General features: G+C 52.8%; 57 protein-coding genes (1 of these 57 running past the window's edge). 40 read left to right on the forward strand and 17 right to left on the reverse strand.

Features of this window, described 5'->3' with window-relative positions; all coding sequences use genetic code 11:
- Together GX030_04740 and GX030_04745 are read right to left on the reverse strand one after the other, a co-directional pair.
- A partial coding sequence (locus tag GX030_04740) for a transposase (protein ID NLV91686.1) occupies positions 1-300 on the reverse strand: 300 nt, incomplete at its 3' end.
- A gap of 31 nt (positions 301-331) precedes the next feature.
- Positions 332-955 carry an AAA family ATPase gene (locus tag GX030_04745; GenBank protein ID NLV91687.1) on the reverse strand — a complete coding sequence of 208 codons (624 nt, stop codon included), beginning with the start codon at positions 953-955 and terminating at the stop codon, positions 332-334.
- A 260-nt stretch (positions 956-1,215) separates the two neighbouring features.
- On the opposite strand from GX030_04745, the gene GX030_04750 reads away from it, so the two are divergent.
- From GX030_04750 to GX030_04760, 3 genes are all read left to right on the forward strand, one after another.
- Positions 1,216-2,202: an rRNA methyltransferase gene (locus GX030_04750; GenBank protein ID NLV91688.1), complete on the forward strand. Its 987-nt coding sequence runs from the start codon at positions 1,216-1,218 to the stop codon at positions 2,200-2,202.
- A 94-nt stretch (positions 2,203-2,296) separates the two neighbouring features.
- Entirely contained in the window at positions 2,297-2,869 is a 573-nt protein-coding gene (locus GX030_04755; protein ID NLV91689.1) for a hypothetical protein, read from the forward strand.
- A gap of 163 nt (positions 2,870-3,032) precedes the next feature.
- The gene (locus GX030_04760; GenBank protein ID NLV91690.1) at positions 3,033-4,328 is read left to right on the forward strand and encodes an FAD-dependent oxidoreductase; all 1,296 of its coding nucleotides are present in this window, start codon (positions 3,033-3,035) and stop codon (positions 4,326-4,328) included.
- A gap of 18 nt (positions 4,329-4,346) precedes the next feature.
- Here the strand turns inward: GX030_04760 and GX030_04765 are convergent, their stop codons facing one another.
- A complete protein-coding gene (locus GX030_04765; protein ID NLV91691.1) occupies positions 4,347-5,708 on the reverse strand; it encodes a hypothetical protein in 1,362 nt (453 codons plus the stop codon).
- Between the two features lie 209 nt (positions 5,709-5,917).
- Here GX030_04765 and GX030_04770 point away from each other — a divergent pair, with 209 nt between their 5' ends.
- From GX030_04770 to GX030_04800, 7 genes are all read left to right on the forward strand, one after another.
- Positions 5,918-6,592, forward strand: coding sequence for a uracil-DNA glycosylase (locus GX030_04770; protein ID NLV91692.1), 675 nt, complete (start codon positions 5,918-5,920; stop codon positions 6,590-6,592).
- Between the two features lie 24 nt (positions 6,593-6,616).
- The gene (locus GX030_04775; GenBank protein NLV91693.1) at positions 6,617-9,745 is read left to right on the forward strand and encodes an alpha-mannosidase; all 3,129 of its coding nucleotides are present in this window, start codon (positions 6,617-6,619) and stop codon (positions 9,743-9,745) included.
- 91 nt (positions 9,746-9,836) lie between these two features.
- Complete coding sequence (locus GX030_04780; protein NLV91694.1) at positions 9,837-11,864, forward strand: FAD-binding protein; 2,028 nt, start codon at positions 9,837-9,839, stop codon at positions 11,862-11,864.
- 26 nt (positions 11,865-11,890) lie between these two features.
- A complete protein-coding gene (locus GX030_04785) occupies positions 11,891-12,883 on the forward strand; it encodes a hydroxyacid dehydrogenase (protein ID NLV91695.1) in 993 nt (330 codons plus the stop codon).
- A 72-nt stretch (positions 12,884-12,955) separates the two neighbouring features.
- Complete coding sequence (locus tag GX030_04790; protein ID NLV91696.1) at positions 12,956-13,384, forward strand: NUDIX domain-containing protein; 429 nt, start codon at positions 12,956-12,958, stop codon at positions 13,382-13,384.
- 160 nt (positions 13,385-13,544) lie between these two features.
- Complete coding sequence (locus GX030_04795; protein ID NLV91697.1) at positions 13,545-14,294, forward strand: sugar phosphate isomerase/epimerase; 750 nt, start codon at positions 13,545-13,547, stop codon at positions 14,292-14,294.
- Between the two features lie 105 nt (positions 14,295-14,399).
- On the forward strand, positions 14,400-15,182 hold the full coding sequence (locus GX030_04800; GenBank protein ID NLV91698.1) for a M55 family metallopeptidase: 783 nt from the start codon (positions 14,400-14,402) through the stop codon (positions 15,180-15,182).
- 154 nt (positions 15,183-15,336) lie between these two features.
- Here GX030_04800 and GX030_04805 read toward each other — a convergent pair whose 3' ends face one another.
- On the reverse strand, positions 15,337-16,440 hold the full coding sequence (locus GX030_04805; protein ID NLV91699.1) for an RtcB family protein: 1,104 nt from the start codon (positions 16,438-16,440) through the stop codon (positions 15,337-15,339).
- Between the two features lie 58 nt (positions 16,441-16,498).
- Positions 16,499-17,410, reverse strand: a complete 912-nt coding sequence (locus GX030_04810) for a LysR family transcriptional regulator (GenBank protein ID NLV91700.1) — start codon at positions 17,408-17,410, stop codon at positions 16,499-16,501.
- Between the two features lie 149 nt (positions 17,411-17,559).
- Between GX030_04810 and GX030_04815 the strand changes: the two genes are divergently transcribed.
- A complete protein-coding gene (locus GX030_04815) occupies positions 17,560-18,582 on the forward strand; it encodes a putative sulfate exporter family transporter (GenBank protein ID NLV91701.1) in 1,023 nt (340 codons plus the stop codon).
- Between the two features lie 210 nt (positions 18,583-18,792).
- Positions 18,793-19,737 carry a radical SAM protein gene (locus tag GX030_04820; protein NLV91702.1) on the forward strand — a complete coding sequence of 315 codons (945 nt, stop codon included), beginning with the start codon at positions 18,793-18,795 and terminating at the stop codon, positions 19,735-19,737.
- A 58-nt stretch (positions 19,738-19,795) separates the two neighbouring features.
- Here GX030_04820 and GX030_04825 read toward each other — a convergent pair whose 3' ends face one another.
- The gene (locus GX030_04825) at positions 19,796-20,581 is read right to left on the reverse strand and encodes an SDR family oxidoreductase (GenBank protein NLV91703.1); all 786 of its coding nucleotides are present in this window, start codon (positions 20,579-20,581) and stop codon (positions 19,796-19,798) included.
- Positions 20,582-21,027: 446 nt separating this feature from the next.
- Here GX030_04825 and GX030_04830 point away from each other — a divergent pair, with 446 nt between their 5' ends.
- Positions 21,028-23,067 (forward strand): beta-galactosidase, encoded by a 2,040-nt coding sequence (locus tag GX030_04830; protein ID NLV91704.1) that lies wholly within the window; start codon positions 21,028-21,030, stop codon positions 23,065-23,067.
- A gap of 90 nt (positions 23,068-23,157) precedes the next feature.
- On the opposite strand, the gene GX030_04835 is transcribed toward GX030_04830, so the two are convergent.
- Together GX030_04835 and GX030_04840 are read right to left on the reverse strand one after the other, a co-directional pair.
- Positions 23,158-23,916 carry a sugar phosphate isomerase/epimerase gene (locus tag GX030_04835; protein ID NLV91705.1) on the reverse strand — a complete coding sequence of 253 codons (759 nt, stop codon included), beginning with the start codon at positions 23,914-23,916 and terminating at the stop codon, positions 23,158-23,160.
- 86 nt (positions 23,917-24,002) lie between these two features.
- Positions 24,003-24,347, reverse strand: coding sequence for a GIY-YIG nuclease family protein (locus tag GX030_04840; GenBank protein ID NLV91706.1), 345 nt, complete (start codon positions 24,345-24,347; stop codon positions 24,003-24,005).
- A gap of 252 nt (positions 24,348-24,599) precedes the next feature.
- Between GX030_04840 and GX030_04845 the strand changes: the two genes are divergently transcribed.
- The 10 genes from GX030_04845 to GX030_04890 all read left to right on the forward strand — a co-directional run bounded on the left by GX030_04845 (position 24,600) and on the right by GX030_04890 (position 34,000).
- Positions 24,600-24,920 carry a winged helix-turn-helix transcriptional regulator gene (locus GX030_04845; protein NLV91707.1) on the forward strand — a complete coding sequence of 107 codons (321 nt, stop codon included), beginning with the start codon at positions 24,600-24,602 and terminating at the stop codon, positions 24,918-24,920.
- Positions 24,921-24,983: 63 nt separating this feature from the next.
- Positions 24,984-25,955, forward strand: coding sequence for an ABC transporter ATP-binding protein (locus GX030_04850; protein NLV91708.1), 972 nt, complete (start codon positions 24,984-24,986; stop codon positions 25,953-25,955).
- Complete coding sequence (locus GX030_04855) at positions 25,952-26,686, forward strand: ABC transporter permease (GenBank protein NLV91709.1); 735 nt, start codon at positions 25,952-25,954, stop codon at positions 26,684-26,686. Before GX030_04850 ends, GX030_04855 begins: the two co-directional genes overlap by 4 nt.
- Positions 26,687-26,829: 143 nt before the next feature.
- Positions 26,830-28,407: a HAMP domain-containing protein gene (locus GX030_04860; protein NLV91710.1), complete on the forward strand. Its 1,578-nt coding sequence runs from the start codon at positions 26,830-26,832 to the stop codon at positions 28,405-28,407.
- 233 nt (positions 28,408-28,640) lie between these two features.
- On the forward strand, positions 28,641-28,868 hold the full coding sequence (locus GX030_04865) for a hypothetical protein (protein ID NLV91711.1): 228 nt from the start codon (positions 28,641-28,643) through the stop codon (positions 28,866-28,868).
- A gap of 67 nt (positions 28,869-28,935) precedes the next feature.
- Positions 28,936-30,018 (forward strand): hypothetical protein, encoded by a 1,083-nt coding sequence (locus GX030_04870; GenBank protein ID NLV91712.1) that lies wholly within the window; start codon positions 28,936-28,938, stop codon positions 30,016-30,018.
- A gap of 18 nt (positions 30,019-30,036) precedes the next feature.
- A complete protein-coding gene (locus GX030_04875; GenBank protein ID NLV91713.1) occupies positions 30,037-31,035 on the forward strand; it encodes a lipoate--protein ligase in 999 nt (332 codons plus the stop codon).
- A 38-nt stretch (positions 31,036-31,073) separates the two neighbouring features.
- Positions 31,074-31,946: a cation transporter gene (locus GX030_04880; GenBank protein ID NLV91714.1), complete on the forward strand. Its 873-nt coding sequence runs from the start codon at positions 31,074-31,076 to the stop codon at positions 31,944-31,946.
- Between the two features lie 59 nt (positions 31,947-32,005).
- Positions 32,006-33,310 (forward strand): sulfatase, encoded by a 1,305-nt coding sequence (locus GX030_04885; GenBank protein ID NLV91715.1) that lies wholly within the window; start codon positions 32,006-32,008, stop codon positions 33,308-33,310.
- Between the two features lie 9 nt (positions 33,311-33,319).
- The gene (locus GX030_04890; protein ID NLV91716.1) at positions 33,320-34,000 is read left to right on the forward strand and encodes a vitamin B12 dependent methionine synthase; all 681 of its coding nucleotides are present in this window, start codon (positions 33,320-33,322) and stop codon (positions 33,998-34,000) included.
- A gap of 63 nt (positions 34,001-34,063) precedes the next feature.
- Here GX030_04890 and GX030_04895 read toward each other — a convergent pair whose 3' ends face one another.
- Genes GX030_04895 through GX030_04905 form a run of 3 tightly spaced genes read right to left on the reverse strand, consistent with a single transcriptional unit; the run spans position 34,064 to position 35,912 of the window.
- Complete coding sequence (locus tag GX030_04895) at positions 34,064-34,708, reverse strand: ABC-2 transporter permease (GenBank protein NLV91717.1); 645 nt, start codon at positions 34,706-34,708, stop codon at positions 34,064-34,066.
- A complete protein-coding gene (locus tag GX030_04900; protein NLV91718.1) occupies positions 34,698-35,444 on the reverse strand; it encodes an ABC transporter ATP-binding protein in 747 nt (248 codons plus the stop codon). Before GX030_04900 ends, GX030_04895 begins: the two co-directional genes overlap by 11 nt.
- Before the next feature lie 6 nt (positions 35,445-35,450).
- The gene (locus tag GX030_04905; GenBank protein ID NLV91719.1) at positions 35,451-35,912 is read right to left on the reverse strand and encodes a helix-turn-helix domain-containing protein; all 462 of its coding nucleotides are present in this window, start codon (positions 35,910-35,912) and stop codon (positions 35,451-35,453) included.
- A 229-nt stretch (positions 35,913-36,141) separates the two neighbouring features.
- Between GX030_04905 and GX030_04910 the strand changes: the two genes are divergently transcribed.
- On the forward strand, positions 36,142-36,861 hold the full coding sequence (locus GX030_04910) for a hypothetical protein (protein ID NLV91720.1): 720 nt from the start codon (positions 36,142-36,144) through the stop codon (positions 36,859-36,861).
- 4 nt (positions 36,862-36,865) lie between these two features.
- On the forward strand, positions 36,866-37,810 hold the full coding sequence (locus tag GX030_04915; GenBank protein NLV91721.1) for a hypothetical protein: 945 nt from the start codon (positions 36,866-36,868) through the stop codon (positions 37,808-37,810).
- A 121-nt stretch (positions 37,811-37,931) separates the two neighbouring features.
- Here GX030_04915 and GX030_04920 read toward each other — a convergent pair whose 3' ends face one another.
- Complete coding sequence (locus tag GX030_04920) at positions 37,932-38,552, reverse strand: hypothetical protein (protein NLV91722.1); 621 nt, start codon at positions 38,550-38,552, stop codon at positions 37,932-37,934.
- A 78-nt stretch (positions 38,553-38,630) separates the two neighbouring features.
- Positions 38,631-39,743, reverse strand: coding sequence for a hypothetical protein (locus tag GX030_04925; GenBank protein ID NLV91723.1), 1,113 nt, complete (start codon positions 39,741-39,743; stop codon positions 38,631-38,633).
- A 176-nt stretch (positions 39,744-39,919) separates the two neighbouring features.
- On the opposite strand from GX030_04925, the gene GX030_04930 reads away from it, so the two are divergent.
- Both GX030_04930 and GX030_04935 read left to right on the forward strand, forming a co-directional pair.
- Positions 39,920-40,750 carry a creatininase family protein gene (locus tag GX030_04930; protein NLV91724.1) on the forward strand — a complete coding sequence of 277 codons (831 nt, stop codon included), beginning with the start codon at positions 39,920-39,922 and terminating at the stop codon, positions 40,748-40,750.
- Positions 40,751-40,755: 5 nt separating this feature from the next.
- Positions 40,756-41,628 carry a DUF4097 domain-containing protein gene (locus GX030_04935; protein NLV91725.1) on the forward strand — a complete coding sequence of 291 codons (873 nt, stop codon included), beginning with the start codon at positions 40,756-40,758 and terminating at the stop codon, positions 41,626-41,628.
- An 83-nt stretch (positions 41,629-41,711) separates the two neighbouring features.
- Here GX030_04935 and GX030_04940 read toward each other — a convergent pair whose 3' ends face one another.
- The 4 genes from GX030_04940 to GX030_04955 form a co-directional block, all read right to left on the reverse strand.
- A complete protein-coding gene (locus GX030_04940; protein ID NLV91726.1) occupies positions 41,712-42,533 on the reverse strand; it encodes an undecaprenyl-diphosphate phosphatase in 822 nt (273 codons plus the stop codon).
- A 65-nt stretch (positions 42,534-42,598) separates the two neighbouring features.
- Positions 42,599-43,462 carry a hypothetical protein gene (locus tag GX030_04945; protein NLV91727.1) on the reverse strand — a complete coding sequence of 288 codons (864 nt, stop codon included), beginning with the start codon at positions 43,460-43,462 and terminating at the stop codon, positions 42,599-42,601.
- A gap of 24 nt (positions 43,463-43,486) precedes the next feature.
- Positions 43,487-46,696, reverse strand: a complete 3,210-nt coding sequence (locus tag GX030_04950) for a DEAD/DEAH box helicase (protein ID NLV91728.1) — start codon at positions 46,694-46,696, stop codon at positions 43,487-43,489.
- A gap of 346 nt (positions 46,697-47,042) precedes the next feature.
- Positions 47,043-47,798, reverse strand: a complete 756-nt coding sequence (locus GX030_04955) for a histidinol-phosphatase (GenBank protein ID NLV91729.1) — start codon at positions 47,796-47,798, stop codon at positions 47,043-47,045.
- 126 nt (positions 47,799-47,924) lie between these two features.
- Between GX030_04955 and GX030_04960 the strand changes: the two genes are divergently transcribed.
- From GX030_04960 to GX030_05020, 13 genes are all read left to right on the forward strand, one after another.
- Positions 47,925-49,016 carry a radical SAM protein gene (locus GX030_04960; GenBank protein NLV91730.1) on the forward strand — a complete coding sequence of 364 codons (1,092 nt, stop codon included), beginning with the start codon at positions 47,925-47,927 and terminating at the stop codon, positions 49,014-49,016.
- 163 nt (positions 49,017-49,179) lie between these two features.
- Positions 49,180-49,476: a GNAT family N-acetyltransferase gene (locus tag GX030_04965; GenBank protein NLV91731.1), complete on the forward strand. Its 297-nt coding sequence runs from the start codon at positions 49,180-49,182 to the stop codon at positions 49,474-49,476.
- A 126-nt stretch (positions 49,477-49,602) separates the two neighbouring features.
- Complete coding sequence (locus tag GX030_04970; protein NLV91732.1) at positions 49,603-50,163, forward strand: GNAT family N-acetyltransferase; 561 nt, start codon at positions 49,603-49,605, stop codon at positions 50,161-50,163.
- A 166-nt stretch (positions 50,164-50,329) separates the two neighbouring features.
- Entirely contained in the window at positions 50,330-51,781 is a 1,452-nt protein-coding gene (locus GX030_04975; GenBank protein ID NLV91733.1) for a sulfatase-like hydrolase/transferase, read from the forward strand.
- A gap of 1,097 nt (positions 51,782-52,878) precedes the next feature.
- Positions 52,879-54,438, forward strand: coding sequence for a SulP family inorganic anion transporter (locus tag GX030_04980; GenBank protein ID NLV91734.1), 1,560 nt, complete (start codon positions 52,879-52,881; stop codon positions 54,436-54,438).
- A 65-nt stretch (positions 54,439-54,503) separates the two neighbouring features.
- Positions 54,504-55,079 carry a Na+/H+ antiporter subunit E gene (locus GX030_04985; protein ID NLV91735.1) on the forward strand — a complete coding sequence of 192 codons (576 nt, stop codon included), beginning with the start codon at positions 54,504-54,506 and terminating at the stop codon, positions 55,077-55,079.
- Positions 55,024-55,311, forward strand: coding sequence for a hypothetical protein (locus GX030_04990; protein NLV91736.1), 288 nt, complete (start codon positions 55,024-55,026; stop codon positions 55,309-55,311). Before GX030_04985 ends, GX030_04990 begins: the two co-directional genes overlap by 56 nt.
- Positions 55,304-55,615 (forward strand): cation:proton antiporter, encoded by a 312-nt coding sequence (locus GX030_04995; GenBank protein ID NLV91737.1) that lies wholly within the window; start codon positions 55,304-55,306, stop codon positions 55,613-55,615. Before GX030_04990 ends, GX030_04995 begins: the two co-directional genes overlap by 8 nt.
- A gap of 11 nt (positions 55,616-55,626) precedes the next feature.
- Complete coding sequence (locus tag GX030_05000) at positions 55,627-55,872, forward strand: DUF4040 domain-containing protein (protein ID NLV91738.1); 246 nt, start codon at positions 55,627-55,629, stop codon at positions 55,870-55,872.
- 2 nt (positions 55,873-55,874) lie between these two features.
- Complete coding sequence (locus GX030_05005) at positions 55,875-56,171, forward strand: hypothetical protein (protein ID NLV91739.1); 297 nt, start codon at positions 55,875-55,877, stop codon at positions 56,169-56,171.
- Complete coding sequence (locus GX030_05010) at positions 56,168-56,593, forward strand: sodium:proton antiporter (GenBank protein ID NLV91740.1); 426 nt, start codon at positions 56,168-56,170, stop codon at positions 56,591-56,593. The genes GX030_05005 and GX030_05010 overlap by 4 nt, the downstream gene beginning before the upstream one ends.
- 44 nt (positions 56,594-56,637) lie before the next feature.
- Positions 56,638-56,976, forward strand: coding sequence for a cation:proton antiporter subunit C (locus tag GX030_05015; protein ID NLV91741.1), 339 nt, complete (start codon positions 56,638-56,640; stop codon positions 56,974-56,976).
- Positions 56,973-57,671, forward strand: the 5' end (the start) of a protein-coding gene (locus tag GX030_05020) for a monovalent cation/H+ antiporter subunit D family protein (protein ID NLV91742.1). 795 nt of this gene lie beyond the right edge of the window; the window shows 699 of its 1,494 coding nt (coding positions 1-699); the start codon lies at positions 56,973-56,975; the stop codon falls past the right edge of the window. Before GX030_05015 ends, GX030_05020 begins: the two co-directional genes overlap by 4 nt.

A 57,671-nucleotide genomic window follows, 5' to 3' on the forward strand; every position in this document is an offset into this window, starting at 1 on the left:
GGCCTTACTTCTCCAGGTATGGATGGTATTCGGTGAGATGTTATGCCGTCTGGCGACAACAGCAACATTCCCGACCTCTTGGCATTCCCTTAATATCTGTTCTTTGAATTCTTGCGTATAATCTCTTTTTTCATGAAACTTCCCCCTGATCTGAATGATAGCAGATAAAAGGATTTTCTGCAAATCTATTAGGGGGCTAAATAGATAGAACTTGAAGGGGAATTGAGGAACAAGGGACCATGAAGGATAGCTTTCGGTGCAAAGCACAGGAAGCTGATTATTGGGTCTTCGGGGTGCCACAGCCTGCTGCCTCGGTTCCTATGAGGGGTTTTCAATGATTATGTTTGTCTAACCATTTTATGATCTGCTCTGTGGTGCAATCTATGCTGCGGCCAGTGGTGTCCAACAACTCGATGGGCGGCTTGGTGCGGTTGGCATTATCCTTGAACCATCGGTTGAAAGGAATCATCTCGTCAATGAAGTTTTTCTCGCCGGAGCGTCGCCAAGATGGGCGATTTTGCAGCCGATTCGCCAGCGTCTCATCTTCGCATACCAAAGCCAAATAGTGGATCTTGTCGAAGTACCTTCGCTCGGCGCATTGCTCGTGTTGTTCCGGAAGGGCTGTTCCACAAAGGATAACTGGCTTGCCGGCTTGACTGATGTTCTTGGCCACCGGTAACCACATTATGTGATAGGTGACATAGTTGTCCTGCCCTTTGGTGAACTCATCATTCCAGAGGATATCGGTTTCCATGATCACGTAGTCGGAAGTCCGGGTGCTAAGCTCTAGGCACAGGGTGGATTTTCCGATTCCACTGGGGCCGGTAATGACAAACAAAGGCAGCTGTTTGAATCGGTGGCGATAGCCGCAATAGTGACAGAGGGCAAATGGACCATTGGGCTCGATCGCTTTGTTATCAGGGTATTGTCCGCACTCGGGACAGACGTTAAACATCGTTATCTACCCGGCTTATTAGCCCTTGGGCCGGTTCCTGTTCTCTTCCCATTGGATATTTTTCCGGCGTTCTCCTACTCTGTCACCAGCTGCCCCGCACAAGTCACCTTAGTTCGATAAACTCAAGGACGGACAGAAGGAATCGAATGATGGCCCATTGACTGCTGTCGGAGTATAATAGGACGGGCTGTCAATTGTTGGGGTGGTTTCCATTGCTGTGCTTTTGTTACTAAAGTCGCCAGATCGGAGTGAAAGAAAAAATGCACATACCATTATCACTGGAGGCAGCACTTGAGTCCGAGCTATCATCGGTGTCCAGCAAAGATTTGGCCAAAGTGGTGACCGATCTTTCGGAGCGCTATCGAGCCAAGGGCAGTTCAAAAAGAGGGAAACTTCTGCAGTCATCCCAGGACATCACTGCCTACGCCGCCTTTCGGCTGCCGGCAACTTATGCTGCGGTCTACGCCGCCCTGGAACAGGTGCGGGAGGGACAGCCGGGCTGGCAGCCACAGACCCTGATGGATGTTGGTGCCGGCCCAGGCACAGTGATGTGGGCGGCTGCGGCAGTTTGGCCCTCGTTACAACAGGTCAGTTCCCTGGAGCGGGAATCAGCGATGATTGCCCTGGGCAAAAGACTTGCTGAGCATTCCGAGCATTCTGCACTGAAGCAGGCCAACTGGAGACAGGTGGATCTGACCACAGAGTGGGATGCTGCCTCCGCTGACCTGGTGACAGCCTCCTATGTCCTCAATGAGTTGACACAGGCAGATCGGAGGTCCTTGGTGAACAAGTTGTGGAGTCTGACGGAGACAGTACTCGTAGTGATTGAACCGGGCACCCCCGAGGGTTTTGCTGCTATTAGGGAGGTGCGGGAACAGCTGGCGGGAGAGGGCGCCCGCATTGCAGCTCCCTGTCCCCACAGCGGAGCCTGTCCCATGACGGAACCCGATTGGTGTCACTTCTCTCAGCGGATTGCCCGCTCCCAGCTTCATCGACGGGTGAAGTCCGGCACCCTATCCTACGAAGATGAGAAATTCTCCTTTGTAGCGGCATCCAAGATTCCAGGTGAAGAAATCCCCGGGCGAATCCTCAGACACCCTCAGATTCGCAAGGGGCACATTCGGCTGGTCAGTTGTACCCCGGAAGGTCTGAAGGAAGAGGTTGTCAGCCGCAGGGACAGAGCTCTCTTCCGGCAGGCCCGCAACCTTCAGTGGGGTTCAATTTGGCCTCCCGTCGAGGATCTCTAGGAATGTATTCGCTTCCATAGGCCGGTAACATTACCAATCCTTCCCACGATTTCTCCTGGTAGAGATGGAGACAACTAGTAGGGGAGGTGTCACCATGAAGAAGATTCAGGACCGGTTTGTCGCGGGAGCAATCTCCGGACTCGGTGCCAATATTGTCAAGAACATGATTCAGCGGGGCGCACTGATGTTGGGAATAGCCAAGGAAACCTCACAAAGGCAGGGCGCGGGGTTCTTTCTGCGGCGACGAAAAGTGGATCAGCCCATGGGCGACGTTATTGGCATGCTCACCGATAACGCTTTGGCCGCGGGGATAGGAGTGGTAGGATCTTATCTTTTTACTGTGACAGGAAGGGATCACCCCTTCATTAAAGGAGTTACCCACGGCCATCTCAGTTGGCTGGTGGCCTATCGCATTTTGGCGAGAATGGGTGCCAATCCCATCAAGTCTGCGGATCCGGTGACGCAGGGGGTGACTTGGTTCTCCCACGGTGCCTTTGGTATAACCCAGGCCTATCTGCTGCGGGCCATTGCCGACCCCAGCCTTTTTGAACCGGAAGCTTGGGGGATGCCCGATGCAGTCAAAGGTAAAGAAATAGGAGTTAGGGCCTATCAACCCCGGGAAAGCACAGCGGAGTATGTCGCCTCCCGGACGCTGCCCCATGATTGATTCTCAAGTTCCGCCAAGGTTAGTTGTGATCAAGGGCCGCTTCTCAATCTATGGAAGCGGCTTTTGCCTTGCCGGGAAGATAGTCCTGATCACGGCAGGATACAGTCACAGCGGCAACAAGTATTAGGTAAGAAAGAGGATTTTGGGGGAGGTGCCAAGGGACATGAACACCTTTGAGGTTATCGTAGTTGGCGGGGGAACGGCCGGGACCACCGCAGCCATCGCTGCAGCCCGGCGGGGACAGAAGACACTGTTAATTGAAAGGTCGGGAGCCTTGGGCGGAAGTTCAACCCTAAGCCTTGTCACTCCGTTAATGGACAATCACTTGGCTGGACAGCCGCTCAATCGGGGACTCAACTTGGAGATTATTTCCAGGTATCAAGAATCGGTGGATTCAACGGGTCCCGAGGAGGCCAGCTGGTTTGATCCGCTGCTCTTGGCGACGGTTCTGGAGTCGATGGTTTTGGAAGCAGGAGTCACAGTGTTGTATGACGCTGTCGTCAGTGGAGTGGAGTTGGTTAGTGGTGAGATCCTTACCCTTCAGGTAGCAACCCGCGGCGGGGTGCTGCCCATTGCTGGCAGGACGATCATCGATGCCACCGGTGATGCAGTGGTGGCTCGGATGGCCAATTGTCCCGTCCAAATAGGAAATGAAACCGGGCAGAACCAGCCCATGAGCCTTCGGTTTATCCTGGGCAACGTAGACAAACATGCCGTTGCCCAAGCCTTTGGGGCTATCGGGGTAGAGGTTTCCTATCCCCGATTTCACGTGGGCTTTCATGAGGCTAAGGACAGCCCTATGGGCCCCTGGGTCCAGAAGGGGATAGACGCCGGTGTCCTTGCTCCCGATGATCTGGGGTACTTCCAGTTCTTCTCCTTGTTGGGTCGTCGCCATTCCCTAGCCTTTAACTGCCCCCGGTTGTCAGGGTTTGCCGCCCTTGACCCTTGGCAGATAAGTAGAGCCTATGGAGTGGGACGGCAGAAAATCCAGCGCATCGTCAGGTTCCTGCGGGAGTTTGTTCCAGGCTTTGCTGAGGCTGAGATCACCAACGTGGCGTCTTTAATCGGGATCCGGGAGTCTGTTCGAATTGTCGGGGAGTACACCTTGACGGAGGATGATTACTTCTCAGCCCGGCGCTTTGCCGATGGTATCTGCCTTAACCGCTATCCCATCGACATCCACCACCCGTCGGGGGTAGGCACCACCCTCAAGTACCTACCGGAGGGAGTCTATCACGAGATACCCTACCGTTGCCTGTTGCCCCAAGGGGTGAAGAATCTCTTGGTTACGGGACGTTGTATTTCCGCCTCCTTTGCTGCCCACGCGGCCATCCGCATTATTCCCAACTGCCGCACCCTGGGGGAAGCTGCGGGAATTGCCGCAGCGATTGCTAATGCCGCGGGAAAATCGGTGAAGGAGATTGATGGAGCGGAAGTTAGAGCGCAAATGGAGCTGTAATGGGCCTTGGTCAGGTTCCTACTGAAAAGAGAATATTAGCGGAAACCCTAGGCCCACAAGGCCCAGCCAGAGGGCGTAGAGGGGCAGGAGCCAGGATTGCCATCTTTCCAGATCGGAGAAGGCAATCCTGCCGCGGAAAAACCTGACAAAAAGCAGCGCCAGTCCCGCCAGATTGATAAAGATCAGGATATTTTCTCCCAGGGCCGCCAACTTATTTGGGCTGATGCCGTAGGAGCTAAGCCGGGAGATGATAGCAGACAGGGCGATCCCATCGATAATCAAAGGGGTAAGGATCAGTAGGAGACTAATCCAATCGTACATCTGTGGACGGGGCGTTCCCTTTCGAGTAGAGAGGGTATAAAAGACGATCCCCAGGACTAGGATCAGCAGCAAATCAAGTCCGATGAGTAACGAACGGTCCATCATCAGATTTGTCCCTTGGAACACCAGAACCCCCAGAAAGACCGTCAGCACACAAAGGAGGAGCGGGGCAAAAATCCTGGCCAGGATCGGTGCGAAGTTTTCAACCACATGTCTCCGCCGATCAGCAAAATAGGCGGCGATGATCGGGGCTCCCACCGCGGTCGGTACGGCGAAGGACTGAAGGATATGCCCGGCAGCATCGATACCAATGGCGGAAAACAGGAGGCTGGTTAAGCCGCTGATCACCACAACTCCGCAAAGAAAGAGGGTTGTGTAGACAAATAACTCACCGGTAAAGCGGAGGAAATCCATTCTTCGAGAAACACTCCTCCATTCACTTCCTGTGTATGCCAGGCCGGTGATCAACCAAAGAAAAAGGGGAAGATGTATTGAACTCAAGAGCATTGTCTGGCTTGACTCGGCAAAGGGATGGCGATTCATCAAGAGGATGGATAGGCCGAAGGTCATGGTGATGAAGGCCGCAGCCCGACGGGAAATTTGACGTTTCGTAGCAAAAAAGACGGCGACAAAGGGTAAGACAAAAAGGCTCAAATTCTTGAGAAAGAAGGCAGAATCTTCCCGAAAGCCGATGCCAAACAGCTTGGGCAATTGGGTCAAGAGTCCCGCGAAGATAGCCAGGCACACGGGAAGAACCCAGTCCCGTTCCTGATTTTGGTGGACTTCGGCGGGGGCAGGCTCTGGAAGCAGCCTCTGCCAGAAGCCTCGGGAATTGGTTTTCTGAAATGCTGCGGAGAGTGAGGGGAGGTCTTCCAGACGCTTCACCCCGATTAGGAAGGCTTCCTCCTCCGACAGCCCCAGCGCCGTCAGGGAGTTGATTTCCCGCCGCAGGTAATCCTCAAGTTCCTGTAGGTCTGCAATGTCGATACCGCCTGAACTCAGGCAAAGGCTTCGCCATTCCAAGATGTATTCCTCAGCTGTTCCTTTCCTGATGGACACTTTTGCACCCCTTCTTCCATCTTTTTTAGCCAATTGCTTCAGAAGATTCTCTTCGTATTTGTACCACAATCTATGCTGGAGCAGATGAAAAAAGTATTCGCCGCCGGTGGACTAATTCTGCCTTAGGATGGGATTGCCCCTGGACCGATACCGGAGGAATCAGGTAACCAATATAGAAATGTATGGAAGTAAGGCGGTGAGCGATACTTATGGCGATACTACATAATGATTGGGCCCAGGTAGTGGGGGATGAATTTGACAAGCCCTATTACCAACAACTGCGCCAGTGGTTGATTAAAGAATACAGAACTGCCACTGTCTATCCCGATATGTACGATATCTTCAATGCCTTGCACTATACTCCCTATCACGAGGTAAAGGTCGTGATTTTAGGGCAGGATCCTTACCATGGTGAGGGGCAGGCCCACGGTCTCAGCTTTTCGGTGCAACCCGGAGTGACTCCGCCTCCTTCTCTTCGAAACATCTTCATTGAATTGCAGGCAGATCTGGGTTGCCCCATTCCCAATCACGGTTGCCTTGAGCATTGGGCAAGACAAGGTGTCTTGCTGCTCAACACGGTGTTGACGGTCCGCAAGGCCCAGCCCAATTCCCACCAGGGCCGAGGTTGGGAGCAGTTCACCGATCGGGTGATTCAGTCTTTGAATTCCAGGGAAAAGCCGGTAGTTTTCATTCTGTGGGGTAGGAAGGCTCAAGCTAAGAAGGAGCTAATCACTTCGTCCCACCATTACATCATCGAGTCGGCCCATCCCAGTCCTTACTCCGCACAGCGGGGGTTTTTTGGTAGTCGGCCCTTTTCTCGGGCCAATGAGTTTTTGGCGAGGAATGGATTGGAAGTAATTGATTGGCAAATTCCAAATCGGTAGAAAAATATGCAGGGGGTGCAAAGGTTGTTTTTTACCGAGAGAAAGATCGGTGCCAGAATTAGGGAATTGGCAGAGTTTCGATATCGCGATGCCATTTCCCTGGAATCAATGCAGTATCAGATTGATACCAGCGGTGATGTAGGTCTATATCCTCCCACCGACGGTGAGTGGAAGCCGGCGGTCATGAATCAACGCTGGCAAGGTCGGGACCTCTACGTTTGGGTTACTGCTACCGTGGAGATTCCCGCGGAGTGGAAGGAACGGAAGGTCTTGGGACGTTTTGACTTTGGCAAAACGGGAGGCGGGGGTAACTCCGGCTTTGAGTCCCTGTTGTTTGTCAACGGTAAGCCCTACCAGGGAGTGGACTCCAATCACCATGAAGTATTTTTCCCACCGGAGCTGGTAGGAACCACCGTGGAGTTGTCCTTCCGGTTGTGGTCCGGCCTTGAGGGCGGCGGCAAGCCCCGGGAGCAGGAAATGATGCTCCGCAAAGCAGAGATCTGTTGGCTCGATGAAGCTGCCGATGATTTGGTCTTTACCTCGTGGGCGGCCCTAGAGACGGTGAAGGAGCTGGATGAGAACCAGCCGGAGCGGTCCTTGCTGCTGACGGCATTGGATCGGGCCTATCTGTTGGTGGATTGGTCCAAGCCTGGATCCGAAGGCTTCTACGCTTCCATCGCCGAGGCTAGAGAAGAGCTCAACAACCAGATTGCTGCTATCGAAAAGCATCATCCCGTGACCATTCGCTGTATCGGTCACACCCATATCGACGTGGCCTGGTTGTGGCGTCTCAAGCACACCAGAGAGAAGGGTGCTCGCTCCTTCTCCACGGTTTTGCGGTTGATGGAACTGTATCCCGATTACGTATTCCTGCAAAGTCAGCCGCAGCTCTATGAGTACATCAAATCGGACTATCCTGAAATCTACAGTCAGATCAAGGAACGGGTGAAGGAAGGACGCTGGGAAGCCGAGGGAGGAATGTGGGTCGAGGCCGACTGCAACATCACCTCCGGTGAGTCCCTGGTCCGACAGCTATTGTACGGAACCCGGTTCCTTCGCGACGAGTTCGGTGTTTCCTGTAAGTACTTGTGGCTGCCCGATGTCTTTGGTTACAGCTGGGCCCTGCCGCAGATCCTTCTTAAGTCCGGGATCAAGACCTTCATGACCACCAAGATCAGCTGGAACCAGTACAATCGAATGCCCCATGACACTTTCTGGTGGCGGGGGATGGATGGTAGTGAAATCTTGACCCACTTTATCACCACACCGACGACCGGTGGAGCTTGGTTCTACACCTATAACGGTGTGATTACTCCCCAGACGGTCAAGGGAATTTGGGATACCTACCGGGATAAGGACCTTAACAAGGAATTGCTTCTATCCTATGGGTATGGAGACGGTGGCGGCGGAGTTAACCGGGAGATGCTGGAGCTGCGGCGTCGCCTCAATGAGATGCCGGGATTGCCTCAGGTGCTCACCGGTCGAGCCGATGAGTACTTCGATCGGCTGCACCAGACGGTGGCAGAGACGGATCAGTACGTTCACACCTGGGATGGTGAGCTGTATCTAGAGTATCACCGGGGAACCTATACTTCCCAGGCCTACAACAAGCGGATGAACCGCAAGTTGGAGCTTCTCTATCGAGACACTGAGTGGTTGTCAACTCTGCAGAGTGTCTTTGCTTCCACCTGGGACAACTACCCGCAGCAGGATCTAGTGGCCGGATGGAAGATCCTTTTGCGCAACCAGTTCCATGATATCATTCCCGGTTCCTCGATTCGGGAGGTCTATGAAGACAGCACCCTAGAGTATGAAGAGGCAAGACAACTGGCCCAGGGTAATTGGGACAAGGCGGCACAGGCCATTGCCTCCAAGGATGAGCCCGGCGCTTATACCGTCTTTAACTCCGCTCCCTGGACCCGAGGCGGGTTGGTGGAGATTCCCGCCGAGGAAGGGATGGCCCAGGGTCGCTGGCTCGACGCCGAGGGTAACCCCTTGACCGCAGAGCTGCGGGATGGGATGTGGTTGGTGAAGGTAGACAACATGCCGGCCATGGGTTTTGCCCGCGTCTGGTTTGACCAGGAGACCGCCGGAGCCGATGCGGCTTCACCCTTCACCTATGGGGCTAACCGTCTCACCACTCCCTATTACGATTTGAAGTGGAACGAGGCAGGGCAGTTGGTCAGTGTCTATGATCTGACCGCGGAGCGAGAGGTTCTGGCTCCAGGAGCTCGGGGCAATGTTCTGCAAGTCTTTGAGGACAAACCCATGGCCCATGATGCCTGGGATATCGACATTTTCTATCAGGAGAAGATGAGAGAGGTTACCGATCTGATGTCGGTAGATTTGGTGGAAGCAAACGCCCTGCAGGCAGTGGTTCGCTTCAACTGGCGCTACATGGATTCCACCATCTGCCAGGATCTGGTGGTCTATGCCGACAGCCGGCGCATTGACTTTAGAACCCACGTTGATTGGCATGAACAGCACCAGCTGTTAAAGGTCGCATTCCCCGTGGACATTCGGGCGACGGAGGCCACCTATGACATCCAATTTGGTAATGTCAAGCGGTCAACCCACTGGAATACCAGCTGGGATCAGGCTCGGTTTGAGTCGGTGGGTCACCAATGGGCTGATTTGTCGGAGCAGGGATATGGCGTTAGCCTCCTCAATGACTGCAAGTACGGATATGACATTAAGGATAATCGTCTGCGATTGTCTCTGGTCAAGTCTGCTACCCATCCTGACTATGCCGCTGACCAGGGAGAGCACATCTTTACCTACGCTCTGCTGCCCCACCAAGGCAGTTGGATCGAAGGCGGCACTGTCTTTGAGGCCTGGGACCTAAATAGTCCTTTGACCTGGGCCAAGGGAGCTCCGCAGCGGGATCGATTCTCCCTCTTTGCTCTAGACGTTGATAATGTCATGATCGATGTTGTCAAGAAGGCTGAGGATGAGGACAAACTGGTGGTTCGCCTCCATGAGTTCACCGGAGCCAGGAACAAGGTCACCCTGTCCACGGCTTTGTCCGCAGCCTCCTGGCAGGAGTGCAACCTGCTGGAGGAGCCCATGGGCGATAAGATGACCGGAGATTCCCTGGAGTTCTTCATCAAACCCTATGAAATCAAGACCTTCTTGGTGGAATTGAAGAAGTAAAGTCGTAACTACAGGGGCCATGGTCACCAAATTCCCGGCCACGGCCCCCGTTTGTGCCTAATGATTTCGTCGGGAGGGGGAGTGGGGTCTAGTGCGAGCAACTACTATCACTTTGGGTGATATAACTTTGCCGGTGTACAGCTGCAACACTGTGGTAGTTGGTTCCGGAGCTGCAGGCCTTAATGCCGCGGACCGCCTGTTCACCTATGGCCAAAGGGACATAGCCCTGGTCACTGAAGGTTTGGACAGGGGTACCTCCATCAACACCGGCTCGGACAAACAAACCTACTACAAGCTTACTTTGGCTGGGGCTGGTCAGGATTCCGTTATCGAGATGGCGGAAACTTTGGCTAGTGGGGGAGCGATGCACGGGGATATCGCTGTGATCGAGGCGGCATTGTCGGCACAGTGCTTTTACCGTCTAGTGGATATTGGAGTGCCCTTTCCCCACGATGAATTTGGGCAGTATGTGGGGTACAAAACCGACCACGATCCGCGGCAGCGGGCCACCTCAGCCGGTCCTTTAACCTCTAGGTTTATGGTGGAGCGGCTCCAGGCCCAGGTTAAGGCCAAGGGGATTAGCATCTATAAAGGTTATCAGATAATTCGGATTCTCACCGATGCCCAGGGAACTCGGTGCGTCGGGCTGTTGGCCTTAGATCACAATCACCTCGAGGATCCCCACCGGCGATATGTGTTGTTTAACTGTACCAATGTGGTGTATGCCACCGGGGGACCGGCTGGACTGTATCAAGCATCGGTCTATCCTCCTAGTCAAATCGGGGCCACGGGCTTGGCCTTTGAGGCCGGGGCCCAGGGCCAGAATTTGACGGAGTCGCAATATGGAATTGCCTCCATCAAGTTTCGCTGGAACCTGTCGGGAACATATCAGCAGGTGTTACCTCGATATGTCTCCACGGACCAAGAGGGCAGGGATGAGCGAGAATTTCTGCTGGACTATTTTCCTTCCCCGGGCAAGATGCTGGACGCGATTTTCCTCAAGGGGTATCAGTGGCCCTTTGATCCCCGGAAGGTGGTCAACTACGGTTCCTCTTTGATTGACCTGTTGGTGTACAACGAGACGGTACTGAAGGGAAGACGGGTGTGGTTAGACTACACCAGAAATCCCTCCTGTGCCATCGGCCAGGAGACAGAGGTAGACCTGGACTTTTCTCAGGTTGGAAGCGAGGCCTATGAATACCTAGAGCGTTCGGGGGCTTTGTTTGGCCGCCCCATCGATCGCCTGGCCCATATGAACCAACCGGCCATCGATCTGTACCGATCCCACGGAATCGACTTGGCTTCGGAGTATCTGGAAATCGCCGTGTGTGCCCAACACAATAACGGCGGCTTAACAGGAGATATTTGGTGGGAAAGCAATCTGGCTCATTTCTTCCCGGTGGGAGAGGTCAACGGCAGCCACGGTGTGTATCGCCCCGGTGGTAGTGCCCTCAACTCGGGACAAGTGGGCAGCGCCCGAGCCGCTCAGTTGATTGCCGCTCGGTATCGGGAGGAGCCCCCGGAGCTTGAGGTGTGGTTGTCCCCGGAAGTAAAGGCGCAAATTCAAGGAGTCATCGATTTTGGTCAAGGAGTATTAAATCGCTCCTCGGCCCCGATGACGCCCCACCAGCTGCTCCGTCAGCTGCAGGAACTAACCACTAGAGTAGGGGCCCACATTCGGTCGCTGTCTGGGGTAAAGGACGGGATCCAATGGACCGCCAATCGGCTGCGTCATCTGCAGTCAGAGATGAGAATTAATGATCTGACGGACCTGCCTTGGGCCTTTCGGGTGCGGGACCTATTGATCACGCAGTATGTTTACCTTTCGGCCATTGCCGATTACATTGCCGTTGGGGGTCAAAGTCGCGGCTCCTATTTGGTCTATAACCCCCAGGGGCAGCTGCCCTTGGACAATCTGCCCGAGGGTTTCCGGTTCCTCCTCGATGATGGTCAATTGGCCAGCAAGGTGCAGACCGTGACTTGGGATGCCAAAACCGGTGAGTGCATCTGCCGCTGGGAACCGGTGCGGCGGATTCCAGAAGGGGCCGTAGATGGCTGGTTTGAGGAAGTCTGGGGAAGGTACCGGGAAGGGAAGATCATCGGTAGTTTTGAGTCCTAGGGTAGGAGTGGAAGGGAGGGAAGTAGATGATTAAGGGATTATACCTGCTAGGTGCGGAGTCCTACGAGAAGATTTACGGTCCCAAGGAGCGGGAGGATATTGCCAAGCTGGTGGACATTTACGCCCCGCCGCAAACCGCGGAGTCGGTGCAAGCCAATCCCGAGATTTTGGCCGACGCGGAAGTGGTGTTTTCCGGATGGGGTTGTCCCACCCTTGACCAGCGTTTGTTGGATGCGGCACCTAAGCTTAGGGCGGTTTTCTATGGCGCCGGATCGATTAAACAGGTGGTTAGCCCCGCCTTTTGGGAGCGGGGCATCATGATTACCAGCGCCTATGCTGCCAACGGGATTCCAGTGGTAGAGTTCACCATAGCGGAGATTCTCTTTAGTCTGAAGCGGGGCTGGTACTATGTTCGTGCCATCCGTGAACTGGGGGCTTATCCGCCCCGCATCAGGGTGCCGGGGGCCTATGGCAGTACCGTGGGGATTATTTCCCTGGGAATGATTGGCCGTGGGGTCTGTGAAAGGCTGCGGTCCTTTGATGTCAAGGTCATCGCCTATGACCCCTATGTCAGTGAGGCTAAGGCGCAGGAACTGGGGGTTACCCTGGTATCCTTAGAGGACATCTTTACCCAGTCCGATGTGGTGTCCCTGCATACTCCATGGCTGCCGGAGACCGAGGGGATGATCACCGGCGAGCACTTTGCCATGATGCCAGAAGGGGCGACCTTTATCAACACTGCTCGAGGCGCAGTGGTACGGGAAGACGAGATGATTGCGGTGCTCAGAAAGCGCCCCGATCTTTGGGCCATCTTGGATGTTACCTATCCAGAACCTCCGGAGCCAGGGTCGCCGCTGTATACTCTGCCCAATGTAGTTTTGACGCCCCACATTGCCGGGTCCCTGGACCGGGAGTGTGAGCGGATGGGTCGCTACATGGTGGAAGAGCTGCAGCGCTATTTGGCAGGAGAGCCTCTGCGGTGGCAGATTACGAAGGAACAATCGGCCATCCTGGCTTAAGGGAAGTTCGGTGCAGCTGTCTGGGACAAGGGCAGCCGGGAGGGTATACCTTTGATCAAGACAACTCTTCATCTGATTGGAGAGGTCAGTGACGATCGGCTGGATTTTGCCGTGATCTGTGCTCGGTACAGGAATCAATGGGTCTTTGTCCGGCACAAGCAGCGAAGCACCTGGGAGATTCCCGGTGGGCGTCGGAAAGAAGGAGAAAGAATTGCCGAATGTGCCTCCCGGGAACTAATGGAAGAGACGGGCGCGATCAGCTTCACTTTGGAGCCTATCTGCGACTATGGAGTAACAAGAGATGGCGTGACCAGCTATGGAAGGCTTTTTTATGCCGAGGTAGGCAAGCTCGGCGATCTACCGGATTCTGAGGTTGGGCAGGTTTGCTTGGCTAAGGATCTCCCCGAGAAGTTGACCTATCCAGATATTCAGCCTCATCTCTATCAATGGACCACTAGATACCTAGCAAGGGAAGGAACTGGGGAAGAAAAGGTTGGGTAGATGGCAGCCAATCTCTATTAAGGAGTAGCTTTACAGGTGCTTGCCCTTTGATTCCAAGATCGCTAACAGCGAGACTAACCTGAAATTCGATTGCCGGTGGCAATTGCTGAGCAGCTAGGATTTTTGAGAACCTAGATATCAAGAAAGGATGGGAAAAGAGATGACTATTCCAATTGCATTGCAGCTTTATTCCTTAAGGGAAGAGGCAGGTAAGGATTTTCCTGGGATGCTCAAGGCTGTAGCAGAGATGGGTTATGAAGGCGTTGAGTTTGCTGGTTACGGCGGACTTCCGGCCAAAGAGCTCAAGAAGATGCTCGACGATTTGGGACTGCGGGTTGCCGGTTCCCATGTGGGTTACAACTTTCTCACCGAGCAGTTTGAGGAGACCGTGGAGTACAATCTGGAGATTGGCAACAAGCGGCTGATCTGTCCCGCTGCCCCCCGGGACCAGTTGACCACTGGGGCTGACTGGGCTGACTTTGGCAAGAAGCTCGCAGAGATTGCCGCCAAGGCCCAAGAGCAGGGGATTCAGATTGGTTACCACAACCACGCCTTTGAGTTTGAGCAGTTCGACGGCAAGTATGCTCTGGATTTGCTCTTTGAAAACGCTGATCCTGACCTGGTCTTTGCTGAGTTAGACCTGGGTTGGGTGTTCAAGGCCGGTGTCGATCCCGCTGGCTACCTTGCTCAATATCCCGGTCGTTGTCCTTTGGTACATATCAAGGACTTTAAGAAGGATGGAAATCAAGTGGAAGTAGGCACCGGCGATGTGGATTGGAGCCAGGTGGTCAAGACTGCTAAGGAAGTTGGCGTCGAGTGGTATATCATTGAAACGGAAGAGTATACGATGGCGCCCCGGGACAGTGTGAAGCTTGGTTTGGACAACTTGCGGAAGATCATCGGTCAATAGACGGGATAGAACCAGTTGCAGAGAAGGCCCTAGGTGAGATTTGCCGGGGCCTTGTCTGGTACTCTGCCGGTGGAGCTCGGGAGATTCCATGGAGGGGGAATCGTGATGAAATTCATGGTAGCCGTTGATCTGGAAGGGGTAGCCTGCGTGGTGGGCTCACCGAATAAGACCTTGACGGATTCACCGGATTTTGAGTTTGCCCGGAAACAGGCAACGAAGGAGGCCGATGCTGCAGCTCGAGCCTTGTTTGCCGCCGGTGCTCAACAGGTAATCGTCTGGGACAATCACGGCAGCAGTCTCAATCTGCTGTATGACCAGCTGGACCGGCGATGTGATCTGGTGGTGGGTGTCGATGCACTGCATCGTTGGCCGGGACTGGATGAGAGCTTCTCCGGAGTACTGATGATCGGTTACCATCCCATGGACAATACCGTTGACGGTGTTTTGGCCCATACTTTTAGTTCCGTGGCTTACCAATACATTAAGATCAATGGGGTAGAGGTGGGGGAAATTGCCATTGACGGGGCGATGGCAGGGGAAAGGGGAGTTCCCTTGATATTCGTCGCCAGCTGCGATAAGGGTGTGACTGAAGCCAAGAAGTTTATGCCCTGGGTAGAAACAGTGACAACCAAGAAGGGGTTGGGCCGGAATTTGGCTCTGAGTATGCATCCTGATCGGGCTGCAGAGGCTATTTATTCCGGGGTGGAAAGGGCCGTCAAGGGATTGGCGGCGATGGAACCCTTTACCTTTGCTCAACCGATGACGATGCAAATTCGCCACAAGCGCCTAGAGGGAGCCCAACAACTGGCCAGAAGTCAGACTGGGTGGAGACTCCTTGACCCCTACACTACGGAGAAAGATCTGGCGAAACTCAGTGACTACTTCTAGGTCGTGATTGAGTGCCCATTAAGGTAGGAACGGTGCTAATTATAGGAGCCATCTCAAGTCCTGGGGCTTTGAGATGGCTCCTAATTCTTGTCCCAAGGGGCACTGGCCTGCAGCAGGGGCTAGGATGGGTATCCCAGGCCTAGCATCATCATGCTTAGTGAGCTTTGAAGTTGTAGATGGGCTTAATGATGTCGATGACCGTGACGGTATCGGTAATATGCTTCAGGATCTCATCAATGGGCTTGTAGGCCATCGGTGCTTCATCGAGGGTGGCTTTGCTTACGGAAGTGGAATAGATTCCACTCATTACTTTCTTGAATTCCTCCAAACTCAAATCAGCCTTGGCTTGGTTTCGGGACATCAGTCTGCCGGCACCGTGGGGAGCCGAGAAGTTCCAATCGGAATTTCCCTTACCGACAGCGATGATACTGCCATCCCTCATGTTGAGGGGGATCAGAACTCTTTCCCCCTCTTGAGCGGAAATGGCGCCCTTGCGCAGGATCTTCTTTGCCATGTCAATATAGTTGTGGATCGTGGTAAAGGCATCCTTCGCTTCTAAACCCATCTCCTGCAAGATGGTATCGGCCATGGCCCGGCGGTTTACCTCGGCGTAGGATTGAACCATGTCCATATCATGGAGATAGTCTTGAAAGTCCTTTCCCTCCAGGTAGGACAGGGCCTTGGGGATTTTGACTTTCCTTCGCCGGAGTCTGTCATAGGCGAGTTTTTGATAGTGATCCACCACCTGCTTGCCTAGGTTTCTACTCCCGGAATGGACTACGAGATAGAGGCAGCCTTCAGAGTCCCTGTTGACTTCGATAAAATGATTGCCCCCACCCAGGGTACCCACCGACAGATAGCCCCGGTTGATATCCACGAAGTCCCGGCACCGCAATTGACTAAGGTCCACTTGGGCCGCGTACTCATGCTGGGTCTTGCGAATATTGAAGCCGGCGGGTATCTGTCGGTGAATTACTTGATCTAACTGGGCCAAGTCGAGGTCAATTCTTCCCAGTTGGACGGTATACATCCCGCAGCCGATATCAACTCCCACCAGATTGGGCACCACCTTGTCGGTAATGGTCATGGTGGTACCGATCACGCATCCCGCTCCGGCATGGACGTCAGGCATGATTCTAATCTTAGAGCCGGAAACAAACTCCTGGTTGCATAACTCAATAATCTGATCCTTTGCTCTTGCATCGATGTTATCGGTAAAAACCTTAGCAGAGTTATACTTGCCCTTCAGCTCTAACATTGGACAGCCTCCTTATTTAACACATTGATTGGTCAGTGTTCTGGGCCCTCATAAAGAATCACTTACCCCGCGGGGAAGATGGGTCCACCTGTTGGATGCAATAATCCATGAAGCCGGTGATAAACTGGCTATCGGCATGGTTATCGAGATAGACAAACTGAAATTCCCGCTCCAAGTTCGTATCCATGATGGGGATGGCGCAGAGGGTCTGATTTTTAAGTTCCCTGGCCACGACCTCCCGGGAGATCACGGTAATTCCCAAATTAGCCATCACCAAGGTTCGAATCGCATTAAGATTTCCGATTTCCACATAGGAAGCAAAATCCTGGAGGGAGTATCCTTGGGTCACCAAGGCGTTTTCAAGAACCCACCGGGTACCGGAGCCCCTTTCCCGAATGATCAGTTTCTCTGGAAAAAGATCCTCAAAGGTGACGGCATCTCTGACAGCTAAGGGATGGTTAGGGGGTACTACCAGGACTAAAGAGTCTCGTTTGAGGAGTCGATGCCGGTACTTGGACCGATTAAAGGGTCCTTCCACCACTCCTAAGTCGATGTCATCTACATCTAGCTGTCGGAGAATCGTTTCGGTATTGTGGACCGTCATCGAGATATCGATGTTGGGATGGCTGCGCCTATGGGCAATAAGAATCTCCGGGAGAACATATTCTCCGATAGTTAAGGTAGCTCCGATTCTGTATCCCTTAACGAGCCCGGTGGAATTAGCGATGCTTCTTTTCAAGCCCGTTGACAGGGCCAAGACCTTCTGGGCATAGTCCAGCAGCAATTCACCTTCCGGTGTCAGGTGCATATCCTTTCTTGCTCGGCAGATTAGTTGGGCACCGTAGTATTGCTCTAAGTATTGGATATGCTGGGTCACTGCCGGTTGAGTGAGATTAAGGTGTTTGGCGGTTTTGGTATAGCTTTTTAGTCGGGCTAAGGTGACAAAGGTCTCTAACCGATGGTCAATCAAGGCCCCACCCCCTTTCACCAATATAAGTCTCTCTTATATAAGCATAAAAACCTATAATTAGATTTTATCATAAAGCTGTCATAAAATGAAATCGTATCCAAAGGGATGATCACCTTTTGAAACCAGAGCAAAGGAGACTGGCCTTAGCTATGAACAGGGAAAGAGTTATCAAATACGCACCAGGAGTGGGAGCTTCTCTGGTAATCGCCATTGTCGCCGTGTACCTAGGATCCTTGGTGCCGGTGATTGGAGGCAGTATCTTTGCCTTGACCATCGGGATGGTAGTGAAGATGCTGTTGCCGAAGGCAGGCTCAATGGATTTGGGACTAACCTTTGTATCCAAGGGAGTTTTGAAATTTGCCATCATCTTGTTGGGAACGGGACTAAGCATTACCCAGGTATTAGTGGTGGGGAAATACTCGTTGTTTATCATGGTCTTTACCCTGACGGCGGCCTTTGGTTCCGGGATAATCTTGGGCAAGCTCTTGGGGGTCAATTGGAGGATGACCAACTTGATTTCCGCGGGTACCGGAGTCTGCGGCGGGTCCGCGATCGCAACCTTGGCGCCCATTGTGGATGCCGAGGACTCCGACATTGCCTACGCGATGGCCGTTACCTTTATCTTCGATGTGGCGATGATCTTCATCTTTCCCATTGTGGGGCGGGCGATGGGGTTGTCGGACTTGGCCTTTGGATTGTGGACGGGAACGGCAGTCAATGATACCTCCTCGGTGGTGGCTACGGGATATGCCTTCAGCGAAGCCGCCGGCGACTTTGCCACCATCGTGAAGCTGACTAGAACTACTTCTATCGTTCCCATTGCGCTGATCTTTGCAGTTCTGGCGCCCTATTTGAATGCCCGGGAGAGGGCAGGCAAGGGACCGATTGGCAAAAAATCGGTGAGTGTCGGAAAGATCTTCCCCTGGTTTATCCTGTTGTTCTTGGTGAGCGCACTGCTTAACACCCTGGGACTGATTCCGACGGAGATCGGTGGTTGGCTCAAGCAGGCCAGTAAGTTTATGATGGCCATGGCTTTGGCTGCCATTGGCTTGAAAACGGACTTCGCGAGAATACTCAATGCCGGTATTCAGCCCATGGTGCTGGGATTCTTGGTATCACTGATTGTGGCGGTGGTTTCCCTATCCGTTCAGCTGCTCAATGGGCAGGTCTAATTACTTGGGCGGCACAGCGGCCGCCCATGGACATCAGACATAGTCCTGAACATCCAGATACCGAAGGGTTTCCCTTCCAACGTTAACTAAATTGCAACATTGTGAAGTCGTGCATTTGGGATTTCCCTATGGTACGCTACTCAGGCGCAGTAATCACCGGTGATCTTGCTTGCCTTCTTGTCAGTGAATGACAAAAACGGAGGGATAAATGTGTATCTGGATGTGAAACGGATCGAGTTTTTGGTAACCTTGAACTGTACCGGTAAGTGTAAGCACTGCCAGGCCAGTGAGATGTTGAACACAGGAGAACGCTTTAGTATAGATGCCGTGAAGGCCTGCGAAGCAGTCACCAAATTGACCAAGATATTTGATGTTAATTATGTCTTGACCTTTGGCGGGGAACCACTACTGGCCTGGGAGATTGTATGTGCAATCCAACAGGCCGCTTATGATAGTGGGGTTGAAGGCCGGGGAGTGATTACCAACGGATACTTCAGCAAGGATCCGGCTCAAATTGCCAAGGTTGCCCAGCATCTGGCTGCGGCCCCGATTAGAGGGATCTTGCTTTCCGTGGACGCCTTTCATCAGGAGACCATTCCAGTGGAACCGGTACGTCTCTTCGCTGAAGAGCTGCTGAAGGCCGGCATGCAAAATCTTCGTCTGCATCCGGCCTGGGTGGTGGATGCCAGTCATCCTAATCCATACAATCGGCGTACTAAGGAGCTCTTGGGGAAATTTGCCGATCTAGACATCGAGGTCTCCGATGGCAACAATATCTTCTTAATGGGAAATGCAGCTAAGTATTTGGCGGAGTACTACGATGAGCCAACTCTGGATCTCTCCCTTGGTTGTGGAAGGATGCCCTATACCGAGCCCCTAGACGCCATGACCAGCATTTCAATCCTACCCAATGGTGATGTGAAGGTATGTTGGTTTACCATCGGCAATATATATCGAGAAGATATTGACACCATCGTCACTCGCTACAATCCCTATGAGCACCAGCTGATGAGAATTGTCTTAAGGGAAGGTGTAGCCGGGTTAGTAGGCTATGCCAAGACCATGGGAATTGAGATAGATCTCGGGAAGTACTACACTGCCTGCGGTGTCTGCCAGGCAGTTGGGGAGAAGATTGTGCAGAGGTTGGCTTCCTAGCATCTAACCCCTGTCGTTAGTGAGAGCCCACCGATGTTGGTGGGCTCTTAGGTTTGCCCTAACCTCTGAGAAAGCCTCCTTCGGAGTGGATGATTTGCCCGGTAATCCAACAGGCCTCATCACTGGCGAGAAAGGCTACCAGGCGGGCAGCATCCTCTGGTTGTCCAATTCGCCCGAAGGGGAATTGAGGCAGCAGTGATTTCTTCAAATCCTCTGTCATCCATCCGGTATCCGTTGGGCCGGGATTGACGGCATTGACGGTAATTCCTAGGTGAGCTACTTCCACAGCCAATGTCTGGGTGAAGGCTTCGACGGCACCCTTGGTGGCTACGTAGGCCAATTCGTTGGGCATTGGTCCCAGGGACTGGCCCGATGTCAGGTTGATGATCCGCCCGCCTTCCGAGTTCTGGAAACCCTTGGCAAACTCCACGGATAGTAATGCCATAGCCCTGAGGTTTACAGCATAATGGGCGTCCAGCGCGGCGGCATCAAGATCCCTATAGCTGTTGTTAGTCGAATGGGTAGCGTTGTTGACAAGAATCATTGGAGGTCCCAGGGATTCCTGGACTTGCCGCAGCAGAATCTTTGGCGAATCGGGTTTGGACAGATCGATGGCCATGCTCTCGCACCGCACGCCCAAGGATGTTAGCTCTGCGGTCAGTTGGCTGGGAAAATCCGTATCTTCTCCCCAGGGCATAGCTGCGTCGTAGGGGCTCCAATAGGTAAAGAAAATATCGGCACCGGCCTGGGCCAAGGCTCGGCAGATGGCCGCTCCGATCCCCTTCTGTCGGCTGGCCCCGGTAACCACTGCAATCCGTCCCTGCAAAGGCCTTTGGTTGTTCAAGGTAATTACCTCCTTCTTCTCTTGCTAGCTTGTGCAAGAAGGCCATCAACTCTTCCATATAACCTGCCGCAGTTCCTGTTTTTTCCCCGTACTCAAGGAGCAAGAGGGAAAAATTACTCTTACAGTGAATTTATCTATGAACGCCGGTCTAGTTTGGTAGAAACGCCCCTGGAGAAGGGTGGATCAGGTTGTGGCTCCGTGGAGAACCCCCTTCAAATAGGACCCTGGCGTGTACATAACCATCGGGATGGGCCCGATGGGGTGAGAATGGAACTGGCCCAAAGGGACCAAGACTAAGATTGTTGTTGTCCCCCCGCTGGGGTAGACAGGAAAACCCCAATTGATTGGAAAATATAGCCGTGAGCATCCTTTCCCCTGCGGCCCCTTGACCTTTGCCGGTCAAAGGTTGGTATTGGTGCCAAGCATGAAATCAAGGAGGTTATTTGGTGATCAACAAGAAGTTGCCCAAAATTTGGTATGGCGGGGACTATAACCCCGATCAGTGGCCGAAGGAGATCTGGCACGAAGATATGCGCCTGTTCAAGAAGGCCTATATCGACGTGGCTTCCCTGCCGGTATTTAGCTGGTCCTTGCTTCAGCCTGAGGAGGAGCGCTACGACTTTGAGTGGCTCGATGAAATCCTCGATTTGATGGCGGAGAACGGAATCTACGCATGTCTGGCTACATCCACTGCCGCTCATCCGGCCTGGATGGCTCGCCGGTACCCGGACATCCTGCGGGTGGATTTCCAGGGCCGGAAGCACCGGTTTGGACAAAGACACAACTCCTGTCCCAACAGCCCAACCTATCGGAAATATGCCCCTCGGCTGGCCGCTAAGCTTGCTGAGCGCTACAAGGATCATCCCACGCTGGTAGCCTGGCACGTTTCCAATGAATACGGGGGCGTTTGTTACTGCGACAATTGTGCCAAGGCCTTCCGTGTGTGGCTGCAGAAGCGCTATGGTACCATCGAAGAGGTAAACCGACGCTGGAACACCCGCTTTTGGAATCACACCTTCTACGATTGGGACGAGATTGTTCCTCCTAATATCCTAAGTGAACATATGTCTGAACTGGATCCGACTCGGACGGCTTATCAGGGAATCTCCCTGGACTACAGTCGCTTTATGTCCGACAGCCTGCTGGAATGTTACAAACTGGAGTACGAAGCCATTAAAGAGCACACCCCTGACGTGATGGTAACCACCAACTTCATGGGTACTTACAAGCCTCTTAACTACTTTGCTTGGGCTCCCTATTTGGACATCATCTCCTGGGACAACTATCCTTCCAACAAAGCCGATATGTCCAACATTGCTCTGCGCCACGACTTGATGCGGGGACTCAAAGAGGGGCAACCCTTTATGCTGATGGAGCAGACCCCCAGTCAACAAAACTGGCAACCCTACAACGGGCTCAAGCGACCGGGCGTGATGCGGTTATGGAGCTATCAGGCGGTGGCCCATGGCGCTGATACGGTAATGTTCTTCCAGCTTCGTCGGTCCCGAGGGGCCTGTGAGAAGTACCACGGCGCTGTAATTGCCCATTGTGGCCATGAAAATACCCGGGTTTTCCGCGAGTGCGCCGAGCTGGGCAAGGAGTTAGCGGACTTGGGCGATACTATCCTGGATTCCCGGATTGACGCCAAGGCGGCAATCATGTTTGACTGGGAAAACTGGTGGGCCCTCGAGTACTCCAGCGGTCCCAGCCAGGACCTGAAGTATCTTCCTCAGATCGAGAAGTATTATCGTGCCTTTTGGAGCCAGAATATCCCAGTAGATCTGATTCATCCCAATATGGACCTGAGCAAGTACAAGGTTGTGGTGGCACCGGTAGCTTACATGACCCAACCTGGCAGCGCTGAGAAGATTGAGGAGTTTGTCGCCGGCGGTGGAACCTTCGTCACCACCTTCTTTAGCGGAATCGTCGATGAGAACGATCGGGTTATTCTAGGCGGATATCCCGGAAAGCTGCGGAAGGTCATGGGAATCTGGGCTGAGGAGATCGATGCACTATTTCCCGATATGACCAATTCCATCGAGATTTCGCCAGAGGCTTCCCCGGCACTGCAGGGCAGCCATACCTGTGGACTTCTCTGTGATCTGATCCACGCCGAGACCGCGGAGGTTATCGGTACCTATGGAACGGACTTCTATGCTGGGCGTCCAGCCTTGACCTGCAATCACTTCGGCAGTGGCCAGGCCTGGTACGTGGCTTCTGACCCCAACCAGGAGTTTGTCAATACGCTGATTAGGTATCTTTGTGAGCAGCAGTCAGTTACACCGCTCTTGGAGACGCCTGACCAAGTTGAGGTTACTCGGCGCAGCAAGGACGGCAAGGAATTCACCTTTGTCCTTAACCACAATCCCGAGCCCGTCGAAGTGGACTTGGGTGATGATGGGTTTATCAATTTGCTGACCAAGGAAGAGATGACCGGCAAGGTCACCTTGGCAGGAAGGGATCTGCTGATTCTAGCTAATAAGTAGACCCCCAATAGAAAGGGAAGGCAACAACTAAAGGCGACACCAAAGGGTGTCGCCTTTATGCTCAGCTTCTTTACATTTCTGGAGTTTAGCCTACAGACCCATTGCCTTCATGTTTCTCAGGCTGATGGCCAAGCTTTCGAAGGGATCCCGCTCGCAGCGGTCCTGTTCGACGATATACCACTGGACTCCTGCTTCCTTGCAGGCGTCGATGATGGCAGGCCAATTTAGATTGCCTTCGCCGATTTCGGCGAAGATCTGTTTCCGGTCGCGGATGGCCATATCCTTGAAGTGAACCACGTGGGCCCGGCCCTTGAGATCTCGGATCCACTGGGCAGGATCGCCACCGCCGGCTTGGATCCAGTAGGTATCGATTTCACTGGTGAACAACTCAGGATCGCTTTCGGAGTAGAGGATCTCCAGCCCCGTCCTGCCATCAAACTTCTCCAGCTCAAAGTCGTGGTTGTGATAACCAAAGGTTAGACCACCGGCCTTCAGCCGACGAGCTACTTCTGTAGCTTCCTTGGCAAACTGGTAGTAGCCATCACGATTGCGATACTCCACCGGTAATCCACCAATGGCCACAAAATCACAGCCCCACAGCTTATGTTCCGCTATTACCTGGTCCGTTTCATCCCGCAACCGCTCATAGGGAACGTGGGTAGCCACTACCTTCAGTTGGACCTCATCGAGCATGGCCTTGATTTCCTCAGCGGTGATATCGGCTCCGTGTCCCGACAACTGGACTGCTTCATAGCCCAGCTCCTTGACCTTCCGCAGGCTTTTGGCCATATCCTCTGCAGTCTGGCAGAACTCACGAAGGGTATACATTTGTGCAGCTATTCCAGCCATATTCAATCCATCTCCCTTGCCCTGTAGTTACGTTGGGTACGATCGAAACCTTCCCCAATCTTTGGCAAGTCCCTTTTTCTTCCTGCCTAATAAAAGGTGATATTCTGCTTTGCTAGTTTTTCTTCCCAGAGAAGGCGCAGCTCTTGCAAGTCCTTGGAGTAATCGGTCTTGGACTCATCCTCGGCGTATTCCAGTTGGTCAAGGATCTCGATACTGAAATTGTCTTCGCCGTATCTAGTCCAGTCCTGCTGCAGCTCTCGATGGGGGTGAATACCTGCTTTTAGTTTGAACTTGGTGGCGTTAATGGCACTTTTTAGGTCCTGAGTTTCCTCGAGATAATGCTTTTCGTTGGCCTTGGAGCGAATCATGAATACTCCCATATCCGGTTTCATTTCCCTGTACTGTGCTTTTAGCTGCTTGCGTCTATCCATTGCTGTACTCCTTTCTCTGGGGTTCTCTCTGATCTCCTGGCCTTGTTCTTGCTTTTTGCTAGGGACTGCTTAGTTAATCAGCGGTAGTAAGCGTGCCCCTTGTTCTTACTCTACCAAAAAGCGGCCCGTTTGTATCGGTGGATACCAACTATTGACAGATTTAATTTAGCCAAGTACAATTTGGATTAGCAAAGTCTAATATAAACACCCTGCGAGAAAGAAAAGGAAGGAGTGAGGGAAGTGGTGACGGGCATGGATCAGCTCCTGCAGAGGTTCACTGCCTTGGCCCACCGCAATCGTTTGGAGATCATTAGGTTGCTGCTGCAGGCCAACTACTGTGTTCAGGCTTTGGCCCACCGCCTGGAGATATCCCAAGGGGCGGTCTCCCAACATCTGAAGATCCTGCGGGAGGCCGGTCTAGTGAGGGGAGAAAAGCGAGGCTATCAGACCCATTATCAGGTGGAAAGGGAAGTGGTAGCAGAAATCGCCCAGGCCTTAACTGCAATGATTGCAGACTCCCCCGACAAGTGCCACGGGTGCTGCGAGCGCCACCAGTCATCCCCAGCGGAATAGGTGAGCGAATCGGCAGTTGTGCGGTCGCGATACAGCACGGTTAGAGAAGGGGAGGGGATTGCACTGATTCTATTGTCTGCTGAGAATCTGTCAAAGCACTATGGAGATTTTGTGGCGGTGGAGGATGTCAACCTCGACATCAAAGAGGGGGAGATCTTCGGATTGTTGGGACCCAACGGTGCCGGCAAGACCACCACCATCAACATGCTGATTGGATTGGCCAGAATCACCGCTGGTTCAGTGACTATCGCGGGAACCAGGTATACCGATCTAGTGGGAGCTGCCCAGGGACTGATGGGAGTGGTTCCCGATGAAAGCAACTTGTATGACGAGTTGACCGGGTTTGAAAATCTTTGTTTTTGCGGATCGTTGTACGGTATGAGGAAGGGGCAGCGGGAGCTTAGGGCCAGGCAGTTGCTGGAGATCTTTGACCTAGCCAAGGTTGGGGACAAGCCCTTTAGAACCTATTCTAAGGGGATGAAACGAAAACTGACCATTGCCGCGGGAATCATTCACAGCCCCAAGATCCTTTTCCTCGATGAACCGACAACGGGGATTGATGTGGCCAGTGCCCGGGAGATTCGACGCCTGATCACTGCCTTGAATGAGCAGGGAACTACGGTTTTCCTTACTACCCATTACATAGAGGAGGCAGAGCGGTTGTGTCATCGCATTGCCTTTATCGTCAGCGGCAAGATTGTCCAGGTAGGTGCCACCGGGGATCTGCTGCGCCAGGGGCGGCGGGATCACGTTGTCCAGTTTACCCTGGATCGGGATCTGCAAGGGGTGAGAGGGGATCTTGAGACAGCCTTTCCAGAGTTTACCATTACCGATGGTGGCGATGGCATCGTGAGAATGGCTTCACAGAATCCCATCGACTTGATACCGGTGATGGAGTGGCTGAAGGACCAAGGACTGAAGGTGTGGGAGGCTAAGCTGATTCAGCCGTCTCTGGAGGATGTGTTCGTCAGGGTCACTGGGATCGAATTGGCCAAGATGAACAAGGAGAAGGAAGGAAGAGGTGGAAAGCGATGAAGCCCTGGATTGCCGTCTGGAACATTCTCAAGAAGGATATGAAGACCTACTACCTAAAGCCACCGAATATCAGTTGGGGGATTATCTTTCCCTTTGCCTGGACCCTAATGACCCTGCTTCGCTCTCAAGGGCAACTGGACGTCTATCAGGTGCTGCCCGGGGTGATGGCGATGTCGATTCTATTTGGAACCACCTCGATGTTGGCGGTAACTATCACCTTTGAACGGCGGAGTCGCTGCTTTGAACGCCTGTTGTTGGCACCGATTAATCTCAACCTTCTAATCTTGGCTAAGATCAGTGGGGCCATCATATTTGGAGTCTGTAATGCCTTTGTCCCTGTGGTTATTGCCCTGTTCGTGGTAGATCTGGCAGGAGTAAACTGGGGGCTGGTCTGCCTGAGTGTGCTGCTGATGGCCATCGCTTCAACCCTTTTGGGATTGTTTGTGGCAGTCTCTGTCCGAGAGGTCTTTGAAGCCCAGACTTTCTCGAACTTTTTTCGGTTCCCAATGCTCTTTCTCTGTGGTCTTTTCATTCCCATTTCACAGTTACCGGCGCTTATTCGCCCCCTATCCTACCTACTTCCCCTCACCTATGGAGTTAATTTGCTGCAGATTGCGGTAGTTAGGACCGGAACCATCGATCCCTGGTTTAGTGTTTTGGCTCTAGGGGGCTTTATCGCGGTGCTGTTTACCTGGAGCATGGCTAGGGTGAAGAGAAGGTGGATAGTTTGACAAGCAAATTGTTTGAGTTTAGTATAAAATTAAATTGGGAAAAATTGGTGGGGACTGGGTTAATCTCAGTCAAACTTTGAGATGATTACGGATAGAGCAAGGGCACACAGAAACAGACTTCAGTTGGGAAGGCGGAGAAGGTAGTGAGATGGAGAAACTTGCGGATTGGGAGAAAAATTGGCATTGGATTTGGATTGGTACTCGCGCTGCTGGGCTCTCTAGCCATTTCAAACTACATTAGTGTTCAGCGGATTCATAGCAGTGCAGAGCAGGTACTCGATAGCGGAGAATTGATACATACTCTAATGATGCGGGAAATTGACCACCTTCTGTGGGTGGACAACCTTCGGACAATCCTCGATTCCCAGGGACCCTCTGAGGTGGAATTGGAACTGGATCCCGACAGATGTCGGCTGGGGCAGTGGCTAAACAGTGAAGAACGCAGGCAGCTTGAGGAACTGTCACCCAGTGTCATGGCCGCTCTAGCGGAACTGGATGTTCACCATCGCAGGATGCACGAAAGTGCACGCCAGATACAGGTTGACGTGACCGCAAATGCTTCTTTAGCTAGACAGACATACATGAATGAGACTAGGCAAGACCTATTGGTTGTCAGGGAGCGCCTGGCCCAGGTGACCTCAGTGGTGGATCAGCATCGTCTGGCGGCCGCCAAGGAGATGGATGCGATTACCCATGGTGCCTTGAACAGAAGTATATACCTCCCCGTTGCTGCTCTTGTCGTTGGGGTTGTGATGGCCGTTGCCATTACCAGCAGCATCAGTCGACCGGTGCGGCTGCTGGCGGGAGCCATGATCGAGGCGGCAGAAGGTAACTTAAATGTATCCGTGGATTATCAGGCGGAGGATGAGGCGGGACAGATGGTGACAGCCTTTAACGCAATGATCACTGCCCTGCAGCGGATCATCGCTGTTTCGAAACGAACGGTCACCGACACTGTCAATGCCAGCCAGCTTTTGTCTACGGCCAGCGAAGAACTCAGCGCTGCCGTTCAAGAGGTCGCCAGCAGCGCTACCTATTTTGCTACCAGTGCCACGGAAATTAGCGAGGAGACTCAAGGCATTAACGAGGCAGCCCGCAAGACAGGAGAGCTGGCCAAGACCAGTTCGGAGAAGACAGCCTCGTGCATGGAGACGATGCTCAGCATTCAACGGGCCTCCCATGAGACCGCTGCCGCCATCGACAGCCTAAAAAGTGCCTCGGAACAGATCGGCAAGATCGTCCAAGTGGTGACCAATATCGCCGATCAGACCAATCTGTTGTCTCTCAACGCTGCTATTGAGGCGGCCCGGGCGGGGGAATATGGGCAGGGGTTTGCCGTAGTTGCCGATGAAGTCCGACATCTGGCGGAGCAGACGAAATCCAGCCTCCAAGAGATTGATGGGATCGTGGCTAATTTGAAGAGCCAGATGGATACCACCATTCACTTTACAAATTCCAGTCGGGAAGAAGTGGACCGGGGAACGGCGGTGGTGAAGGAAACCACTGAGTCACTGAATCAAATTGTTTCTCAGGTCAGTGAGATTATGGGTCAACTGCAGACCATTGCCGTGAGAACCCAGGAACAAGCAGCCACCAGTGAGGAGATCGCCGCTATGACCCAGGAGCAAGCGGCTTCCACGGAAGAGGTGGCGGGCTCTGCGGCACAACTGGCTCAGATTGCTCAGAATCTGGAGAGCACTCTGGAGCAGTTGTCTGTCTAGGTGAGGTTGGACGAAGGTAAGTTTCCCACAAGGATGTTAGTCACAGGGCTCATGAGGGCAATCCTCTTGAGCCCTGTGGCTTTTTTTGTCAACTACCGCCAGCCCATCGCAAGAATTTGGTAGGGGAACTTATCTCTCGGGAGAAGATAAGTATGTGGTGACAACCACTGTGCCTTTGGAAATAGGCCGGAAAAGTTGAAGTTAACAAGTTGCCAGAGAAGGAGCGGTCATCAGTGCTTAAGTGGCTATTGAAACGAGAGGTCATAGGATTCACCGGCTTTTTTGCAGTGGTCTTGGTGATTTTCGATTTGATTTACGGCAGGGACTTTAACAGCGAATTGCTGCTCAGTCGCTTGTCGATGGTCTTGGCCATCTGGGTAGTCTATGCCTTTATCGAAAGGTCCAACGCCAAAAGGGACCAAAAGAAGAAGGGCAGAGATAAAGAAGAAAAACAGCGTTAGTTCCTAAGAGGTGAAGAGCATGGCAGGACAGTCCGTGTTAAGACCCCAGGCGCCCTATACTGAAGAGATGACGCCTCGGGAGCGGTGGCAGCGAGTGATGCATTTTCAGAGTGTAGATCGCATTCCCCACTATGAGTTTGGGTACTGGGATGAGTTGTACAGTGAGTGGCATGAGCAGGGGTTACCTCGCAGCATTGACAATGAGGCCCAGGCCAACGCCTATTTCGGCTTTGACGAAAGGATCGAGGTGGGGCCTCGTTTGGGCGTGATCCCGACCTTTCCCCGGGAGGTAGTGAGGGAAGAGGGGGACAACCTAATTGTCTATGACAGCGAAGGGGTCCTGTGTGCTGTGCCAAAGGAGGGCTCTTCGATCCCCCATTACCTAGATTTCCCTATTAAGGACCGTCGCACCTGGGAGGAGTATAAGCATCGGTTGGATCCCAATGATCCCCAGCGGATTCCTTCCGAGGAGGAACTAGATGAATTGGCTGCCCAGTTGCGCCAAGCCACGGTGCCGGTGGGGATCAATATCGGGTCTTTGTTTGGCAAGCCTCGAGATCGCATGGGTTTTGAAGGGATCGCCCTGATGATGTATGACGATCCAGAACTGATGGATGAAATCATTGAAACCCAGTGTAGGATGATCGAAGTAGGTATCGAGCCCTATCTCCAGCGGATTCAGTTTGATTTTGCTGCCGGTTGGGAGGACATTTGTTTTAACAACGGGTGCATCATTGGGCCGGCGATGTTCCGAGAATTCTTGCTGCCGAGATATCAGCGGATTGCCAAGCTGGTCCACCGTTATGGCGTTGATGTGATTTATACGGATTGTGATGGCAACATCAACGGGGTAGTTGACATCTGGCTTGAGGCAGGATACAACTGCATGTTTCCCGTGGAGGTTCGAGCGGGGTCTGATCCCGTGGAACTTCGTCGCCGTTACGGCAAGGATCTGTTGATGCTCGGTGGCTTCGATAAGATGGCCTTGTTGGCGGGGAAGGAAGCTATCCTCCAGGAGCTGAAACGCCTGGTGCCGATCATCGAGGAGGGAGGATACATACCCCACGTCGATCACCGGGTGCCCGCGGGAGTCAAATTAGAGGACTATAAATATTACCTCACCGAAAAGCGAGCTGTCTTGGGTTTCTAGGGGTGAAGCAACATCATCATGGTCGTCAAGGTAGCATATGTTTTTTTCTCCAGGAGCATAGACCCTTGGTACAACTTGGCTGTGGAGGAATGGTTGTTAAGGCGAGTTGAGCCGGGACAAGTAATTTTGTATTTGTGGCAAAATCATCATACCGTAGTTATTGGCCGGAATCAAAATGCCTGGAAGGAGTGCCGCTGCCAAGAGCTAGAGGCCTCGGGAGGCAAGTTGGCTCGGCGGCTGTCTGGGGGAGGCGCGGTTTACCACGACTTAGGCAATCTTAATTTCACCTTTCTTGCCGGCCGGGATGTCTATGACGTAGAGCGTCAACTCCAGGTGATCCTAGACGCGGTGCGGTCCGTGGGAATCGAGGCGGAGTTTTCCGGGCGCAACGATCTCGAAGTTTCGGGAAGAAAATTCTCGGGAAATGCCTTTTATCTAGAGCGACAGGCGGCTTTTCACCATGGCACGGTAATGGTAAATTGTGACTTTACCAAGCTCAGTCGCTTCCTGCAGGTGTCATCGGCGAAGATGGCGGCCAAGGGCGTGGAATCACTGCGGGCTCGGGTGATCAATCTGGCAGAGCTGAATCCCACTTTGACGGTGGCAGCTGTGCAGCAAAGGATCGTCGAACACTTCGCCGCTGCTTACAGTAATTTCCAGGGAGAGATACCCCTTCTTCCTCAAGGCGGGGAGTTTGACCGGTTGGTGGCCAAGTACAGCTCTTGGCAGTGGCGCTACGGGCAGACGCCCCAGTTTGCCGTGACCTTTGAGACCCGCTTTCCTTGGGGCGGGATCGAGTTGGCGCTGAATTTAAGGCAGGGACGGATCTGTGAAGCGAAGATTTTTTCCGACGCGATGGATGCCGACTTGGTGGAGGCCATGGCTACCAGTTTGCTGGGAGTGCCCTTTACTCAATCGGCTATGGCTCAGGCCGTGGCTGATGTGGCAACGGATTCGAACTCCGCCGCATCTATAGTTTCCGATGTCAGTGACTGGATCAGCTGCCTGGTCCTATAGCGGGCGGTTACCGACAATACTACCGACGGAGTGATAGAGTGGATAACACGAAACTGGCGTACTTCGGTGTAGGAGTCAACGTCGCCTTGTTTGGGATGAAGCTTTGGGCCGGAACGGCATCGGGCAGTATCGCCGCGGTCTCCGATGCCCTTAACTCCCTTCTGGACGTATTCTCTTACACTGCTTTAAGTATTGCTGTCTGGCTGCACAATCAGGAGCCCGATGAGGACCATCCCTTTGGTCATCGGCGGGCTGAGCCTCTGGCGGGGTTTATTATTGCCATTGTAGCTGCCATCCTAGGTGGGACGATTATCAAGGATGCCATCGTCGCCTTTATCGTCGACGAGCCCCTGCATGTGACATCAAGGATTCTGATGGTACTGATTGCCGCAGTGGTGATTAAAGCCTTTCAGGCAGTGCTTTACTATGCGGCAGCTCGCCGCAGTCGGAGCAAAGCGCTGATGGCAGGATTCATCGATGCCCGTAACGACATTCTCTCCTCGTTGGTGGTGTTTATTGGTGTGTTTGTCGGTGGACGCTACGATGAGTTAGCGGCCTTGTTCATCGGGGCCTGGATTCTTTTTTCCGGGATTCGGATTGGGATGGAAAACGCCGGATACCTCATGGGTAGAGCTGCCGATCCTGAGACCATTGCGATGATTGAAAAAACCGCCTTGGCTATTGCCGGTGTGAAGGGGATTGATGAAATCCGTGCCCACTTTGTCGGGGATCGCATCCATGCCGACGTGCATATCGAGGTGGATTCCCGTTTATCGGTGGGGGAGGCCCATGACATCAGCGAGCAGGTGAAATGGGCAGTGGATGCCTTGCCGGAAATTGATAACACCTTCGTTCATGTGGATCTTTTTGTCGGTGATAACACCGAGAAAGAGAAGGAATTTACTGGCTAATTCCCTAATGTTGTCGTGATGGGTTTAGTACTTGGATCACTAAACATAGGAGGAAGACGATGCGCAACATTCTCTACGTTCATACCCATGACACCGGTCGATACATCCAGCCCTATGGTTACGGGGTACCGACCCCGAATCTGATGACGCTGGCAGAGACCGGTACCCTGTTTCGCCAAGCCTACAACGCAGCTCCGACCTGTTCGCCCAGTCGCGCCGCTTTGCTCACAGGAATGGCTCCCCATTCCTGCGGGATGATCGGCCTTGCCCACCGGGGTTTTAGTCTCAATGACTACAGCAAGCACCTAGCTAACTTCCTGGGTGATAAGGGATTTGAAACAGTCCTGTGCGGGGTGCAACATGAAGCTGCCAATGCCGAGGACATCGGTTACGATAGGATTCTGCCTACCTCAGGAAAGAACGCCATCGAAGTAGACCTGTCGGGAGCAGCTGCCGTGGCGGAGTACCTGAAATCGCCCCATGAGAAGCCCTTTTTCCTGTCCTTCGGGATGCAGAATACCCACAGGCCCTTTCCCGAGATAGATCCCGACGTCAATCCCGATTATGTTCAACCCCCGCTGCCCTTGCCCGACACCAAAGAAGTTCGGGAAGACATGGCGGCCTTCATCACCTCTGCTAAGGTGGTCGATCGCTGTGTTGGTATCGTAATGGAGGCCCTGGAGCAGTCGGGTCTGAAGGATGAAACCTTGGTGATTTTCACCACGGATCACGGAATTGCCTTTCCGAAGATGAAGTGCAATCTCTATGACACCGGAACGGGAGTGGCTTTGATCTTCAACTACCCCAACAATCCTGCTAAGGGCAAAGCCATCGACAGTCTCGTCTCTCACATCGACGTCTTCCCAACGATTTGCGACATGTTTAACCATGAAAAACCCGAGTGGCTGCAGGGTAATTCTATGGTTCCTCTGTTTACCGGGGAGAAGGAGGAAATTCGGAAGGAGCTGTTCACCGAGGTCACATACCATGCAGCCTACGAGCCAATGCGAGCTATTAGAACTAAGCGGTACAAACTGATCAAGCTCTTTGATGATCACGATCGCTATGTTCCGGCCAACATTGACGATTCCCTAAGTAAGTCTTTGCTGGTGGACAACGGGCTGATGGAGCTGGCTCGGGACAAGGAGATGCTCTTTGACCTGTATCACGATCCGCTGGAGCGGGTGAATCTCGTGGACGATCCTCGCTACGAGGCTGTGTACAAGGACCTATCACAGCGGTTGAGGGATTGGATGGAGCAGACAGAGGATCCTCTATTGCAGGGTCATCGGGTACCTAAGCCCGAGGGAGCGATGGTGAACACTCGCACCACCCTCAGCCCCAATTCTGGAGAATGGGAGTAGGGATAGACTGTGAAACCAAAGGTGTTAGATAACATTGTCCTGGAGCTTGGGCTGGACCAAGTTCTCAGCCGGCTTCACATTGACCCCGATAGTGAGGATGCTGTCTGGGTAGAGCAGATGGTAAAGGAAGCTCGCCAGATAGCTCGGCCGAAAGTGATCTATGCACCCTTTGACATCGATGAGAAGGGTGACGACTACGTGGTGATCGGCGGGATCCGCTTTGAGAGTCGGATTCTGCGAGTTAACCTGGATAGTGCCCATCGCGTCTTTGCGTACGTGGCTTCCTGTGGTCGGGAGCTGCAGGAGTGGATGGAATTCTTCGATGATATGTTGATGCAATACGCCGCGGACGAGATCTGTCGGCTGGGTTTAAATGCTGCTGTAGAGGCCTTTCTTAAGGATATCAATAAGGTGCTGCCGGGAAAGAGTGCCTCGATGAATCCAGGTTCCTTGCCCGACTGGCCCTTGCCCGAGCAGCAAAAGCTTTTTGCTTTGCTGGGAGGTTCACCTTTGGTTATCGGAGTGGAGCTCAGTGACTCTTCATTGATGCGTCCCATTAAATCCATATCTGGATTTCGGTTTGCAACGGAGCACAACTTTGAGAATTGTCAGCTTTGCCCCCGGGAGAACTGTCCCGGAAGACGGGCACCCTACGATGAAGGGCTATACCAGGCTCGCTACGCAGGTTAGGGTTGACGACAAACACAAAGCCATCTCTGGGTCCCAACGCCTCGGGCCCGAGATGGCTTTTTTCTACAGATCAACCCGTTCAAATCGGCTAGCGGAGATCCGGTAGGCCGCAATATTCCCGGTGATGTACACCACTACACCAGTAAGCAAGATGGGCAGCTGGCGCACCAGCATAGCCGGCTCTACACTGTCCAGCCAGGCAAACCTGGGAAAATGCACGATGATCTCCATGGCCAACACTGCTAAAGCGGCGGGAGTAACCGCTAGTAAGAAGGCAATTCCCACCTTGTGCGCGTCCCTAAAGAACTGGGTCAGGAAAATCACGTTGAAGATGGTGTAAATCACCAGGCCAAAGCCGTAGTAGGCCACGTTGGCCTCAATCCCGGCGGGATTACCTCCTGGAAGCAAGCCCACCCGCAGCACAGCGAAGGGAAGGGAAATGAGGAGCTGTGTCATCTGGGCCAACACCAACAGCAGGCACTTCGCCTTCACCGTGTCCCGTTTCTTCACCGGAAGCAGGGCCGTATAGTAAATGTCATTGGTCTCCCGTCCATACATGAAGGTAATAAAGGGGGCGAGGCAGCCGAAGATAAAGACCATTCCGTAGGGGTAGGCCGGAACAATGACCAGAACACCCAGGAATGTGAATATAAACAGATTAGGGTGGGCCGCGAGCCGCAGTTCCTTATACAGAAGATCAAACATCACAGCTGCTCCTTTCCGTACGGATCATGATTTCCTCTAAGGATAGCTCTTTGCTTTCCCCGGGGTTTTTCAAGTATTGGAAGGACTCAATGAAAGCAGCCTTTTCGGCACTTCGCAGCAGTCTTCCGTCCTTGATATAGGTGATGTCATCGGCACATTTTTCCAGATCCGAGGTGATGTGGGTGGAATAGAGGATGCTTCGCTGCCCGTCTTTGACCAACTGGCGAAACAGTGTCAAGAGATCGTTCCGCGATACCGGGTCCAGTCCACTGGTGGGCTCGTCAAAGATCAACAGTTTCGCATTGTGGGACAATGCCAAGGCGATCATGTACTTGACCTTCATCCCAGAGGAAAGCTCCTTCACCCTCTTTGTGGGGTCGAGGGAAAACATCTCTAGATACCTTTGGTAAGCCCTTTCGTCCCAGTCTGTGTAAAAACGCTTTGTGACCTTAGTGATATCTGCCAGCTTCTTATGTCTATAGAAATCTATTCCCCCTAAGACAACTCCGATTTTCTGTTTGCAGCTCTCTTCTTGGGCTCTGAAGTCCATGCCAAACATTTCCACATGGCCGGAGTCTGGGTTCACCAGATTCAGGATTGATTTTAGCGTGGTGGTTTTTCCAGCACCATTCTTTCCAATCAACCCCATGATTCGACCTGGAGCCAGCGAGAAGCTAACATCTTCAAGTATGAAATTGGGATAACGCTTGGTCAATCCCGCTACAGACAAAACTGTCATATTCAGCTAATCTCCTTTGTTACCAAATATACTTTCTATGGCATATCCCGTCATATTCAGGAAAGAACGACTATCTACCAACGCGATTCCAGGGGTGGCTGGATTTGTGTCTCCTAATACCACTAGGGTATCTCCCGGCTGCAAGTGGAAGATGTCCCTGGCTTTCTTGGGCAGTACAATCTGTCCCCTCTCACCTAAGGTTACCACCCCAAAGAGATGCTTATTTCGTGGGGGGATGGGCATTCCCGTGCTCTTTGGATCGTAGCGCACCAGGTCATTCAAGGATACGTCATACAAATCTGCCAAAGCTTCGCAGTTAATAATATCGGGAAGAGATTCACCCTTTTCCCATTTGGCCACAGCCTGGCGACTTACGCCGATTTTTTCGGCAACTTCCTCCTGGGACATGCGGTTGATTTTCCGCAGGTGGCAAAGGTTAGCAGCAATGTTATCTCGGGGATTATTCATACCTCCTGGACCCAGTATACACCGTAAAATGCGAAAACAACACCAACGGATCCCCACATTACTTGTTAATGTTGGTTGCGTCACCGGGCAGGATGGAAGGTCCGGGTAAAAGCCGACTTGGGAGAAGGGGGGGACAACTAGCTGTATTGGGTAATAAAGGTACACTTGGGCAATTGTGGAAGTATTTGCGCAAGACAGAAATGGTGTACCAAATGTCGGAGGCGATAGGATGGACGAGGATTGGGTAACTCGATTTACTGCTAAGCAGAGGTTGGCTGGAAGGTTGACACAAACCTCTACAGAAAAGGGCATCGCATATATCGAAACCCTGATCGATGATCTGTTGGACGGTGACGATGAAGCGATTGGGCCTTCTACGATATTTGGCGATGTAAAGCGCCTGCAAGAGCTGCAAAGAGAGTTGGAATCCCTGGTTTGTTCCACCTACAATCTTGCTAAGATGGCGGTTCTGGTGCCCAGCGGCCTATGGGGTCTGTCGAAGGGACTTGTCGCGCCGGATCTGGATATTCGTCTCTTGGGCATTGGCAACCATCGCTTCTTCTTGTTTCATAGTGCCCTGGGTCTTGTTGCCCTTCGGAAGCTGTATCGGATGTGGGTTCAGTCCACAGAGGATAAGAACCATTTGTGGCCCTATCGGGTTGTTCACAAGGTTACTGGCACGGTTTTGGGTGCCTATGCCGTTGGTGTTGGCATTCATTTGGCTGTAGATGTCTTTCAACCAAAGGCTGTCATCTTCCCATTTTTCGGGTCCCTGGTGAAGGGCACCCTGATTGATGACAGACTGTGGCTCCTAGGAAACTCTTTGTGGGCCTTTCAAATCGCTAATGACCTTTTCGCTTTGGTGCTGGCGGACGAGGTGGAAACAGCCCGTACTTACGTTGCAGAAACCTTTCGAGATATTACTGGACACTCGTTCCAAAGGGGGTGATGGCATGTTGTTCATGATAGGGCTGGACAGACTTTCCCGGGAGGAGAAGATCGCCCTGTTGGCCCAGCTGAACGCCATCAACAGCCGCAATGTCTTGTCCGAGGGCGCCCAACAGGGATTGAAAAGGGGAAAGGACCTGGTATTCCAGGTGTCCCAGCTGCTCCTGGGTCAGTTTTCATCGGATTGGGCCGAGGGTGTGAAGCGGATGAAGGAACAGTTGGATTGGGATGTCAACACCCTGCAAGCAGCTATTGAACGGGAATACAGGCAATTGGATGCCCTCGGTGAGTTTGATCTAGGCAAAAATCTGCTTGTCCGGATGGCGCAGATAGCCGGTGTGGATCCTACGTCCAGCACCTCTGCCGTTAGTGAAGCCCTAATCAAAAGAGCGGCCAAGGCGTGCAAAATCCCGATAGACCAAGACATAGAAGTATTAGAAGCCCTGGTCTTCGAGCACTGTCTGGAAGAAAAAATCGCCCAGATCCAGGAGCAATTGACTCAGATGACAGACTCTGAGCTGGAGGAGCTTGAGGCAGTCTTAAGGGAAGAGATCCAGAGTCTAAGCCAAGCGGAACAGGAAGCCATCAGAACAACGATGGGGCTTGACGAGCTTTCTGCCAAGCATGTGATTACTTTCCTTAAGCAGGCGTCGGGTATAGCCCTGGCGCAGATGATCATTTCTGGATTTGGTTTTGGGGCATATCTGTTCTTGACCACGCTGATCAAGTCCTTCAGCCTATTGCTGGGAGTGACCTTCAGCTTTGGTGTCTATACCACAGCAACATCAGCCTTAGCATTTTTGTTGTCCGGCCCCTTCTTACTCCTAGCTAGCCTCATGGGTTTTGGTCTCATGTATCGAAAGGCGGGGCATACAATTTATGACGAACTAGCGAAGCTGCTTGTCTTTGGCGGTCGCAGTGCTTTTTTACAGATGAATGTTGTCCAATAGCCTGTACCGGTACGAGAAAGGGCGTGTCTTAACCACAGACATTCAGAAAAGGACAAGGCTAAGGTTTGACACCTTGCCTTGTCCTAGTTGATTCAATGGGCTTTTTGTGGGGGGCTGACATCTAAATGCAAGCGGCCAAGTGGTTGACCGCCTTAGCAATGGCATCCCTACAAGCTTTGCCTAATAAGGAGCCCTCCCACCCAGTGTTGCCGATCTCGATGTCTAGCACTCGACCAGAGGCTTGGGTGGCGCTGCCAAAGCAGTCAAAGGCCTCAACGATAGTACCGGTGGCCACTTCAATGACCTGCAAAGTTACGCTTACCGTTGCCTTGTGGCCTTGAAAACTCAGATCTGCGACGCTCATTCTCACCGGTTCCACTCGGGCTTGATTGACGCTGCCGGTAATCAAGTATTTGGCCCCTACCATCTCCCCAGTCCGAACCGCCCGCTCAGGATGCAAGTACAGATTTTGGTAAATCTGCTCCCGCAGGATGGCATTCCATTGATGCCGGGAAATCACCTGATACCGCTGGGTTTGGACCAGATCGGCCTCTAACATGTCGGCAACGCCTCGTCCAATTCCAGCAGAGTTCGTGGCATTGGTAAAGTCGACGACGGCAATTTCCGGTCGCTGGGACAACGGCCGGGGTTGCACGGAAATTTCCGTTGGAGGGCTGTCACATCCGACAACGAACAGGAGGGTGAGAATTAGCCCCAAGATTACTGTGATTCTTCGCAGCAAGGAAACATCCCCTTTCTGAAGGGGATGGTCTGGTGGGTTAACCTAGACATATATTAGCAGCTAAGAAGAAAGATTCCTCTATTTTCTCTCTGCGATGATTTGAGCCAACTGGTTCGAATGGACATCAACTCCCGCCTGATAGCTGAAAAGGATGCAGTCATCAATCCCAGCCAAGGCCAGCTTTTCAAGGGTGGTGGCCAGCAGTGGATCTCCAGCCCAAATAATGGGGATTACCCGGCAGGAATCGGCCACCAAAGCCTTGGCCGCCAAGGTTTCGTTGACCACACCCTCCGGGGCCATCGCCAGCAGATTCCCTTCTCGGGTAAAGGGCAGACCGGTGGAGCTAATTAGATCCTCTAGGCAACGGGCCCGATCCAGTTCCCTGCCCTTTGCCAAAAACTCTGCCATCGTCTCCAGCTCCTGGTTAATGGTCGCTGGTCCCGGCACAGTGGGGTAGTTGCGGTAGATCATGGGGGAGATAATGGCCAGATGGTGCGAAAGGCGGTAGTAGTCTTGCCCCACAAAGTAGGCCAGCGCCGGTTGGAAGAGGAATCCGCATAACTGGGTACTGGTTGCTGCAAGTTGCTGAGCTGCTTTCTCGGTGAATTCATCGATGCAGTCCACCTTGTAGCAAAGCCACTGCTGAAGGCCGGGAAAGCGGGTAGTAAGGCCAAACCAGCCACTGGGAGAAACCATCGCCTTCAGGAGGCAGCTTGCTTGGTCCACCGGTCCCTTAAGGAGAATCTCAGCCAGTCTTTGCACATCGCCTTGGATTACCCTTGGGTCGTATCCCTTAGCCTGCATATCCCGTTGACAGCGAGGGCAGAAGCAGGAAAAGAAGGCGCTGGGCGAAGGTGAGGACCCGAAGGATGGGAAACGAACCCCATCTAAGAACACTCCCGCAACCTGGGATTTTATTGCGGCTAGGGAATTGAAAAACTTACTGCGGCTGCCGGCAGAGTTGGGGCAGGCAGAGCCGAACCATTCGATGGGTCGCCCCCACACGTCCTGGGCTAGATCCTCTTGGTCGTCGGTGGTGGGAAAGGCATGCAGCACTGTATAGGAAGTTAAGCCCTCTGCTTGGGCAGCGGCGAGGGCCTCACCTCGGGCAACTACCCTGCTGACTCCCGCTTGCTTTAGGGCCCTTAGTGCTTCTGAGCTTGTCGGTGAGCCGAAGAGCCAAATATCCATGGCAACAAACCTCCTAAAACATAGAGTTCCTCCTTGGTTCTAACTCTAGGCCTATCGCGGTGATTGGCAGGTAAGCCCAGAGCCGGCCAAGAAGAATAAGGCTGAAGATCACGTTAAGCACAAGGTGAACAATTCCTTCGTATGACCGGAAGCAAACCACTGGGGAGGTAAGAGCTTTGAGTGAAGTCAGGTATCATATGTTGCGACCGCAGCAAATCGTGGAAAGAAGAAAGGCTTGTCCCGTAGTCTACATTCCCCTGGGTAACTTGGAGTGGCATGGAGTTCACAACCCTGTAGGTGCCGATACCCTGCAAGCCATGGGATTGGCGGAGCTTTGTGCTCGAAAGGGAGGTGGATTGGTTTTTCCACCCCTTTGGTACGGTGACAGCCGCTCCGAGGGGTTGATGGAGGCCAATTCTGGCGACAAGGAGGATATTGCCGCGGCTATGGAGCTGCCGGTGGAGAACTTTTCCCCGGAGCGGCAGCCCTTCACGGCCACGGAGCAGGCGCTCAACTACCACAAGTTACTTCTGCACATCTTGGCACAGGCAGAGAGTTTGGGCTTTAGGTTGGGGGTGTTAGTTGCCGGACATTATCCTCTGATCGATCATGCTCGAGCCGCGGTTTGTCAGTTTAACCAACGGGAATACAGCCGCTATCATGGTATGTTGGCCTGGGCCTGTGTCGACTATCTCCTCATCAAGGACCGGTTTGATTGTGCCGGCGACCATGCCGGTGGATGGGAGACTTCTCATTTGATGGCCCTGCACCCCGAAACGGTGGATCTGAGTTTGCTGCCACCGAAGGGGGAAAGAATCGTCGGCGCGGGAGGAAAACTGGCTCCCCAGGATGCCACTGCGGAGTTTGGTCAACTGACCCTAGAGGCGGCTGCTGACGTGATTGTCAAGGAAGTACATCATCGGCTGGCCAACGAGAGCATTTATCGAGCCCATGGGTGCAGCCTCTTGGAGGGGTTGTGGCGCCGAGAGGAACCAAAAGGGGAGTGAAACAGGTGAAGGTAGCCCTTGCGTTGGTGGTTTGTCTCGCTATCCTACTGGGGTGGACTCCCAAGTCAGCGGTGAGTGAGGCCCGGGTGACCCGGCAACGGGAGTTTGCAATCGACAGCAAAACTACCATCCTTGAGATCGAGACCTACAACGGCAGCATTACCTGGCAGCCGGGCAGTGAAGCTAAGATTACCGTCAAGCTAAGTGTCCAGGGATTTCTTCCCGGCGCTATGGGCAGTTACCTAGAGGAAATCGATGTCCTTTGGGACTCAACGGGCAGTCGGGCAAGGTTGGCAGTTCGCAGACCCCGTTGGCGATGGGGAGTGATCAGCTCCAACACCGCCATCACCGTACAATTGCCGGCAGACCAGCTAGAAGCCCTTCGGGCCACTACCAGCAACGGCACAATCGTCGTTGCCGATGCCAAGGCCAACCTAGATCTGACCACCAGTAATGGGAGCATCGAGGTACTTTCCTTTAAGGGAGATATTAGCTTGCGAAGCAGCAACGGTCGGTTGCTGGTGCAAAGGGGCGTAGGCAGAGTCAATCTCCGGACCTCTAACGGAGCAATCTCCCTGGACGGAGTCACCATCACCGATTCCAGTACGGTGAGGACCAGCAACGGTGCAATTAGGGGAAAAGTAGACTTTGCCGGCCGTGGCCAGCATACCTTTGAGACTTCTAACGGATCGGTGAATCTTAAGGTTCCCGCCGGGACTCAAGGCCGCTTTGAGCTGGGTACCTCCAATGAAAGTGCTGTAATTGACCTCGGTGGCAATCATATCCGTGGCAGGCGGGTAGAAACCACCATTGGCGATGACGGGGTCACAGTGAGGATCAGGACCTCCAATGGTGGGATTTCAGTAGTAGAGATGTAGATAAGGTAAGACGTATTCAGCCCACTGTCTTGAAAATCCCAATCGTGGGGATTCGATGACGCAGACAGTGGGCTGTTTGAATTCTAGGCCAGAGCGAAATATCCGAGGACCAAGAGGCCCAGGAGGATGCGGTACCAACCGAAGGCTTTGAAGTCGTTGTTCTTGATGTAGACCAACAGAAAGCGGATGGCTATCACCGAGACAACGAAGGCGACAATCATTCCGGTGAGCAAAAGGGCGATTTCCATGGCTGTGAAGCTCAAGCCGAACTTGACCAGCTTTAGGGCGCTGGCGCCAAACATCACCGGGATCGAAAGGAAAAAGGAGTATTCCGCGGCGATGTGTCGTGACGTCCCCAGGATAATTCCCCCGAGGATAGTCGCTCCAGAACGGGAGGTGCCGGGAATCAGCGACAGTACCTGAAACAATCCGATGCCAAAGGCAGTGGCGTAGGAGAGTTGTCCAAAGCCCTTAATCCGGGGCTGTCTTTCCTTGTTTCGGTTTTCGATAACGATAAAAAGCACGCCATATAGGATCAGTGTCACCGCGACGGTAATATAGTTGTAGAAACGTTCGTTGAGCCAGTCGTCAAAGAGCAACCCCAGCACTGCGGCGGGAATCACTCCAACTATCACCTTATACCAAATCGCCATCGTGTCCCTTTTAGCCTGGGAAGACTTATTGGACGCAAAGGGGTTTAGTTTGTGGAAATACAAAAGAACGACGGCCATAATCGCTCCCAGTTGAATCACGACCAGAAACATTTCCTTAAAGGCCTCGGAAGCATTGAGGCGGACAAACTCATCGAGTAGAATCATATGACCGGTACTGCTGATGGGCAGCCACTCCGTGATCCCTTCAAGGATACCGATCAGGACGACCTTGACCAATTCCATCCACAGCATCTAAATAACCCCCTATGCATTCCACATCCGTTGAAATCTGAGCCCAATACTGCTAAATATTACCATTATTCCTTCGGTGGCGCAAGATGAGTCGAAGCCTCGTCACCGCTGTCTGCCAAGGTCCTAACCCACTGATAGACATCATCATACCACCGCCGCATTCTGTTGGCAAAGGCTGGCTCCTGGGCTAAGCTGCTGGGCAGGGTGACATGGTCTAGGAGCAAATCGATGATCTGCTTCGGCCTTTGTGCCGGCATTTCTTGGCTAACACCATCTGCATTGGAAGTGCCAACGGCTAAGTTCGGCTCCTCTTCGGTTAGCCAAAAGGCCTTGGGATCCACCCAGTGACCCTGGGCCAGCACCACCCCGTTGATGGTGGTGGCCGGGCCTTCTACTCGCGGCCTTGACCGGGGGGCTAGGGAGGTGAGTTCAGTGATGAACTTCTCCCAAGGCTTGCCCCGCAGGGCAAAGAGCTGCCGGGGATCCCGTGCCGATTTTATCCCCATCTCATGAAGCACTGCCACGATATGTTTGCAGGGGGAGACCCAGTCGGGGCAATTACAGCTAAAGGACATCTCCTGCCCTTTGGGGATCAGACTCAGGTCGCCATCTAGGGCGTCATCGATGGCTTCAGCCACTGGGGTAGGGAAGCGTCCCTGATTAAGGGTGGTGATCCACCGATTCCAATTTGGCAGCAGCAGCAGACTCTGCCACTCCTTCTGGGTGAACTCGGGAAAAGTGATGTTGACGGAGTAGGGTTCTGCTCTAGTGCCAAGAACCCGTCCTCCGATATATCCGGCGTCAAAGTACATGGCCTGGACATGACCCTTTCTGGCATAGGCTCTGCCTCGCTCCACTCTTTGGCCACTACCGACGGAATTCATCCAAGCCGCCAGTATCCACCGATTTTCCCGCGGAATACGCGCCATTCTGTTGCCTCCTTTTCCTTGCCCCTAGTCCAATAAATCCGGTGAACGCAGTGTGATCACGTCCCGCAGTTCTTCGTTTGACAGCTCAGTGAGCCAGCTTTCCCCGGCTCCCACGACGCTGTCAGCTAACTCCCGTTTTGACTCGATGATCTCGTCGATGCGCTCCTCCAGGGTGCCACCGCAGATAAACTTGTGAACTTGAACACGGTGTTGTTGTCCAATGCGAAAGGCCCTATCCGTTGCCTGATTCTCCACGGCGGGGTTCCACCACCGGTCAAAGTGAAAGACATGGGTAGCCGCGGTCAAATTGAGCCCTGTGCCTCCTGCACGCAGAGAGAGGATGAAGATGGGACACTGACCGACGGACTCACTTTGGAAGCGTTCCACCATCGCCGTTCGCTGTTCCTGGGGAACGCCTCCATGCAAGAAGGGCACTTCACATCGCAGTCGCGACCTTAGGTAGTCCTGGAGCAGTCTGCCCATGGCCGCGTACTGGGTGAAGATCAATGCCTTTTCGCCCTGGGCGATCACTTCCGTGAGCATTTCCAGTAACAGCTGCACCTTACCGGACCGTCCCCGCAATTTCTGCTCCTTAAGAAACAACGAGGGGTGATTAACAATCTGCTTCAAGTGAGTCAAGGTACGGAGCACCAATCCTCGGCGTCTCATCTGGGAGAGTGAGCTGGTCTCTAAGGTCCTGGTGAGATCATCGACGACAGCTTGATACAACTGTGCCTGCTCACTGGTGAGGCTGCAGTAGATCTTGCTTTCGATCTTTTCCGGAAGTTCCGGCACAATTTCCGGATCCGTTTTCAGGCGCCGGAGGATAAAGGGACGGATTAACCGCTGTAGACGGCGCAGGGTCGCCCGGTCCCCTCGGCGTTGGATCGGATTCACGTATCGCTGCCGAAATTGCTCTAGACTTCCCAGGAACCCGGGATTGAGAAAGTGCATAATGGACCACAGCTCAACGAGGTTGTTTTCAATGGGTGTTCCTGTCAGAGCAATCCGAAAACCTCCAGTCAAGTTACGAACGCCCTGGGCTGTCTTGGTATGGGGGTTTTTAATATTCTGGGCTTCATCCAGGACAATGCCGGCCCAATGGACCTGCTGCAAAGTGTTGCGGTCACGATGGATCAGTCCGTAGGTGGTCAAGACAACATCAACCTCAGCGGTGTCGGCAACCATCTCTACGCCGGTGGGGCGATGGGGCCCGTAGTGGACCGCCAACCGCAAAGCGGGCGCAAAGCGCTGAATCTCCCGGCGCCAGTTGCCGATTACCGAAGTGGGGCAGACAATTAGCGTCGGCCCGGTGACCTGTTCCCCGGTCTGGTCTGGGGAGCTATTATCACCGTGGTAAAGGGATAACAATAGGGCAATCACCTGAATTGTCTTTCCTAAACCCATGTCGTCGGCAAGACAGGCTCCGATGCCTCGGGCCTGCATGAACTTCAACCACGCATAGCCTCGCAGTTGATAGGGGCGCATCACACCGTTAAAACCCTGGGGCTGGGGAAGGGGCTGCCAGGTGGCTTCGCCGGAGATGGCCTCCTCCAACTTGGCCAGCCAACTGTTGGGGGCAAACTCAATCTCCACATCGGCCCCGGAGTGGGCCTTAAGTTCCAGCGCTTCAGCTACCCCTAGGGGACGGGAACTCACCCGGTTCCAGAGGGATAACAGGCGTCTCGCCCGATCCTGAGGAATAGTGACAAACCGATCCCGAATCCGCAGAATCGGCAGGCGTAAAGCTACCATGCGGGCAAATTCCTCTTGGGAGACCTCTACATCATCGATGGCCAGCTGCCAATCAAAGTTCAGCAGTTTCTCCAGGGCTAGTTTGCCTTGGGAATCCTCAAGCTCGCTGCCCTGAATCGCCTTCAGTTTGACCTCGGCTACCATAGTGGAGGGAACCCGAAGGGAGAGTCCAGCGGCTTCGCTGACCGCTTCAGGCAGCTGCAGCAGTTGACTGAAGGTGTCAGCGGACACCACAATCTTACTATTTAGTTCCTTCTGATAGGCCCTTTCCAGCGGGGGAAAAGCCTTGGCCGCTTTGATGAGAGCGGTGCGAAGCGGGGCGGTGTATTGGCTGTACCCCAGGTCCTTTGCCGGCAGATCCAACCCATCGTCGGGGTGAATAATTCCCTCTGCCGGAATCATAATCGACGGGTCCTGCAAATTGGTGAGAAAGATCTCCAGTTCCCAGGATTCAGGGAGCAGAGCTGATTCCTCACCTGACTCTGCGGCTTCCTCCAGCGGGTAGGCAGTGAGGCAGATCCCCCAATTTTCCGGCGTGGGCATGGTGATGGAATCCTGCCACCGGCTGACCTCTTCCCGCAGTTGGTTAATGTCCTTCGGATCGTGGCGTTCTGTGTCTACCCTTTGGCCCTGCAACAGCCGAAGCCAATCTTCTACCAGAGCGTGGGCAGGTTGTTGGGTAATGGGGGCTTCACTCTCCTCGGTGGATTGCTTGGCCCGGGCAGCGATGGCGGTGACGGTCTTGTCTACCACTCGGCGCAGGAAGTCTTCCAGCAGTTTTTCCGGGGGATGGGGAATGCGCCGAAAGGTTGCTCCATAGCGATGGAGATAGGCCACTGTTGCCGGAGGTGCTTTCGCCGCCAGTTGAGTCACTTGAGCCGTTAGATCCACCGCCTCATCACAAATGGACCAAGCTGCAGCTAGGACATGGGGGTTCCTTCGCGCTGCCTCTACCTGCGGCAAGTATTGCCCCTGTTGGAGAATATCCAGGGCGAGGTCTCCGGCCTGCATCCAAAAGGCAAAGTCGGGAGCGAGGAACAGTTTTTGGGGATTGGTTCTGGCCAATCTTCGCACTTGGGCAAAAACTGAAAGCACCAGTTCGTGGGGAAGGTACACCCCAGCAACGGTCCACACTTCCAGGGTGGCAGCATCCGACGGCAAGCTGGTGTCACCCCAGACCGACACCGGCATGTTGTTAGCAGAGGGCAGCAGCAATTGATAGGGATGTAGGGTGCTGAGATTCAAGGGTAATGGCCCGAGGATTTGGAACAGATCCTGGGATCCGGCCAAATAGGGATGCATGGGAGGTGAAGCGGCATCGTCAGCAACCTCCACGTTGGATCCGAGAATCGGGGTCTTGTCGGTTTCGATCTTTTCGGCCCAAAAAAAGAAGCGGTGGGCCCCAGCTTCCAGAATCGCGGTCTCGTGGACAGGTTTATGATGGCGGGGCGGCACGTAGCCGCCATGTAGTACGATCATCGGCAAATTCAACTCCCAAATCGATAGGCGTCAATCCCAAAGGAGACAACAACTATATATATTTCTAGAAACCCCAGCTTTTGCCTGTTAATTTCTGCCCTTGGCCCAGGAAACAGGGCCTTATCTAGTGTCTCCGGGTCGGGCTCTGGGGCATGCGCTAACCTATTCTTAGGCAAGGAAAAACCTACCCCCAGGATGAGGTAGGCTTGACTAGTTACAGTGACTAGGTTAATTGGATTCCTCTTGCGGCTGTGGCTCAAGGCTCTTTACCTGGTGAAGGGAAATTAGTCCTGAGTCAGAATAGATGGTGCAAGGGCATAGCTTGACTTCGGCAGTGGTCAACGGATTAGATGAGGGGCTCATTGATGATGGTTAGACCATAGCCCTCGATCAGTTTCCGGGCAGCATCGACATCTTGCTTTCTAGCAAATACATGGGGTTGATGGGCGTCGGCACCGAGAATAATGGAATTACCCACAGCCTTGGCGGCCCGCAGAAGCGTTGTCGTTGGGTAGTGTCGGTTGTCTCGGGCTCCCAGGAGGTTGTACTCAACGGGCATATTTAATTCTTTTAGCTTTTGGCAGATGGTAACCAAGGCATTAAACATGTTTTCCTCTGGGCCTTGGTAGTTGATCATATCGGGATGGGCCAGATACAGGAATTTCCCAGTTTCCAGTCCGGCAAGAACTTGATCCACATAATCCTGGAGGCTTTGGTCATCTCCGCAGTTTCCCACGGCTCTGCCATCCTGCTCACGGCCTAGATAGTGTTGTCCTAAGATGAGAAAGTCATAGCCATATTGCTCAAGGTGGGCAATCATGGAAGCAAATTCATCGGGATAATACTCAGCTTCGTATCCCAAGAGGATCCTGATATCGGATTTGTATTCCTGTTGCAGGCTTCTGATGGAATTCACGTAACCTTCCAGTTCATCCATGGCCATGCGGGAACTGGAGACAAATCCATCGGCAAAGGGAATGGGGGCATGATCGGAAAATCCTACTACCTTGATTCCTGCTGCAATGGCTGCCTCGACATATTCTCTGTCTGTTCCCTCGGCGTGTCGACAGCGGTAGGTGTGGGTATGGTAATTTACCTTCATGTGCATGAATCCACTCTTTCTATGGACATATATTAGGACGCCTGTTTCGATCTACTTCAGTATGACATCCCTAGATTTCAAAGTCAATTATAGTACCGATACCTAAGGTTGAAGGATGTGAAGCCAATGCCAGCCTTAATTCCACGGGAAATAGCTGTCACGGTAGATATGGCTGGGTGTCCCAATCGCTGTCGCCACTGCTGGCTTGGAAGGGCTCCCAATGGTTCGGTGTCTGAGGAGTCCCTGCGCTGGATCGTTGAGCAGTTTAGAAATTATGTTCATCCAAGGGAATCTACCCCTTACTTTCGGCAAATGACGGTGCAGACCTGGTATCGGGAGCCGGATTTTGCACCACATTATCGAAGGCTATGGGAGCTGGAACAGGAGTTGAGTGATTCTGGAAAGGCTCTTCGTTTTGAGTTGGCCAGCATCTGGCGTTTGGCCCGAGATCCCGACTATGCCCAGTGGCTGAAGTCCCTTGGTACCCAGACGGTGCAGATTACCTTCTTTGGACTGGAGGCCAACACCGACTACTTCACCAGAAGACCGGGGGCCTTCCGGGATAGTCTGGTGGCCACGGAGCGATTGCTGGCCCAGGGCATCTTTCCCCGGTGGCAGTTGTTCCTGACCCAGCACTGCTTGGGAGAACTAGAGGAGTTTGTGGGGCTAATTCAGTCACTGGAGCTGGATAGAAGGGTAGAAGGATTAGGCGGGGAGTTTTCCGTCTTTGTTAATACTCCAGCTCCCGAAGGAGAGGCCTTTGATATTGAGCACTTGCGTCCAACGACAAAGGCGATAGACATTATTCCGACCTATCTCAAGGAAAAAACGGTGAAGCACTTCAACGCGCCGGATATCCATACTGCTTTGGGAAAGGCGGAAGCCCAGTGGCTAAAAGAGCTTCGGGATCGCCAGGAACCCTACGCCAGTATGCCCCAGATATTAGCCTTTATGGTCACTCCTAGCCTTGAAGTGTATAGCAACATAGGTGAGACGAGGTCCTGGTGGAGCCTAGGGAATCTAAGAACCGATGGAATCGATGTGATTATGCAGCGCTTTGCAGGGGACGCTGTGCCGGGGCTATACGCAATGTTTCATATCCCCATTGCGCAGCTGGCGAAAAGGTATGGACGGGAAGATAGTCCGCTGCTTTATACCAGGTCGGACCTCATTCGCCGGTGGCTTCACCTTTGGGGAGAAGAGTACCAAAGGAGTTGAGGAGCAGCGCAGGGTTCTGCCCGTTGGACTGGATACTTCGGAAGCTGTTCAGCTGACGGGGTCAGATTACAGCGACTATCTTGCATTTTTCCAGTCGGTGCATCCAAGCTCCAACCCCGAGGGATGGCTGGCTGAGTATTTTGCCTGTTTAGCAGACAGGGGATTGTCCTGGGGATTGTCCTGGGGCGTGTACCGAGACGGTCGATTAGCCAGTGCCACCGATGCTCCCGATGTGCCCTTTATGAAGGATGTCGTGGTGGAGATGGGGATCAATACTCTACCGGAGTACCCCAGGCAGGGCCTTGCCAAGACTGTGACAGGGGCGCTGATCAAATACCTCTTGGAAAGGGGAAGGGTTCCCCTTTGGTCTTGCTCCAGCGACAAATTCGCCTCCCAGGGTTTGGCAGCGAGTCTTGGTTTTGTGAGATTTGCTGATGTGATTGCGGTGACGCTGGATTAGCCCCTCGGGGGTTAGTCTGAGTTGGAACGATAGGCCCAAGACACAGGTCAAGGGCCTACTGGTGAATGGCAATAGATTTACTCCATGAAAGCAGACATTACCTACTTACATATGAGGTGACAATCCATGGGTTTAGATCAATCCTATTATAAAGAAATCCAGCTAAGAAACGGTCAGTTGTTAACCTTGAGGAATCCGGTAGTAGACGATGCAGAACAGATGATAGCCTATCTTAACACCGTTGGCGGAGAGACCGACAACCTCTCCTTTGGCGGCGGCGAATTTCCTCTCACTGTGGAAGAGGAACGGGAGTACCTGAGAAAGGCACAGGAGAATCCAAACATTTTCATGGTGCTGGGAATCATTGATGGCGAGGTCGTCAGCCTGGCAGATATCAGCAGCCCCAGTCGGAAAAGGCTGGCCCACAACAGCCAGATAGGTATCTCAGTCAGAAAAGACTATTGGGGTCTTGGGATAGGAACTGCTGTCATGCATGAGCTGATTCAGTTTGCCAAGGGCACAGGCAGGATCAGGAACATCAGCCTTGGAGTCAAAGCGAGTAACACCAGGGCCATCAGACTCTATGAGAGGTTTGGATTTGTGAAGGTCGGTGTTCATAAAGACTTTTTCAATATCAATGGCGTATACGACGACGAGATCCTGATGGACTTACAGATAGACCTTTGAGGGAAAGTTACCTGAATACTACGTTTCCCAAGCCCGGTATGCAAGGACAGAGTCTTACATGCCGGGTTTTGTTGTTTGGCTGGGTTGGAAAAGGGATCCAGTTTGATCAGGAGAAAGTCTAGGCAAGCAAAGACGAGCGTTGACTAGAGGTCAAGGAGGGGATTGAATGGTCAAGGCACCAAATATCTTATTGATCACAACGGATCAACAGCGCTTTGATACAGCCGGAACGGCTGCACCGAGTTTCATGCGCACACCGCATTTTGACCTCCTGCAAAGGGAGGGAATTACCTTTTCCCGGGCCTACTCTGACTGCCCCATTTGTGTGGCTGCTAGGGTGGGCATCATGACAGGGCGGTTTGTTGGCAATCACGGGATGATGGGGAATGGACCCACCAGCTCGGTGATGGGCAGAGACGACACTTTGCCCGCGTACCTTCGGAGACTGGGCTACCAGACCGCTGCCATTGGTAAAATGCACTTTACGCCGGAGCGAGCCAGGCATGGATTCGATGAAATGATTCTACCCGCCGATTACTACCGGGAGATGGCTCGATCGGGCTATCCCCTACAGCCGATGCGCCACGGTCTAGGCCAAAACGAGCTGTATCCTGGGATGGCAACTGTGCCAGAAGCGATGACATTGACCTCTTGGATTTCTGAACAGTGTGTGGAGTACATTCGGGAGAGACGAGATCCGACGGCACCCTTCTTCCTGTGGTGCTCCTACAGCAAACCCCACCCGCCCTTGGATCCACCGGAGCCCTACTACTCGATGTATCGCAACTGCCCGATCCCAGAGCCCTTTGTCGGGGAATGGGCCCTTGACAGTTCCTGCCCGGAGCCAATTCAACGACTAAGGCAGAGTTGGTCCTTGGACCAGATTCCCCCAGAGGTAATTAGAGAAGCCCGGGCTGCCTATTACGGTTTGATTACCCAAATTGACTACAATATGGGACGGATATTTGCGGCTCTGCAGGATTTCGACCTGTTCAATGACACGCTAATTATCTATACCTCGGACCACGGTGAGTTTCTCGGTGATCATAACACCGGAGGAAAGGTGTTTTTCCATGAATCCTCTGCCCATATCCCCTTTGTCCTTAGGCTGCCCAAGAGTTGGGAAAATCGGCAGCATGGAGCCACGGTGACTACTCCTGTTACCTTTGCTGACATTGTGCCAACTCTAGTTAAGGCTGCCGGAGGGGAGATCCCCGAAGGTGTCGATGGTATGGATCTGACTGCCCTGGCTAGGGGAGAGATTGATCAGCCTCGCCGCTACGTAGAAGCCATGGCCGGCGGAGACCATTTGTATCTGGCCATCACCGATGGAACTTGGAAATACATGTGGTATCCCGAGGGTGGTCAGGAACAGCTTTTCAATCTCGCTGAGGATCCCCATGAGCTAAGGAATTTGGCCGAGAGTGAAGAGTACCGAGAAAAGTGCCTGGAACTCCATCGCGAGCTGGTGATCCGAGATCAAGCCAGAAGCGGCCAATTCTCCGATGGTGATCGGCTAATTACCCTACCCCGCAAGGGAGATTTGGAACGAGACCGTCGCAACCGTGCCTGGCCGGGATTTCATACAGAGCACTACCATGTTGATGTTCGCCATTAGCTCACAGAGCGATGCGTTCAGTCCGAAAGGGAGGAGCTAGGCTCCTCCCTTTTCAGTAGGGGCATGGGATTGAAGTATTACATAATCAGAGGATGGTTTTGGGTGATACCGTTAAGGAGGTAGTCACGTTGCAAGAGGTGACGTCCAACAACTCAAATCATCTATGTAGGCGATGGATTACGGCTGAGGGCCTATGACGGCAGCTTTCATCAGGCGGTGCCCTGGTATCGGGACGGAGAAGTTTTCCATGGTTTCGAAGGAATAACGGACAAATCCCAGATTCCCGATGGGGACTATGTCTGGGCATGTATGAGTACCTGTCTGATCATGGCCAGCTGTACTTCATTGAGGTCCTGGAAAACGGGAACTTTGTCCCGAACGGTGATGTTGCGCCAAAGGCCGAGACCCATCTATTCTTATTGGTGTAGGTTGGTATCGGGGCCGCGACATTGGAAAGAAGGTGATCAGGACCATCATTGATCGTGCCCGCCAGTTAGGGGGTGTACGGTTCTAGGATCTATGACTACAATATTGCGTCTCAGAGGCTGCATGAGTCCCTGGGCTCTATGTGCATTGGTAAACAGAGTAAGGAATTGATCCATGAGTTAGATCTTGAATGAGGGGATTGTCGACGGCTCCAGTGGCAATGGCTGGGTGACGGGACAGGGCTCAAAAATTGGGTCAGCTTGATGTGAGTCGTGAGGGTAATCCCGGTATAGTAGCTTCTGACAGACAAATCATAGGTATTCCTCATATTTTTAGCCCAAATCCCTTGACTAAGTCTGGGGATGTGGTATGATTGAGATGTCAGCTTTTCTTGCCAAGATATAATCAAAACATACATATGTACGTTATCTCCGAATTCCGTTAGGAAATGGGGGACCCTATCAAAGTGGGGTGAATCCTGGCTTGCGGTTTGCCAGGTAGGGCAACTTGGGAGCCCGAACCCGTCAGCTAACCCCGTAGGAGTGATCCAAGCGTAGTGTATTAGTCCCGTAGAGGGTCTTTGCATGCGCTTTTTTTTGTGTCTGCGCATCCTTCGGCGTTGATATAGATGGTTCACTACGAGGTATTACTAGGTATACGGGGGGATCTGTGTGCGTTCTTGGTGGGGACGTTATCGCGGTGATGTGGCGGGTGGGCTTACCGCGGCGATTGTAGCTTTGCCCTTGGCATTGGCCTTTGGAATTGCTAGCGGCGCGGGAGCTATAGCTGGCTTGTATGCATCCATTTTTGGTGGCTTGGTGGCTTCGGTCTTTGGCGGCTGCGGGGTTCAGATCTCTGGGCCTACTGGAGCGATGACCGCAATCCTGGTCAGTCTGGTTGCCAAACATGGGTTGGGCGGTATGCTTTTGGCTGGTATCTTGGCAGGGCTGATGCAAATTGGTCTTGGCCTTTTGCGTTTAGGTAAGTTTGTGAAATATCTTCCTCAGCCGGTGATTGCCGGTTTCACCAATGGTATATCAATCTTGTTTTTCATGACAGCCATCGGTGATGCCGTTCAAGAACCTATCATCACTTTGTTTACCGCGCTAGTGATCGTTCTTGCTGCACAACTCTTCAAGAGAGTCCCCGATTCTCTCTTTGGATTAGTCGCCGGTCTTGCCCTCAATCAATTTATTGGTTCGTCACACGTAGTAGGCGAAGTTGCCTTTACAATACCGAAATTTACCTTTGGATTAATGCCGCTAGAGCACATTGGTTCTTTGATCATGCCTGCAGTTAGTATCTGCTTGCTGGGTAGCATATCGGCGTTATTGTCGGCACAGGTCACCGACAGCATGACCGAAAGCCAGCACGATAGTAACCGTGAGCTGGTAGGGCAGGGCCTGGGGAACCTTGTCTCCTGTGCAATTGGTGGTGTTCCCATTACTGGGGCCGTGGCTCGCTCCGGCATCAACGTTTACGCCGGGGGTCGTACCCGAGTTTCCGGTATTCTTCATTCCTTGTTTCTCGGGTTTATGGTCTTGGTCTTACAGCCCGTGGTAAGACGGATTCCGATGGCATCCTTGGCAGCGATTTTGATGGTATCGTCGGTGCGTACCGCTGATTGGAAGAGCTTAAGATTGATACCGCGAGCGCGGTGGTCCTACGGTGCCATTCTCATCTTCACCACCATACTCACCGTGGTTCAGGATTTAGCAATAGCAGTAGTCGCGGGAGTAATCTTGGCCGTGATTGGGGTAGTAGTGGAGTTGGCTGCTTTGCCCCAGGGAAGGGAAGTATCCCATAAAGAAGAGCGGGAGCCTGCCTTATCTTACCAGGTACATAACGCCGTTCAGGTGTTGGCTTTTCATGGGCCGTTGTTCTTTGTAGGAGTGGAACAGGCAAGAAACCAGATCAAGCAGCTGGCCAACAAACCTATCTTGGTTCTAGATTTATCCGATGTTTCGATCCTCGATGAGACCGCTGCCTTGGCGCTACTGGACTTGGCAAGACGTCTGCAAGGACAGGGCAAGGCGCTCTATGTAGCGGGATTGAGTAAGAAGGCATTGCGCATGGTAACCCGGATGGGGTTGGTTAAGGAACTGGGACGGCAGCGGCTATGCAGAGATATTAATTGTGCCTTGCGACGGGCAGTTCGTGAGGCTATACAGCTGGAATCGGAAGAGTATACATCTCCCAGTTGGCCCCCTGTGGCAGAGTTGAGTAGCTAGCCTCTTAAGGCCTGGCTCGGGGGGGGAGGTAGCAAGATTAGTAGTAAGGTAGGAGGGCGGTTATTTTGCGCAGGCGGGAAGTAATTATAGCTGGCTTGCTGTTATCCTTCTGGCTGGTATTAGCCGAAAGCTTTGATCTACAGCATATTTTAGCGGGTTTGGTACTAGCCGTGGGGACGGTGTGGCTGTGGCGGGATTTGTTTCCATATCTACCACGGGTTGCGGTGAAGGAAATGGTTCTTCTTGGGAGACTGGTGGTGCGGCTAATTGGTTTCGTGATTGCATCGAATATTGCCGTAGCCAAGACTGTTCTCTTTAATGGTCCTTCAGTGACGCCGACGATTATCATTATGCGGCCTCCCTTGGAAACTAATTGGGCCAGGGTACTTTTGGCCAATTGCATTACCATTACCCCGGGAACTGTAACGATTGATGTTCATCCGGAGACGGGGGAATTCATGGTGCACGCTTTGACCACGGAGACGGCAGCAGATCTCCTGGATTGGCAGCTAATTCGAGAGATTGAAGAGATTGAGTTGTGGAGAAAGGAGAGGAAGGCACGTGGTTTGGTTGTTGGTAGGGCTGATGACACTAATCCTCTTGGCTCTGTTGCGAGCCATTCTGGGTCCGACGGCCATTGATCGTCTACTGGCCATTAATGCCATTAGCAGTATGATCGTGGCGATTATTCTATTACTCGCTTTCTTCCACGATAATTACAGCTTCGTCGACGTGGCCATAGTCTTTGTCTTGTGCGGATTTATTGGAAACCTGTGGATACTTCGGGTGTTGGCTCCCGACAGCTGGAACCAGCGATTGTCACAGGTAAAGGGGATTCTAGAAAAGGAAGAGGAAGTGGTCTCTAGTGATTAGGTGGCTAGCAGGGATATGTTTCGTCGGGTCTTTTCTAGCCTTTACTATCAGCACCCTGGGATTATTTCGCCTTCCTGATCCCTATAGCCGGCTGCACGGAGTTTCGGTAGGTGACACTCTTGGGATAGGTCTGGTTGGTTTGGGCCTAGTTCTTCTAAGTCCTACTGCTGCTCTTCGGATTAAGCTTCTGGTGGTGCTGATCCTGTTCTGGCTCATCAATCCAGTCATGAGCCATATGGTTGCTAAGGGCGGTCTTGTAAGGGGAGTGCGACCCACTCAGGGTACAAAGGTGATGCGGGAGTGACAGAAGTGGCGATGACTGGTACAGATTATGGCATTATGGCTATGCTCAGTTTGCTTATTATTGCGTCCTTAGCGATGTATTGGATCAAGGACTTGATTCACGCTGTTGTTGTTTACGGAGCCTATAGTTTGGTTATGGCCTTGGTGTGGCTGGCGATGAATACTCCAGATTTAGCTATAACCGAAGCAGCAGCGGGGATAGGGACGACGGTGTTGATGATGGTTGTTATCTACCGAACCAACCGGAGGGAGGAATGAAGATGAAATTTCGCAGATTATTATTTTTTCTCCTCGCTCTGTTGGTCGGTTACGTGATGGTGGTTACTATTGCAGAGTTGCCGCCCTATGGAATTCCCCAGGGCCCTTCGGATAATATCGTTAGTCAACGGTATATTCACAATGCCTTGGAAGATACTGGTGCCACCAACATGATCACTGCCATCGTCGTAGACTACCGAGCCTATGATACGTTGTTTGAGACGACGGTTCTCTTTACAGCTGTTATGGCAGTACTTGTCACCCTCAAGACCGGTGTAGGAAAGAAGGGAGACCAATGAGAGATCTAATTCTAAAGCGGATTCTTACCATACTTCTTCCCTTTATCCAAATGTATGGATTGTATGTGATCTTTCATGGACATCTTTCTCCCGGCGGTGGATTCGCTGGTGGAATGATTGTAGGGTTAGGATTTATTGGCTTTGCTACTGTGTTTGGCTTGGAGCGAGGAAGTGACAAGTTGCCCCACTGGGTGACCACCATGGCGGAGAGCTTTGGCACTCTGTGGTACGGGGCTATCGGTTTGGTGGGTATTCTGCGGGGAACTTCATTCTTGATGAACAAGCAGGCCGGTGTGCCGGTAGGTCAAGCCGGAGACTTGTTCTCTGGTGGGTTAGTCTTTCTTATTACATTGGGCATCGGGGTAAAGGTAGCGAGCACGATGGTTACTCTGTTCTTCGCCCTAACGGAGGAGGAGAACTGATGAGCAGTCTTTGGGGCAGGGTGTTGATCAACTACCCATACTTCATGGCGGCGATCTTGTTCGTCATTGGAGTCGTGACGGTACTGACTCGGTCTAACCTGTTTAAGAAGCTACTGGGAATCAACATCATGGAAAGTGCCATTTATCTTACCTTTGTTGCCGCCAGTAATCGCCGGGATGGAGTAGTGCCTATTCTGGATCTAGCTAATCCAGAGCAGCCTTACATTAACCCTTTGCCATCGGCCCTGATGTTGACCGGAATCGTGGTTAGTGTTAGCGTTACTGCCTTTGCCTTGGCTCTGATTGTCAGGTTGTATCGTTCTTATCACACAACCGATGCCCGGCAGATTTCGCGGATGAAAGATGAGGTGACGAATGGATGACGGCAACATTGAAGCAACATTTACCAGTACTATTAGTCGTTGGCCCTTTGCTCGTCGCCTATATCCTTCCAGTATTATTCCGAAGAACCCGGTTGATTAGGGGTCTGACTGTCGCCATCGTAGCTCTGGGCCTATTGGGAACCGGGTACTTGGCAATTTTTCTCCTTCCCTCTGTCGGTTCGTCCATTGTCTACGGGGTGGGAGGTTGGTCAGCGCCCTGGGGAATAGAACTTGTGGCGGGAAACCTCGGCGTATTCTTTGCATTGATGGTTACGGGAGTGGGGTTGCCGATATCCCTATATGCCTGCGGCGCTCTGGGTCAAGAGGTGAGCCCTTCAGAAACGAGGAGTAAGTTTCTCGTCCTCTATCTGTTGTTAACGGGTGCTTTGGCTGGAATGGCCTTTACCAATGACATGTTCAATATCTTTGTTCTAGTGGAAGTAGCTACTTTGAGCTGTTGTGGTCTGGTTAGTGCTCGCAGGGGAGCTAAAGCGGCATCGGCTGCCTTCAACTATCTGGTCTTGGCTACGATTGGCTCAAGCTTCATTCTAGCCGGGATCGGAATGGTTTACATTACGACTGGACACCTCAACATAGGCTTTGCCAACGGAGAATTAGTCAAGGCTTGGTCAACGTATCCCCATGTGATTTGGCTGGCGGTTAGTTTCTTCTTAGTGGGTTTTGGTGTCAAGGGA

It is taken from the genome of Bacillota bacterium (genome assembly GCA_012727955.1).
Taxonomy (GTDB): domain Bacteria; phylum Bacillota; class Limnochordia; order DTU087; family JAAYGB01; genus JAAYGB01.

Bases quoted from the DNA above. Each gene is read 5' to 3' on its own strand.
- GX030_04975 (NLV91733.1), top strand. From the start codon at position 50,330: ATGGTCAAGGCACCAAATATCTTATTGATCACAACGGATCAACAGCGC.
- GX030_05000 (NLV91738.1), top strand. From the start codon at position 55,627: ATGACTGGTACAGATTATGGCATTATGGCTATGCTCAGTTTGCTTATT.
- GX030_04910 (NLV91720.1), top strand. From the start codon at position 36,142: ATGGACGAGGATTGGGTAACTCGATTTACTGCTAAGCAGAGGTTGGCT.
- GX030_05015 (NLV91741.1), top strand. From the start codon at position 56,638: ATGGCGGCGATCTTGTTCGTCATTGGAGTCGTGACGGTACTGACTCGG.
- GX030_04875 (NLV91713.1), top strand. From the start codon at position 30,037: ATGGTCGTCAAGGTAGCATATGTTTTTTTCTCCAGGAGCATAGACCCT.
- GX030_04950 (NLV91728.1), bottom strand. From the start codon at position 46,696: ATGATCGTACTACATGGCGGCTACGTGCCGCCCCGCCATCATAAACCT.
- GX030_05010 (NLV91740.1), top strand. From the start codon at position 56,168: ATGAGAGATCTAATTCTAAAGCGGATTCTTACCATACTTCTTCCCTTT.
- GX030_04800 (NLV91698.1), top strand. From the start codon at position 14,400: ATGAAATTCATGGTAGCCGTTGATCTGGAAGGGGTAGCCTGCGTGGTG.
- GX030_04900 (NLV91718.1), bottom strand. From the start codon at position 35,444: ATGACAGTTTTGTCTGTAGCGGGATTGACCAAGCGTTATCCCAATTTC.
- GX030_04940 (NLV91726.1), bottom strand. From the start codon at position 42,533: ATGCTGTGGATGGAATTGGTCAAGGTCGTCCTGATCGGTATCCTTGAA.
- GX030_04970 (NLV91732.1), top strand. From the start codon at position 49,603: ATGGGTTTAGATCAATCCTATTATAAAGAAATCCAGCTAAGAAACGGT.
- GX030_04745 (NLV91687.1), bottom strand. From the start codon at position 955: ATGTTTAACGTCTGTCCCGAGTGCGGACAATACCCTGATAACAAAGCG.
- GX030_04835 (NLV91705.1), bottom strand. From the start codon at position 23,916: ATGGCTGGAATAGCTGCACAAATGTATACCCTTCGTGAGTTCTGCCAG.
- GX030_04795 (NLV91697.1), top strand. From the start codon at position 13,545: ATGACTATTCCAATTGCATTGCAGCTTTATTCCTTAAGGGAAGAGGCA.
- GX030_04845 (NLV91707.1), top strand. From the start codon at position 24,600: ATGGATCAGCTCCTGCAGAGGTTCACTGCCTTGGCCCACCGCAATCGT.
- GX030_04855 (NLV91709.1), top strand. From the start codon at position 25,952: ATGAAGCCCTGGATTGCCGTCTGGAACATTCTCAAGAAGGATATGAAG.
- GX030_04785 (NLV91695.1), top strand. From the start codon at position 11,891: ATGATTAAGGGATTATACCTGCTAGGTGCGGAGTCCTACGAGAAGATT.
- GX030_04870 (NLV91712.1), top strand. From the start codon at position 28,936: ATGACGCCTCGGGAGCGGTGGCAGCGAGTGATGCATTTTCAGAGTGTA.
- GX030_04885 (NLV91715.1), top strand. From the start codon at position 32,006: ATGCGCAACATTCTCTACGTTCATACCCATGACACCGGTCGATACATC.
- GX030_04905 (NLV91719.1), bottom strand. From the start codon at position 35,912: ATGAATAATCCCCGAGATAACATTGCTGCTAACCTTTGCCACCTGCGG.
- GX030_04960 (NLV91730.1), top strand. From the start codon at position 47,925: ATGCCAGCCTTAATTCCACGGGAAATAGCTGTCACGGTAGATATGGCT.
- GX030_05005 (NLV91739.1), top strand. From the start codon at position 55,875: ATGAAATTTCGCAGATTATTATTTTTTCTCCTCGCTCTGTTGGTCGGT.
- GX030_04955 (NLV91729.1), bottom strand. From the start codon at position 47,798: ATGAAGGTAAATTACCATACCCACACCTACCGCTGTCGACACGCCGAG.
- GX030_04925 (NLV91723.1), bottom strand. From the start codon at position 39,743: ATGGATATTTGGCTCTTCGGCTCACCGACAAGCTCAGAAGCACTAAGG.
- GX030_04815 (NLV91701.1), top strand. From the start codon at position 17,560: ATGAACAGGGAAAGAGTTATCAAATACGCACCAGGAGTGGGAGCTTCT.
- GX030_04945 (NLV91727.1), bottom strand. From the start codon at position 43,462: ATGGCGCGTATTCCGCGGGAAAATCGGTGGATACTGGCGGCTTGGATG.
- GX030_04805 (NLV91699.1), bottom strand. From the start codon at position 16,440: ATGTTAGAGCTGAAGGGCAAGTATAACTCTGCTAAGGTTTTTACCGAT.
- GX030_04990 (NLV91736.1), top strand. From the start codon at position 55,024: ATGACACTAATCCTCTTGGCTCTGTTGCGAGCCATTCTGGGTCCGACG.
- GX030_04915 (NLV91721.1), top strand. From the start codon at position 36,866: ATGTTGTTCATGATAGGGCTGGACAGACTTTCCCGGGAGGAGAAGATC.
- GX030_04840 (NLV91706.1), bottom strand. From the start codon at position 24,347: ATGGATAGACGCAAGCAGCTAAAAGCACAGTACAGGGAAATGAAACCG.
- GX030_04760 (NLV91690.1), top strand. From the start codon at position 3,033: ATGAACACCTTTGAGGTTATCGTAGTTGGCGGGGGAACGGCCGGGACC.
- GX030_04755 (NLV91689.1), top strand. From the start codon at position 2,297: ATGAAGAAGATTCAGGACCGGTTTGTCGCGGGAGCAATCTCCGGACTC.
- GX030_04750 (NLV91688.1), top strand. From the start codon at position 1,216: ATGCACATACCATTATCACTGGAGGCAGCACTTGAGTCCGAGCTATCA.
- GX030_04770 (NLV91692.1), top strand. From the start codon at position 5,918: ATGGCGATACTACATAATGATTGGGCCCAGGTAGTGGGGGATGAATTT.